The organism is Paenibacillus sp. NRS-1782, assembly GCF_050467685.1.
Taxonomy (GTDB): Bacteria; Bacillota; Bacilli; order Paenibacillales; family Paenibacillaceae; genus Paenibacillus; species Paenibacillus terrae_A.
Map to the genome: position 1 here is coordinate 1 of NZ_JBITPH010000040.1, position 57671 is coordinate 57671.

Sequence of the window (57671 nt, forward strand, 5' to 3'; positions counted from 1 at the left end):
TGGTTAATCAACAGGCGTGATAATAAGTAAATGTAATTGCTTTACGGCGGGAACCAAGGTTCAAACTGACGAAGGGGAGAAACCTATCGAGGACATTGAGGTCGGGGAACGGGTTCTATCCAAAGATGAGGCTACAGGTGAGGTAGCTTATAAAGAGGTCACAGCTACGTTTAATCACGAGACGGATGAGATTTATAACATCCATGTGGGTGGTCAAACAATTGAGTCAACCTTTAATCATCCGTTCTATGTAAAGGATAAAGGTTGGACGTTCGTCAAAGACCTCAAACCCGGTGACTTGCTTGTTCAGAGTGATGGGAATACACTCAAGGTAGACAGCATTGAACTGGAACAGAAGCAGGTTAGGGTTTACAACATGACGGTTGATGAGTTCCATACCTACTTTGTAAGTGATCTTAATATTTGGGTTCATAATACCAATTGTAATTTAGCGAGTCCGAAACGCACCAATCATATTCTAAATGGTGATAAAAGTGGGGGCGGCCATATGTGGCCGGGAGCATCTGGAAAATCCGTCTTCCCTAAATCGTGGCATGCGGACAAGATTATGAATAATGTTTCCGATATCGTAACCGATCCTAGTCTTAATTGGGCAAAAGGAAGAGTTGTAAACGGGGTACAGCGATACGAGGTAATAGGTGTTCGTAGTGGTGTTAAAGTTAAAGTAATCACTGATGGCAAAGATATCATTACTGCTTACCCTATCAAATAGAGGAAGGACAGGTCATATGGATGTAAAAAGGAAAATCGAAGATTTACTTAATTTGGTGCAGATACCTCAAGAAGATAGCAAAAAAGTATGTGAATACTTGGAATATGGTGAATGGGGAGTGGCTCTCGAACATCTCAGTGCGACGTTGTTTGATGAGTGCGCTGAAATTACCGAAATTATATACACTCAAATTAAACAACTTGGGGAATACATGGAACTTGAAGAGCAGACATGGGAAAGTTTGAAGGCTCTTATCAATAACTAAGAATAAGACCTTGGGGGGGAAATCCTTCAAGGTCTTTTTTTACTGCCACCCAGTACAAATCTACTCGCCTTGAAGCCAATTTATTCACAACTTTGTAATCTCGGTGGTCGGGGAGATTGCGAGATTGTTGTCGAATTGTTTCACTATATTTACATACTATACTCTGGTAATCTATTAATATATATAAGGGGGAAACGGAAAGGCGTTCCGATTCAATAAGTTGAGATGCGTTTATGTTCTATATGTTTACTGAATGTCTATATTGCCATGTCTATACCGTCATGTCTGTATAACTTCATAGACAAGCTAGAGATAGCTCCCGCACATATAAAATACAGCACAGGATGGTGTAATTAATGAAGTTTTTGAAGGTAAAATGGATGGCTGTATGTTTGATGGCAATCTGTTGTTTGGGTCTGTTGGGCGTACATACGAATACGGCAAGTGCGCAAGCGAAGGCTCCTTTGCTGGGGGTCAATGATGTATTACTGGATTCGAATACGGTTCGGCCAGTGATGGAAAATGACAAGTTGTATGTACCTATCGTTACATTAAGTCAAAAAATGGGGATTTCCACTTCGGTCAGCGGTCGTACATTGCAGCTGACGGGACATAATCGCAGCTTTACGCTGAATCTGACCCAGGGTGATGTTTTTGAACGCGGAGGACGTACGATGGTGCCGATTCGCACCTTGGCGGATGCCTTCGGTTTTACCATCACGATACCTTCAAGCAATCTATACCGGATTCAGAATGCGAATGCGAGCTTGTCTGATACACAATTTTTGAACAAATTTGCTACAGAAATTAAACAGTATGTTGCTGTGAAGTCAGGAAAATCTGGCAATACAGGAACAAAGGGGAACGCTTCCCCATCAAACCGTACGATTTATTTGAGCTTCGATGATGGTCCTACGGCACATACCTCACAGCTGTTGGATATCTTGGATAAATATAATGCCAAGGCGACTTTCTTCATGCTGGGACCGGAAATTCGTCAACATAGTGCAGTTATGAAGAGAATGGTAGAAGCGGGTCATGGTTTGGGCTTGCACGGCATGACGCACCAGGTAAAGAAAATCTATGCTTCTCCGGCAGCGGCGCTTGCAGAAATGAATCAGGATAATGAGATTTTATTCCAGGCAACAGGGCAACGCACCTCTTTAATTCGTACGCCTTATGGCAGCAAACCTTATTTGAATAAAGCATTCCGTGATCAGCTGACGGGTGCAGGCTATCATATTTGGGATTGGAATGTAGATTCCAATGATTGGCGTTATACTAAAAATCCAGAGCATTTTGAACAGAGCGTTCTACGTGATATTAAAAGATTGAAAAAACAAGGCAGAACTCCAGTTGTTCTTATGCATGATAAGCCATCTACGATCAAGGTTCTTCCACAGATCATGGCAGCTTTGCAGAAAGAAGGCTATTCGTTCGAGCCGTTGAATGGCAATTTGACTCCACTTAATTTTTGGAACGATCATCGTTAATTGAATAGCTGTCAGAAAAACAGGCTACCCTACTTTATTTTTTGAAGGGGGTCTGTTTTTTTTCATATTTGCACAGAAAATCATGAGATTTGCAGCTTGTTTTATATGAATCTATGAATTCTTATCCCTGTTCAGGTCATATGACTTTACGGGTTGCCACGTCGCTGCATATATTGCAGTAACCGCCCCGAGAGGAGGAACAGGTATGAATATTAACCCGGCTATGTTTAGTATGTTTTGTGCTTCCACAGGTGCCATTATTACATTTGCATTTGGTGGCTGGAATCAGTTGATGGTGCTGTTCACAGTTGCAATGGCTATTGATTATGTGACAGGAGTTGCTGCGGCAATTAAGACCGGACAAGGCTTGAGCAGCAAAACCGGCTTTTGGGGGTTGATGAGAAAGGCTTTGATGCTGATGGTGATTTCTTTGGCACATCATATGGATCTCCTGATGGGCACCGAAATCATGAAAGGGGCGGCGACGTATTTTTATTTATCCAACGAATTGATCTCTATTACAGAAAACTGCTCACGTATGGGCTTGCCGCTTCCACCAAAGCTCAAGAATTTTTTTGCTTTGCTGAAGGACAAGGAGTCTGGTGGGAATGATGGTGGAAAAGATCAATAGAATTACAAAGCTTCTTTCCGTATGTGGGGCGTTATGATAAAATTTTGAAGAGAACATTTAAAAGATAAGGAGCCTATACGTATGATTAAACATATTGTTTTGTTCAAATTGAAAGACCGCTCCCCTGAAAGCATTGAGCATACGGCATCCATTTTGCGCAGCATGAACGGTAAAATCAAAGAACTTCTGTCACTCGAAATAGGTACGGATGTGATTCGTTCGGAACGATCTTATGATGTATCCCTTACGGCTGTAGTCGAAACACTGGATGACTTGCAAACGTATCAGGTACACCCTGTGCATCAGGAAATCATTGTACACATGAATGAAGTGAAGGATGTATCCATCGCAGTAGATTATGAAATTTGAAGCGGTTACGGGAGGTGCAGGACCTTGTATTATGTTAACCGGGAGCAAATTGAGCTTCGGCTAGGGGCCGTTACCGACATTGTTGCAGGACTCCGCCGGATATCGGCCGCTTGGAACGGAGAATTGTTGCAGGGGCTGGTGCAGGAGCGCTGCCTTCATCTGGCGATTGAAACGGTGACGGACGTAGGAAGCTATATCATTGACGGATTTATTATGCGCGATGCTAGCAGCTATGAGGATATAATCGGTATCATTCATGAAGAGGGCGTACTGGATGATACCGTGTTTAATCCGCTGCTGGAGCTGGTAGCTTTGCGGAAACCCTTGGTGCAGGAGTATTTCCATTGGGACCGGACGAGCCTTCATCCGCTTACACCTGAGCTGCCCGAGCTATTGGAGCGTTTTGCATCCAGTGTGCATGACTACTTAAATAAGGAATTGGGTCAGCAGCCCGAGGGAGTGTAAAGGCTAAAGTGACGGATAAGCATATCGTACCCGAAATGCCCACCAGGCGCATGATTATGACACTATTGAAAACCCAGGGACCTGTGGGCGTCGGAAGCTTGGCAGCTCAATTGGGCATTACTGAAATGGGGGTGCGCAGGCACCTCAAATTGATGGAGCAGGATGGTCTCATCGTCGCTACAGTAGTGCGGCAGGCAATGGGACGTCCGACGTTTTTGTACAGCCTGAGTGAGCAGGGAAGTGAGCAGTTCCCCCGAAATTATGATCATTTGTTGCTGGAGCTGCTGGAGGAACTGGATGAAGAGCAGGGAATGGAAGCTGTTTACTCTCTGTTTGACGGCAGAAAACGCAAAATGATGAAGCGTTACGCCCCTCAGATAGAGCGCGAGACCACGCTGGCTTCACGTGTGGAAAAGCTTTCTGGTATTCAGAACGCCTCCGGTTATATGGCGGAGTGGCGGGAAGAAGAGGACGGGAGCTACTCTATTGTGGAATACAATTGTCCGATTTCTCAAATCGCAGGCCGTTATCGCAAGGCTTGTGAATGCGAGCAGCAAATGTTCGAGGAGCTGCTTGATGCCGAGGTTGTCCGTGAGGATTGCTTGGCGGATGGAGGACGTTGCTGCCTGTACCGTATCCGGTCCCGAAAATTGTAGGAACTTTCATGGCTTGTTCGCTGTGTCATGACAAGCTCTCCGTGCTTATAATGCATTAACAGATGGGCATTCGCCCGGGCATAAGGGAGAGATGATGATGAAAGAATACCACAAAAGCTTTATCCGTGGTGCGGTAGCAGGCAGCATTGCCGGTTCGCTCGCTGCGCTGCTGTTTGCCCCCAAGTCAGGTCGTGATCTGCGTCAGGACATAAAGGATCAGGCCCGTCTTGTCAGTGATAGAGGGCAGGAACTGGCGGGGAAAATTACAGACGCCTCTATTGAGTATACCGACAAAATTAAGGATACGGCCTCAGCGGTCATTCATGAAATCGGACAATTTCGTAAAAAATGCGAAGTTCTGCCTGAAGTCAGCATTTCATCCGCTCCTGTTCAAGAAGATATGAAAAAGGATTATTTGTAAGCAACTCTAAATGAATACAATATAACTGAATATGGTTTCGCTTTGAGGCTTCTGCTGTTGAGATGAAGCCTCTTTGTTGATGGCTTTCCCTTTTTCGAGTAATATTTGGGGGTACCTTTTACTCAAATACAACATAAGGTATGTAGCAACGGATAGCTTCCCGAGAGGGAACGACTCATACTTGAACAAAAAAGGAAGCGGTATGTACGTGCAGCAAGCGATTGCAATATTGGATTCCGGTGTAGGAGGTCTGACGGTAGTTAAAGAAGTCATGCGTCAGCTTCCACGGGAAAAAATCATTTATTTTGGAGACACTGCGCGCACCCCGTATGGACCCCGGCCATCGGAAGAGGTTAAGAAATTTACAGAGCAAATGGTTGATTTTCTGATTCAATTTGATCCGAAGGTCATTATTATTGCCTGCAACACGGCAACAGCCGCGGCATTGGATTATATTAGCCAAAAGGTATCCATTCCGGTGATCGGAGTCATCCACCCCGGGGCACGTGCTGCAATCAGCGCAACAGCCACCGGTCATGTCGGGGTGATTGGGACTATCGGTACGATTCGAAGCGAAGCCTATACGGCTGCGCTGAAGCAACTATCCCCTTATGTAGACGTGCTGAGCCATGCCTGCCCTGCTCTCGTTCCTTTGGTGGAACAGGGACTGTTCCGCTCAGACACGACATCAGAGGTCGTAGAGGAGTCGTTGAAGCCGATTCAAGCGTACCCGATTGATTGTTTGATTCTCGGTTGTACGCATTATCCTTTTTTGAAGGAAACGATTCAGGAAGTGATGGGCCCTAACGTGAAGCTGATTAGTTCAGCAGACGAAACGGCTCGTGAAACGAGTACGATTTTGTATAACAAGGGCAAGTTAGAAGCCGGGGATGAAACCCCTGTGCATCAGCTTTTTTGTTCCGGTGATCCGGAAATGTTCCAGAGCATTGCCGCACAGTGGCTTGGGGAGCAAATTCGTCAAACGCCTGTTGTTTGGCAGGTCACCCATCTGGATTGATGAGACAGCCGATTTTTTTGTCATTGGACAAAAGAATCGGCTGTTTTGGTATTCGTTACATCAAGACACGCCGCGTCTGCATAACATGCAGTAAGACAGATGGAAGGGGCGTAGAAGATGAGGGAATATATCGTACAAAAAGGAGATACTTTGCACCGGGTCGCCTCGGCTTTTAAATTATCAGCAGATACATTGATGGCAGACAATCCGTGGACTGCCGCGCAACCCTATCTGATTTGTGGTCAAGTGCTGTACATTCGTCCGTCAATGGATCGTAAATACGTTATTCAGCCTGCTGAGCATGCCAGACAGATTGCCAAGCAGTTTGGTATGGAGCTTGATGAGCTGCGGCAGGCCAATCCCGAACTTGCGGAGCATGATTTTGTGGCAGGAAAAACCATTGTTATACCTGAAAACCTTCAGAATCAGATTGTATGCTTGCGTGGAGAGTATGGATACGAGAACTTGAGAGAAGATCTTGCAGCCCTGGCTCAAAGGTATCCGTTTATTGAAGTGGGCAGCATCGGCACCAGTATCATGGGAAAGGATATCCCTTATGTACGCATTGGACAGGGACCGCTGAAAATTCACGCCAACGCCTCCGTACATGCCAATGAATGGCTGACGACACCATGTTTGCTGCGTTTTGTAGAGCGATATGCGCAAGGAGTCGACAGTACGAATGGAAATAAAGGGGCGGAGCATCATGATGAGCGTGAGGATCAAGGCGAGGCTCCTCTATGGATTTATGGGGTTTCTCCACAAACCTGGCTATACCGCACTTCTTTATGGGTAGTGCCCATGGTCAATCCAGATGGGGTGGAACTGGTTCAACAAGGTGTCCTTCCGTCTCATCCCCTGTACCATGACTTAAGAAAGTGGAACGAAGGCCGTGCTGATTATCGTGGATGGAAGGCTAACATTCGCGGTGTGGACCTTAACGATCAGTTTCCGGCGTATTGGGAGGAAGAGGTACGCAGACGCGGTAAAACAAGCCCGTCCAGAAGGGATTATGCGGGTCCTGCGCCTTTGTCTGAGCCGGAGGCTAAAGCGCTTGTCGATCTGACAGAGCGGGAACAGTTTGATATGGTGTTGTCCATACACAGTCAGGGACAGGAAATCTATTGGAATTACCGGGATTTGGAGCCAAAGGAGAGCCGGGATTGGGCATCACGGCTGGCGGCTGCAACAGGATACCGGGCGGTAAAGCTGGGGGGCAGCGATGCGGGATATAAGGACTGGTTTATACAGCGATTTGGAAAACCGGGTTTTACCGTTGAAGTCGGGCTGGGTGTAAATCCGCTGCCTATGCGTGATTATGACGATATTGCGGCAGAGGTGGGCATGTTAATGGCAACAGTGCTTTCATGGTAAAAGGGTTAGCCTGAAACTCCATGGTTTATCAGCACGTATTAGGAGGAGCACGTGTTTTTACAAGTGTTCCTCTTTATGTCCCTTCAATGGGGTATATATACGTAGGAGCATTGGAAATGGAGTGAACAACCTATGAAGTGGAAAAAATTACTATCTCTCCGTCAATGGTCATATGTGTTTCGTCGCATGCCCCGGTTTATTACTTCGTCGAAGATTCCATTGGGTGAAAAATTGCTGTTTGCCGTCCCTGTATTGCTCTATTGGGTGTTGCCAGATGTCATGCCATTTATGCCCATTGACGACATTGGGGTGACGCTGCTGCTGATGAACTGGTTTGTGACCCGCGCTGAACGTAAATATCCCGATGTGCTTGAGAAGCAGCACGTACGTGTCCGGTAGGAATAAAAGCTTATGAATTTCGTGATTGCGATTTTTCGCGATTTTCTTTACAATAGGAATATTGCCTTTCTAGTATAGAGGCTATTTGTAGTTGTTGAATTTACCTGTTAAATGGTGTGGCACGGATATTCATACTCCGATGGACCACACTTCATTTGATTAATATGAAGGAGATGAAGTTGATGAATTGCAAAATTACTCGCAACGCAGCTAAAGTATTAAAGCTTGAATTGGATAAAGAAGAAAACCAAGGGAAGAGCCTGCGCGTTGTCATTACTCATTCCCATGGAGACCATGCTCATTACGGGCTGGATTTGAACACGCCTAAAGAAACAGATACCGTCGTATCTACAGATAAAGGCATTGATGTTATTTTGGAAAACGGCCAGCCGTTGCTGGATGGTGTAAAAATTGATTACTTGTACTTCCCCGAAGAAGGCTTTGTCATTACTAACCCTTCCCAAGGTAATCACGGCGACCACTAAGCCGGAGCACGGAGGGATGACAGATGGCCAATGATATTCGCGTATGTGATGAATGCAATCATATTCGCTTGAAAACGATCCTGCCCAAGCTGCAAAAGATGGCACCAGATGCGCAGATCAAAATCGGTTGCAAATCGTATTGCGGTCCTTGTGGAAAGCGGGCGTTTGTATATGTGAACGGACGTTATATAAGTGCAGCTACAGAGGATGAAGTATTGGAGAAGGCTGCGCGTTTTATAAAATAATTCCAGTACGCAGCATTCACAGCTTTGTATAGTTCCCCTTCTTCTGATCCATGCTAATGGATGCAGACCACTGCCCAGAAGGAGGAGTGACACATGGCCCAATATGATTCCAATCTCGACAATCACAGTGTCGAGGCCCAAACGCAAAACTCGGTGGACAAGCTTCACCATGCCGTTTCTCAGGCACTGTCACATCCGGCTGAGCAACTGATTGAGCAGGCGGAGCAGTCCCGTACTCATGTGGAGCATGCCATAGAGCAGGCAAAGGACAGCCTTGGCAACGATGCGGTAGAGGCTGCCGAGGAAATGCTTGGTGAAGAGACACAGCGGCTGGAGCAAGCCAAAAAAGCATTGCGCCCATAAGCATTCGTAAATGGATATGAGCCCGGTTTACTAGCTCAAGAATACAAAAAGCCCGATCATCAGCATGTTGCTGCTTGGTCGGGCTTTTCTTGTGGGTATCATCTTTTCGGGAATCTGGGGAGGGTGCTGTGTAAGCAACCTTCCTCAGCAAATTTATTTGGATGTGGAAGGAATCGCAGTGACTTCTTTGATTTCCGGTCCCCATTGGCGAATGAGATCATACGTGATCACCTGATCGGAAATGTTCAACCGATTGAGAGCTTCAGTATACCCCGGTCCGCAGGCGTTCACATCCGTAGGCTGGCCTGTGGTGAGGTTGTAACAGCTTCCTTTGGAGAATGTGCCGTCCTCGGATGGAATATAGTACACACGGCCATCAGTGAAAGCACCACTGCGCAGCACGACCATGCGAGACTTCCCGCTGAACAGATCATTTCCCATAAAGTAATACGGTTTCGTTGAAATGCCGAGCAGATGCAACACCGAAGGTGTCAGATCAAGCTGTCCTGCCGGTTCAGTGTAAGTTCCAGCATGGTTTCCATCGGGCAGGTGCACTAGCAGTGGCACCTGGTTCATGATTTTTTGCATGTCGAGATCTGTGAGTGGCTTACCCAGAAATTTCTCATACAGTGCCTTATCTTTAATAGAATTGTCGTGATCCCCGTAGAACATGAGGATCGTATTATCCCACAATCCGTCTTTCTTCATCTGATCGACCAGTTCGCCCAGTGCTTCGTCCACATAATGGACGGATTTCAGATAGTCTCCGAACATGGTCCCTTCAAACTCACCAACGTCCAAATCCACGGCGTCTGGTGGCAGATTGTACGGGTGGTGGCTCGAAATTCCGACCATATAGGCGTAGAACGGCTGTTTGACCTCAGTGGTGAGATCATTGAGCGTTTGACGGAAAAAGGATTTGTCTCCCAGTGACCAGCCTAGTGGCTCATCTATTTTAAAGTCTTTTTTACTGTAGAACTTATCATAGTTCATTGCCTTATACATTGTGTAGCGATTCCAGAAGCTGCTGTCGTATACGTGAAATGCATTAGGGCTGTAGCCAGTATCTTTTAGAATAGAAGGCAACGTATCGAATTTATGGTCCGCATAACGGATGAATACCGAGCCTGTAGGGAGCGGATGCAGAGAAGCATGTGTAGAGAAATCCGCGTCCGAGGTACGACCCTGTGCAGTCTGGTGATAATAATTGTTAAAATACATGCTTTCCTTCATCAGCTTGTCAAAGTTAGGCGTTATGGCCTGACCGTTGATCTGCTTGCCGATAAAAAAGTTCATATACGCTTCGGCTTGAATGACCATCACATTTTTACCTTTATACTTGCCGGACAGGTCATTTTTCACCTGGAGCAGCATTTGATGCTGATTAAACCATTCCTTATCCTTATCGGACTCCGCCTGAGCCAGCGTAGGCTGGGGTCCCAGATGGTCCTGACTATAGCGGTAAATGTCGTACCCGTGAAATCCGATCAGCCCGGTTACATTGTACAGGGCCATCGACCACCAGTTACCGACGAATATGCCGGTTGCCCACGTGGACGTATAATATTTAATCGGTCCAAAGGTAAAAATATAGCCGATCAGGAAGGCCAGCGCGCCTTTGGAGAAGCGAAGCAGAAAGCTTTTGGTGAATGAGCGGCGGGACGTTTCCATGTAAGGGTCACTCGTTACATACCGACGCCGTAAGGAAGCTACGAACATCACATACGGAATGAACAGAATCCAGTCTGCAAAAAAGAAAAGATCCCACCAGTACATCAGAGCTGCGATACTTCCACCCAGGGAATCAACTTGTCCAGCTTGAAGCAAGACGGGGATCGTAATGAAATCCTGAAAATACCGATAATAAACCATGTCAGAATAAATGAGAGCAGTAAGCAAAATATCGAGCACCACAAGAGCGACCAAACGTCCGCGCCTTGACAGCCATAAGGTCCAAAAACTCACAAGCAAGAGCGAACCGATAGCGATGACATAATCCAGCGGATTCATGTCAATATTTTGGGCATGCAGGTTATGGTGGATCAGAACGAGCTTGCCAATCATAAGTACAAAAAACAGACCAAACCCGAAATATCGGGACAGCAGTATTCTGCTGAACATGTTTCCAGTGCGATTTGCACCGGCCGTGCGAATAACCAACACTTTACCCCCTTCGGCATCAATGTTCGGCTAGTACAAACTACATATTAACGTAATGTTAAAACCGAAATCGCCTTTAATTATTATAGCGCTCATCCCGCGCATTTCAATGATTAAGTAAAGAAAATACAGCATTTTCCTTCCAGTATAGCAGGGTAAATCCATATTTTTATCCGATGAACAGCACAAATCAGGCCAGGAAGCGAACCATCCGTTCGCCTCCTGGCCTGGGCATCATCTATTTAAGACTGCAACGGCGGAGTATCTTTGCGGCGCGGCGGTAGAGGGCCCAGATACTGATAGTATTGGCATTCGATCCGGCCATTAAACAGCTTGCGTCTCTTATCGGCTTTGCGGCCCCAATAGTGCTCGAATTGCTTGGTGGAGCTGATAGCAAAGAAGGACCATGTCTTCATTTCCGCTGCCGTGCGTGCGATTGACCGGATCAGCTTCTCTACCTCGGTTTGCTCACTTAGTCTTTCACCATAAGGTGGATTGGTAATCATCACACCATATTGGCCTTCAAGTCTGACTTTCGTTACAGGCATCACCTTTAATGAGATATCTTTAGCGAAGCCTGCCGCCTTGACAGCAGCCTCAGCAACTTCGATGGCACCTGGATCAATATCGCTGCCTGCAATCTCGAAAGGAATGTCATCGCGGGTCAAATCCATCGCTTCGTCGCGAGCCTGATCCCATAGCTCGCGACCAATGACAGGCCAGTCTTCAGAGTTAAAGGTACGTCTCAATCCCGGGGCAATATTCCATGCCTGCATTGCTGCTTCTACCAGCAGAGTACCGGAACCGCAGCACGGGTCATAGAATGGTCGATCCGGGGTCCAGCGGCTAAGCTGAATAAGAGCCGAAGCCATAGTCTCTTTGAGCGGAGCCTCCGTCACGAGCTTGCGGTAGCCGCGCTTGTGCAGCCCCGGACCCGTTGTATCGAGCGTTAGCAATGCACGGTCATTTAAGAGAATGACCTCTATAACGTAACGAGGGCCGTCCTCCTCAAACCAATCCGTGTGATAGGTTTCCTTGAGCTTTTCCACAATCGCCTTCTTGACGATTCCCTGACTGGCTGGTACGCTACTAAGCTGTGATTTGTGCGAGCGTCCCTCTACAGGAAATTCACCATCCATAGGAATCCAATCCTCCCATGGCAAAGCCTTGGTGCCCTCAAACAGCTCGTCGAAGGTGGTTGCGGGAAATTCACCCATTTTAATAAGAACGCGGTCTGATGTGCGCAGCCACAGGTTACACCGGCATATATCCATATAATCCCCGGAAAAAACGACGCGGCCATTCTCGACGGTCAGGTCCTCGTATCCGAGTTCTCTGAGCTCCCGAGCCACGACAGCTTCAAGTCCCATCGGCGCAGTTGCAATTAGTTGCAGTTGAGTCATTAAACGTATTCACTCCGTCCCATAATCATATAAGCTTGGTTCAATCCTTATAGTATAGGTCATTGTAAACGAAGAGACAAATCATTTAAGGTAAAAAATTTGCGAAGGACACCGTGTCCAACCTGCGTTATGATAAAGCAAGAAGGAGAGATGAAACGTGGAAATTACACCCAATATGACACCTGAACAATATGTAGACCAACTGGTACAGGAGGATGAAGCGCTACGCGGCATCAGGGAGGCCATTGTTGCAGAGGGGATGCCTGAGGTATCGGTGGCTCATCCTTACGGGAAGCTGCTGACCTTTCTGATTGAGGTATCCGGCGCGCAGCAGGTACTGGAGATTGGTGCATTAGGCGGGTACAGCGGATTATGTCTGGCCCGTGGGCTGGGAGAAAAGGGACGCATAGTGTCATTGGAGCTGAAAGAAGCGTATGCGGCGCTGGCACATCGACATATGGAGGAAAATAGCTACGGTGACCGTGTCGAATATCGTATCGGACCTGCAGCGGACAGCCTGAAGAAGCTTCAGGAAGAGGGGAGAACCTTCGATTTTTTCTTCATTGATGCGGATAAGGAAAATTACCCGGTGTATCTGGAATATGCGATTGCTCTGGCGAATCCAGGTGCCATTATTGCAGGAGATAACTGTTTTCTTCGTGGACGGACGCTGAATACGGACAAGAACGGTCCTGCCGTACAGGCCGTGAGACGCTTTAACGAAACGATAGCTACGGATCCGCGACTGGTCAGTACGCTTTTGCCAGCCTATGACGGATTGGCTTTGGCCCGTGTAAAATAGGCTGTAATGTTACTTATATAGCTATGCAAAAAGTGCTATACAAAAAGAACCTCCTTGTCCACAAAATTGTGGAGCGGAGGTTCTTGTCTGTTCTGGAAGGCTGACCTTACCAGAAGGCTATCTTACCTGAAATCAGGTGCAGGCTTACGATCATAGAGCTTCATACGTACCCAGAATATATTGACGATCAGCAGGACACCCGACATGATGAACAATCCTTCGATGCCTATAAACCCGGACAGTACCCCGCCAATAACAGCGCCCAGCATATTACCAAGCGACAGCGAGCTGGTATTGAAGCCGAACGAACGGCTTTCCATGCCTTCCGGCGTATACGTGCGAATCAGCGCGTTTACGCTTGGTAGCAGTCCGCCCATAAATATACCCATGAAAAAACGGATCGTGACGAGCTGCCATACCTGATTGACAAAAGCCTGCGGAATGAGCATAAGTGCGGTTCCGAGTAGAGCGAGGGTCAAAATACGGTGCGCCCCGATCTTGTCACTCAATCTTCCAAGCAGCGGCGCAGCGACCATATTCGACACGCCGGTAATGGCTGTAACAAAGCCGGCAATGAGCGCAATTCCTTCTGCCGACCCATACAGCTTTTGCACATATAACGGCAGCAAAGATACCGTACTGATCATGGCAAACTGGAGCAGGAACGTTACGGTAAACAGAGCCGGAAGCTGGGGCGTATGGCTTAGCTCCTTTAATCCGGCAAGAACCGAAATTTGCGGTGTTCGTGCAGCTTCGGCTTTGCTGAAATCTTCCTTAACCAGAAACATTGCGATGAGAGAGGCTACAAGAATAAGAGCGCCTGTAATGTAAAAGATCGGTCTGAATCCAACCCAGTCAGCCAAAAAACCACCCATCAGAGGGCCGAGAATCGTACCCGCCATCTGACCAGATTGCATAATCCCCATAGCGAAACCAGTCCGTTCTTTGGGTGTGGTACCCGACACCAGGGAAATCGAAGCTGGATTGAAGCCAGAAATCGTACCGTTTAGCAAACGAAGCGCCAACAGTTGCCACGGATGGGTGACCAAACCCATGCAGCCGATCACCAGAGCCATACCAAAACCCGAGCGGAGCAGCATTGCTTTGCGCCCATATCGGTCAGCCAGCTTGCCCCATAGGGGTTGGAACATAAATGAAGTCAAAAAGTTTGCGGCAAAAATAACTCCGGCCCACAAGCCGATATTATGTTCTCCCTTCACATGAAGGTCTTGAGCCAGATAGAGGGCGAGGAATGGAGTAATCATCGTAATACCCGCATTGACCAGAAACTGACCGAACCAAAGCACAATGAGATTGACTTTCCACGTCTCCCGCGTTTTCAATGTGCTTTCACTTCCTTTCTGTCATTTCTTGCTGATGCAAAACACTACTTATCCTAAATAGAACTTCCCGGAGCTTTAAAAAGCCATTTCTTTAGTATAGCACACTTCATTGAAACTTTATCCAAATGTCATGGGTTTGTCATGGATTGTCCGCCAGCGGCGGTTGTTACGACTCCTGAAAAAGGGCATAATATAGTACAGTAGTTACGATTCGAACTGGAGGCTGAAGTCATGACCTACAACGATACCTTTATCCGCGCTTGCCGCAAGCAGGCTGTGGATCATATTCCCGTATGGTACATGCGGCAGGCCGGAAGGTATGATCCTGAATATCGCAAAATTAAAGAGAAATACACGTTGCTTGAAATTTGTCGTCAGCCCGAGCTGGCCGCAGAAGTGACCTTAATGCCCGTGCGCAAGCTTGGGGTGGACGCTGCTATTTTATATTCTGATATTATGAATCCGGTAGCCTCGCTGGGGGTTGATTTTGATATTGTCAAAAATATTGGTCCGGTTATTGAACATCCGATTCGTACAGCGGCGGACGTGGACAAGCTGCGCCCGATTGATGTAGAACGAGATCTGGGTCATATTTTAGAAACGATCCGTATTTTAGACCGTGAGCTGGAAGTACCGCTGATTACGTTCGCCGGAGCTCCTTTTACAATTGCGAGTTATTTAATAGAAGGCAGACCGTCCAAGGGGTATATCCGCACTAAAGCTATGATGTACGGAGAACCTGAATTATGGCGTCGGCTGATGGACAAGCTTGGGGACATGGTAATTACATACGTGCGTGCCCATATCGCTAATGGCGGCAAGGCATTTCAACTGTTTGACAGCTGGGTAGGGGCGCTTTCGCCTCGTGATTTCCAAACGTTTGTGCTGCCGACGATTACACGTATTTTCCATGAGCTGTCCGATCTGGACGTACCGAAAATTTATTTTCCCGGTGTAAGCTCGGGTGAGTTGCTTCCGCTGCTGGGCGGGGTAAAAGCCGATGTGATCGGACTGGACTGGCGGGTGAGTATACCTGAAGGACGCCGTCGTTTGGGTAATGCTTTTGGTGTGCAGGGAAATCTGGACCCTTACGTGCTCACAGCGCCGATAGATGTAATTAAACAGTATGCGAAAACGATTGTGGATGAAGGAATTTTGGAGCCGGGATATATTTTTAATCTGGGTCACGGTTTATTTCCAGAAGCTTCGTTAGATAAGCTGAGAGAGCTTACAGAGTATGTGCACGAGTATTCCCGTTCCGTTTTGAACAAAGAAGTAATCAATCCAAAATGTTAAGAGGTGATGTGCTGATGAAAACCAAAGTGGGTGTACTGGTTATGTCCTACGGGACACCGGAAAGTTTGGATCAGGTGGAAGCCTATTATACGCATATTCGTCGTGGTAACGCTCCTTCCCCGGAGCAATTGAAAGAATTAAAGGACCGTTATGAAGCCATTGTGGGCGGTGTATTTCCGCTACGTCAAAATACGGATCGTCAGGTTCACAATCTGCAAGAAACCTTAAATCGGGAAAATCGTAACCCGGATATTGAATTTATCTGTTATCAGGGACTCAAACATGCCAAGCCGTTCATCGAGGATGGCGTGGAGGCTATGGTGCAAGACGGTATCCGTACAGCGGTAGGCGTCGTGCTGGCTCCGCATTATTCTGTAATGAGTGTAGGCACTTATATTAAGCGTGCACAGGCCAAGGCACAGGAGCTGGAGTTGGCTATATCGTTTGTGGAAAGCTATCATCTTCATCCAAAGCTGATCAAGACGTTAACCGAGCGTGTAAATGCCAAGCTGGCGCTTTTCGAAGAGGCAGGGGCGAATCGGGACGAGGTACGTGTATTGTTCAGTGCGCACAGCTTGCCTGAGCGGATTTTGGCGATGGGTGACCCTTATGTAGAGCAATTGATGGCTACTTCACAAGCAATTGCGGATAAGGCAGGAATCACCAACTGGCAGTTTACGTGGCAGAGTGCAGGCCGCACAGCAGAGCCTTGGCTCGGTCCTGACATCCTAGATAACATGCATAGTCTCAATGAAGACCAGGTTGAATATGTGCTGGCTGCACCAGTCGGTTTCGTTTCCGATCATCTGGAAGTACTGTACGATCTGGATATTGAGGCGCAGGCTTTGGCGAAGAAACTGGATATGCGTTTCCAGCGGATTGATTCGCTTAACAGTGATCCATTGTACATGGAGACGCTTAGCGATGTCATCATAGACCAATGGAAAAAGGGATGAGGACATAATGGAGCAAAAATTACGCAACATTGTGATTGTAGGCGGAGGATTGACCGGACTGAGCGCAGCTTTTTATACACGTAAAATGTACAAAGAAGCAGGCTACACACCACGGATTACGCTGGTGGAGAAGGCCCCGGTGCTGGGCGGGAAAATCGAAACGTTGCATAAAGACGGATTTGTGATTGAAAAAGGGCCGGACTCCTTTCTGGCCCGTAAAACGGCTATGATCGACCTGGCGAAAGAGCTGGAGCTGGATCATGAACTGGTAAGCACGAATCCTGAGGCGAAAAAAACATACATTTTGCATGAAGGTCAGCTTCATCCGATGCCCCCCGGTCTGGTACTGGGGATTCCGACGGAGCTTAAACCGTTTCTGCGCAGCGGATTGATCTCGTTGGGCGGCAAGCTGCGGGCCATGATGGATTTTGTTATTCAGCCCCGTCGCGTACCGGGTGATGAAGCCTTGGGTGATTTTATTGAACGTCGATTGGGCAAAGAAGTGCTGGAGAATGTAACCGAGCCTCTACTGGCTGGCATATATGCTGCCAATATGAAGACGCTGAGCTTGCAGGCGACCTTTCCGCAATTTGCTGAGGTAGAGCAGCAATACGGGAGCCTCATTCACGGGATGATGACCGGAAGAAAACCGGCAGAGACGCATACAGGTACGAAAAAAAGTGTCTTTTTGACCTTTCGTCAAGGGCTGCAAAGTTTGGTACATGCGCTACTGAATGACTTGCGTGACTGTGATTTGCGCACAGGCGTTGCTGTTACAGAGTTCACAAAGACAGCAGACGGTGAAGGAAGCGTCTACCATGTTGTACTGGATAATGGGGAGACGTTGGAGGCGGACGATCTATTTATCACGACTCCGAATTTTGCCGCTGCACCGCTGTTGCAGGGACATGTGAATGTGGCCGCACTGGAAGCCGTTGATTATGTGTCCGTGGCCAATGTGGTCATGGCCTTTCATAAACAAGACATTGAGAATGTTTTTGATGGTTCCGGTTTTCTGGTTCCGCGTAAAGAGGGACGCAGTGTGACGGCATGTACGTGGACATCTGCCAAGTGGCTGCATACCAGTCCGGACGATAAGGTACTGCTGCGATGTTATGTGGGGCGTGCCGGAGCCGAAGAAACAGTGGAGCTACCCGATGATGAACTGACTGCGCTGGTACGTAAGGATTTGCAGGATATGATGGGCGTTACGGCGACTCCGCTATTTACGGAAATTACCCGTCTTCGCCACTCCATGCCGCAATATCCGGTAGGACACCCGCAGGCTATCGCCGATCTGAGGGAAGAACTGCGTACAGCGATGCCGGGAGTGTATGTTTTGGGTGCCGGCTATGATGCTATCGGCTTGCCGGATTGTATCCGTCAGGCCAAGGAATGGGCCTCTGTTGCCGTCCAAGCTGCGGAACGGGAAGCGGTCGAGGTACAGGTATAATTAAATGAATGGAGCAGCTTGAATAACGAACCCTTCGCAATCCCAAGCGAGGGGTTCTATTTATACCGAAATTTGATAATATAATGGAGAAGGTGTCAAAAGCGTTGGATCATTTAAGAAAGTAATGCATATGCAACAGCATAGAAGGAGTGAAGAATGTACCCTCCCAGATCACAGAAAAATGAAGGTCGAAAGAAAGCAAGGAAGCGAAAAATAGGCAAGGCCTGGATCATTACGAATCTTGTCCTGCTGCTTATGATCGTAGGTCTTTTTGGATATTATTACATATTTGAACACAGGGAGAGTAGCTCTCTTGCGGAAAACGCCGGACTATTGCAACAGGATAACAAGGCCAAAACGGATTCTGCGGGTGGAGGACAGTCTTCTAGCCCGATAAGAGAGAACATTACTGCTGTTTCAAATGAACAAATGAACGATAGCTCCAATGGAGACGAGCAAGCTGCTGACGATAAAACGGAGCCTTCTTCGGATACTGCTACAGATACAGACAGTCGCCCGGTGACAACGTCTGACACGACTGCTCCCGAAGGCAACTCGTCACAATCAGGAGTATCTTCAGAGAACGCCGGGCAATCACCGGACAGCGGGAATTCTACTGACCCCAACGAATCGGAGCTGGGAAAGAACGTGGCATCGGATGGAACAGCTTCACCGACAGTCACGCTCCATTTTGTAGGGGATGTGCAGTTTTCCGGTAAGGTTGAGCAGCGGTTGGAAAAGAACGGATTTGATTTTCCATATCAATATCTTGGAAATCTGTTTCGCAAGGACGATCTGACGATAGCCAATCTGGAAACGCCGGTTACAACCGGGGGCGTGGGTGCGCTGAATAAAACGTATGTGTATAAATCTTCTCCCAAGGCGTTGACTGCGTTGGCTGCGGCAGGAATAGACGCTGTAAATTTGGCCAACAATCATATTTTGGATCAGGGCACAGACGGATTACTGGATACGCTGAAATATTTGAAAGAAAATGATATAGCGTATACCGGAGCCGGGCGTAATGCAAAAGAAGCGTATGCTCCGCACTATTTTGAACGTAAAGGGTTTAAAATTGCGTTGTTGGGAGCTACACGGGTTATGCCCGAGGCCAACTGGAATGCAGGCGCCAAACAGCCCGGTGTTGCAGGAGCCTACGATTCGACCGCGATCGTGAAGTCGATTCGTGAGGCGCGCAAGCAGGCTGATTTGGTTATTATCATTGCCCATTGGGGCAAGGAGCGCGTGACTGTATTGGAGCCTCATCAAACCGAGCTATCGCATGCTTTTATTGATGCAGGGGCAGATCTCGTCATTGGAGGTCACCCGCACGTGCTACAGGGGATGGAGCAGTATAAAGGCAAATGGATTGCATACAGCACAGGCAATTTTATTTTTTCTAAATCTACAGTACCAGCCACCTGGGATACAGCGATATTTCAGGCAACCTGTACCCGGGCCGGGGCTTGCAGCATGAAGCTGACTCCTTACCGGGCAGAGCTGGGTCAACCAGTTCCAATGAAGGATGCGGAGGCCAGCAAAATTTTACAAGAAGTAGCGGCGATGTCACCGGCTAATATTTCTGTAGGCGCAGACGGTACAGTAAGCGCCCGATAGTTGTTGAAGGAAATCTTTTACACGAGGCTGGTCTGTATTGAGGCTACCACTTGTGGATGGAGGTCATAACCGGAATGGATCATTTGTGCGTGGCTCACCGTGGTTTTTCGGGAATTGCTCCCGAGAACACGTTGGCGGCATTTAAGCTTGCGATCGATCAGCTGTTTGTTCGCTGGATTGAGCTGGATGTACAACTGTCGAAGGACGGCGTTCCGGTGGTCATCCATGATTTCACGTTGGAGCGCACGACTAACGGCACAGGTCGAGTGAAGGATACGGACTGGAAAGAGCTGAAACGTCTGGATGCTGGTGGCTGGAAAAGCGCGGAATATCAAGGAGAAAGGATTCCTACTCTCGCACAAGTGCTGGATCTGTGTCGTGGCCGCGTATCGCTCAATATTGAGCTAAAAACCGCAGGGGATATGTATCCGGGGCTGGAGAAGGCGGTACTCCGTGAAATTGTGGCGCGGGATATGGAGAATGAAGTGGTATTGACCTCTTTTGAGCGTTCCGCTTTACGTCGGGCCAAAGAGCTGACGCCAGGTATCCGTACCGGGCTGATTATTGATGCTCGTCCGGATGATCTGGCAAAGCAGTTGGAAGGGCTGCAATGCTCTTTTCTATCCATGGGCTACCCGCGTTTGGATCGAAAGCTGATGAAAGACTTGACCGGACGCGGTATCACAGTCATGGCGTGGACGGTGGATGATCGTAGCATCATGCGAAGATTGGCCTCATTACATCCTGAATTGATGATTTGTACCAATTGGCCAGATCGCTGGGCGCAGGTTTTTTTGCATTCCAAACACCGGATGTGGCACTATATACGTAATCTATTTATAAAATAATTGGACTATATACGCGGGAAGGGTGATGGTCGTAATGAACGTGGAAATTCGTAATGTCTACTGTGTCGGGCGCAATTATAAGCTGCATGCCGAGGAACTGGGAAATGAGGTTCCTACAGAACCGATGATTTTTTTAAAGCCTTCCCATGCGGTAGTACCGCTGGATGGAGCAACATTGGAGCTGCCTAAAGATCAAGGAGACATTCATTATGAGACAGAGCTGATTGTGGCGGTAGGCCGTAATTACGAACCGGGTATGTCTGCGGAAACGATTCTGAGTGCATTTGCCTTTGGTATTGATTTTACCCTGCGTGATGTACAAAGCGTTCTCAAGAAAAAGGGTCACCCCTGGACGGCGGCTAAAGGGTTCAAATCTTCTGCTCCCGTTACACCGTTCTTGCCTTTAGAGAAACTGGACTCGCTGGAGCAGCAGGATTTTTCATTGCTCAAAAATGGACAGGAAGTACAGCGCGGCCATATCAAGGATATGATTTTTTCCATTAAGCATATCATTGATTACATAGGGAATCATTATGGACTGGGTGAGGGCGATATTATTTTTACAGGCACTCCGGCAGGTGTAGGGCCTATAACGAGTGGAGATCGTTTCGAGCTATTTTGGGGAACTGACCGTCAAGGAAGCTGCACAATCGGTTAAGCTGATGCGTGTGATTGCATCAATTAAGTTGGTTAAAAAGGGAGTTCTCTTGGTAGTTGGGCAGTATGGAAGGATTTCCGCAGGCAAGAATGTAAGGGCCGTGTCCTGTGCCATAGCATGGGACGCGGCTTTTATATAAGTGTAGAGCGTTGTACAATAAATTACGAACTGAACAATGAAAAACGAGAGATTCATTGCAAAGTGGGGGTATATCATGGATTGGATCATCGGATTGCTTGGCGCTACTATAGTGGCGGGGGCTGCTTTTTATAAAAAATCCTTAACCTTATCGGGCTTTGCGGCGGCTGTGCTGATGGGAACCGTGTATTATGGTGCAGGTAACCTGTTTTGGTTCGGGACCTTGCTCCTGTTCTTCATTACATCGACCTTGCTGTCGAGGTTTAAAAAGGAGCGCAAGGCAGAGCTTGAAAAATCGTATGCCAAAACCGGAAATCGGGATGCTGGTCAGGTATGGGCCAACGGGGGATTAGGTATGCTGTTATGCCTGTGCTATGCAATCTGGCCTCATGTTGCCTGGCAGTTGGCTTTTGTTGGCGTCATGGCTACAGTCACGTCGGATACGTGGGCAACGGAATTTGGCAGCCTGAGCCGCAAGCCGCCTCGCTCGATACTGAATGGCAAGGTGCTGGCACCCGGAACCTCGGGAGGTGTATCTGTTCTGGGGACAGCTGCGGCCTTGGCTGGGGGAGTTCTGATTGGAATAGGCGCCTGGGGCTTTGGATACGCCATAGGAATGCCAGGCTTGCCGCTATGGCTGTGGGCACTGATCGGGGGAATATCTGGTAGTGCAGGGGCCTTTGCCGACTCCTATCTTGGTGCTACGGTACAAATGATGCGTTCCTGCACGGTTTGCGGCCGGGAAGTAGAGGTAGACTCGCATTGTGGACAACCGACGGTCTATGTGCGGGGCTGGCGTTGGATGAGCAATGATCGAGTGAATAGCATCAGTTCGATTTTCGGGGGGCTGGTCGCTCTGGCAGGCATTCTGTTTATACTCTAGTACAGGGAGGCGCGAAGATGGGCGGTATACATGGAGATAAATATGAGGCCATTTTGGACGCCGCTTACACAGTCTTCGGCACCAAAGGCTTTTATGAAAGCAGGATTTCCGAGATTGCAGAACAGGCGGGTGTCGCCAAAGGTACGGTATATTTGTACTTCAAAAGCAAGGAACAGCTGTTTACAGCGGTCACGCGCAGAGATTGCGAGCAATACCTGGCTGAGATGGAGGGCGCATTGGCTAACCGCGCTTTGGAGGAGGGGCTGCTGCGAATGGCAAATCTGCACTTGCATTACTACTACAAGCGCAAGCAGCATACCAAACTGTTTTTTATGACCCCGAACAATGACCCTGATTTAATGGAGTTTATGCGCGGATTCATTCAGGATTATACCGATATGGTCAAAAACAAGCTGGCGTCAGAGGGTGTGCAGCAGCCTGAGCTTCATGCGAAGGCATTCATTGGCATGATGGAGCGCCTGAAAATGGACATTTTACTGGATAAAGATTATCGTGAATACGATGTGGATCAGACGGCTGAATTTGCGGCTAACTTGTTTATGCACGGCTGTAAAGCCGGGAGCGGAATACGCAGACTGTGATATTGTAAAGCCAGAAACCGTACTGACTTCGTTCAGATCACGGTTTTTTTAATCATTGGGTGTGACTGTGTTAAAATAAACAAGATGCATCACAAAATAGGGGAAGAGCAGGGAATCCGTATGAATATTATGACCGTTGAACATATAACGAAAAGCTATGGCGAAAAAATGCTGTTTGAGGATGCTTCCTTTGGCATGGATGAACGTGACAAAATAGGGGTCGTTGGTGTGAATGGCACTGGTAAATCAACGTTTTTACGCGTGATTTCCGGCTTAGAGCCACCGGATGATGGCAATATTGCGGTCAACAACGGTGTACGCATTCAATATTTGGCGCAAAATCCCGAGTTTGACCCCGAGGTGAAGGTACTCCAGCACATTTTCCACGGCACCCAGCCTGAAATGAAGGCCGTGCGCGAATATACGGAAACGATGGAGATGCTGGAGCTGAATCCGGGCAGCGAGGAGCTTCAAAACCGCCTGTTGAAGGCAAGCCAGCAAATGGATACGCTCCAGGCATGGCAGCTGGAGAGTGAGGCCAAAAACATACTGACCCGGCTGGGTATCACGCAGTTTGAGGCACGTATGGGCGTGCTTTCTGGTGGACAGCGTAAACGTGTTGCTTTGGCAGCGGCTTTGATCCAGCCCTGTGAGCTGCTCATTCTGGACGAGCCTACGAACCATATTGATAATGACTCGGTGGAATGGCTGGAGCAGTATTTGCAGAAAAGACGCGGCGCGTTGCTGATGATTACGCATGATCGCTATTTTCTGGATAGAGTAGCAACTGTCATGCTAGAGCTGGATCATGGTCGACTTTTCCGATATGAAGCTAACTATACCCGTTTTCTGGAGCTAAAGGCGGAACGCGAGGAACGGGAAGCGTCATCGGAGCAGAAACGGCAAAACCTGTTGCGCAATGAACTAGCCTGGATTCGCCGGGGGGCAAAAGCCCGTTCGACCAAGCAGAAAGCGCGTATTGAACGATTTGAGCAGCTTAAGGATCAACAACCGGAAGCCCGTTCCGGGTCTGTAGACATGTCGGTAGCCTCCACGCGCTTGGGTAAAAAAATACTGGAGCTGGAGCATCTGTCCAAATCGGTAGATTCCCGAAAGCTGATACAGGATTTGAGCTATATCGCTGTGCCCGGTGACCGGGTCGGGATTGTGGGTCCCAATGGTAGCGGAAAATCGACTCTGCTCCAAATGATTGCACAGCGCGTAGAACCGGATTCAGGCAGTGTAATCGTGGGACCGACCGTAAAGCTCGGTTATTTTACCCAGGAGCATCAGGAAATGAACGAATCGCTGCGTGTTATCGAGTATATTAAGGAAGAAGCAGAAGTCATCCGGACAGCAGATGGCTCGGCTATTACAGCCGCACAAATGCTGGAGCGGTTTCTGTTTGCGCCAAGCGCGCAATGGACGGTCATTTCCCGGTTGTCAGGGGGCGAGAAACGGCGCTTGTACCTGCTGCGTGTGCTGATGTCCGCACCGAATGTACTGTTACTGGATGAACCAACGAATGATCTGGATATTCAGACTCTATCCGTGCTGGAGGACTATCTGGATGAATTTCCGGGTGTTGTTTTTATCGTTTCCCATGACCGGTATTTCCTGGACCGCACGATAGACAAGGTACTGGCATTCGAAGGAGAAGGACAGGTACGTGTGCATGTGGGCGATTACAGCGAGTATGCAGAATGGATCAGTAAAAATGCTCAATCCGCTTCGAATCCGCCTGTCCCAGCGGGGACTTCTTTTGCTCAGTCTTCCACGTCTAAGTCTGCGGATGCTTCGGATTCAGTTAAGGAGACAAGCAAAACCAGGCTTAAATTCACCTTTAAGGAACAGCGGGAATATGAGCAAATTGACGAATTGATCGAACAGGCTGAGGAGAAGTTGGCTAGCATCCAGCGACAGATGGAAGAGTCTTTCAATGATTCCGCACGACTACAAGAACTTATGGCTGAGCAAACAAAGGCCGAACAGCATTTGGAGCATCAAATGGAGCGCTGGACCTATCTGAACGAGCTGGCCGAGCAAATTGAACAAAGCAAATCTTAAAATACGAAACAAGTATATTGCGTGAATCGTTTTTCCGTCGTTACTTAAACAAGCAAGTCTCCGTTAAGCGCTGGAGACTTGCTTTTTCGTATTTATTCCAGTACATCGGTCGTGGAATTGTTGTGGAAATAACTCATGTCCTGACTTGGAAACTCGAAGCTACCTATCATTATGCAAATGTATGAATGAACTTATTAATATGTTTTTCATATTAATAAGTAGATTATTATATATTTCTAATATTAAAATTTGCTTGCTATAATCAAATTTATATGGAAGGAGGCATTCAAAATGGAATATCGTAAACTTGGAAAAAGCGGCTTGAGGGTAAGCGAGATAGCATTGGGGAACTGGATAACCCACGGTGCACAAGTGGATGACACCACAGCGAAAGCATGTGTCTATGCTGCATTAGATTCAGGAATCACCACGTTTGATACTGCTGATGTTTATTCAGATACGATGGCGGAAACGGTTTTAGGTCATTCTTTAAAGGGAATACGACGTGAAAGTATTGAACTATGCACAAAGGTTTTTCATCCAACAGGTACCGGACAGAATGATAAAGGGCTATCCCGCAAGCATATTATGGAGGCCTGCCATTCTTCCCTTCGACGCTTGCAGACGGATTATATTGATGTTTATTATGCACATCGTTTTGATCCAACCGTATCGCTTGAAGAGACATTTTTGGCATTATCCGACTTGGTTCGTCAGGGGAAGATTTTGTATGTAGGGGTGAGCGAGTGGACAGCAGACCAGATAAAGCAAGGAGCGGATTTAGCGAGAGAACTAAAGGTCCCCTTCGTGGCAAGTCAACCCCAATATTCCATGCTATGGCGTATCATTGAAGCTGAAGTGATTCCCACTTGTGAGCAGGAAGGAATTGGACAGGTCGTTTGGTCACCTCTGGCACAGGGTATTCTTTCTGGCAAATATGCAGTAGACAAGCCGCTTCCCGAGGGTTCACGTGCTTCTACGACAGCAGGTTCACCATTTTTCGAACGCTTGGCCGGGCAATGGTTACGTAAAGAGGTCCTTCAGGCAGTGGAGCAGATCCGGCCAATTGCACAGGAAAATGGTTTGACGCTACCACAGCTTGCAGTAGCGTGGGTTTTACAAAACCCGCAAGTGTCCTCAGCTATTATCGGTGCTTCCAAGCCAGAGCAGGTGAAGGAGAATGTAAAAGCTGCGGGTGTCCGTCTCGATGGGGAGGTTATGAGACAAATTGACAGTATTTTAAACAGCGTTGTTGAACGTGATCCGAGTAAAACGGGTTAAGATTGCGTGCTGATGGGTGTTTACATGTCTAATGGCTTACTACAAGCTGTTTCTTCAACCACCTCCAAAAAACGAGTCAGAGGAGCGTCCTTCGCATCTGTTTTCCATGCAGCGTAAAGTGGGACGGACGGAGAATCTTCGTGAAAAGAACGGAATACGACATCACTACGTTGGAAAACAGAAACGGAAGAGGGAACAATGGAGATGCCTATACCAGCAGCTACCAAGTTAACGATTGTATACATTTGAACGGCTTCCTGTACGATTTGGGGCTGGAAGCCGTGTTGTCTGCAAAAGTCTAATATGAGGTCATGAAAAGACGCTCCCATATGAGGTGGAGACAGGATAAAAGATTCTTCCGCTAAAGAACGTAAAGACAAGGTTGGGTGGTGGGCTAGCGGATGTGTTGCGGGAAGTACGGCAATGAGTGATTCGTTGCTGTAGAGCTGAGAGGTGATATGTATAGATGGATCTGCCCAGCGCAGGAAGCCCACATGAACTTTGCCTTCGTGTATAGCTTTCAGTTGTTGGGCAGATGTCATTTCAAACAACGTAAGCTTCACGTCTGGAAAACGCTCCCGGAATTTCTTTAAGGCGTTAACCATCAGACCGCCAGATGCCGAATCAACAAAAGCGATGGATAAATGTCCGAATTTCCCCTGACTTGCAAGCTGTGTCATTTTAATGGATTTTTCCAATTGAGAAACCATGTTTCTGGATTCCTCTAAAAAGATGGCTCCTGCGGACGTAAGTCGAACTTGCCTTTTGGTTCGTTCCAAAAGTTTCACGCCAAGCTCTTCCTCAAGGCTTTGGATTTGTTGGCTCAAGGGGGGCTGAGTGATATTCAGTTTTTTTGCAGCACGATTAAAATGTAGTTCTTCTGCCACTGCGATAAAGTAACGTAGTTTCTTCAGATACATAGTTGTGATTTCCTTTCGCCAAGCCTTTGCCGACCTATTCTCAGTGGAACAGGCCGGTCGTCATCATTCGGATTAAACCGTCACATAAGCGGCGAGCAGACGAGCAGTGTTCACTACAGCCTGCTTGTGCGTACGCTCCATCGCATGGGAGGCGTGTACGCCAGGGCCGATCAGCGCAGCACGGATATTGTTGCCTGCTTTCAGCGCAGCCGAAGCGTCAGAACCATAGTGCGGATAAATATCAACCGCATACGGGATATTCAGCTCCTTGGCCAGCTGAATCAGACGAGTCGTCATGTCATAATCATAAGGCCCGGAGGAATCCTTGGCACAAATGGATACATCCGTCTCCTTGCAGCTCAGATCCTCGCCTATGCAACCCATATCGACGGCAATCATTTCGCTGATTCCTTCGGGGATGTAAGCAGCTCCGTGACCGACTTCCTCGTAGTTGGAAATGAGCAGCTTAACGGTATGACGGGGCTTCCAGTTTTCGCGTGTAGCGGCTTCCAATACACCAAACAGCGCAGCCACGCTGGCTTTATCATCCAGATGCCGCGACTTGATAAAGCCGCTGGGTGTCACGACCGGACGGGCGTCGAACGAAATAAAATCGCCTACCGCAATGCCGAGCTGAAGCACATCCTCTTTGGATTCGACAAGCTCGTCGATCCGCACCTCCATATGGCTTTCCTTGCGTTCAAAGCTACGTGCATCATCATAGACATGCACAGACGGATGGCTCGACAGAAGCGTGCCTGTATATGTTTGTCCGCTTCTGGTATGAATCAGGCAGTATTCGTTTTCGATGCTGTTCATCATGAAGCCGCCGACAGATGTCAGCCGCAAGGTACCATGACTGGTCATTGAGCGTACCATCGCACCCAATGTATCCACATGCGCGCTCAGCGCAACTGTACGGTCTGTCTGCTGGCCCTCTAGGGTCAAGATGGCACCGCCCTTGGCGTTCCATTCTAAGGGCACCCCAAGGCTTGCGGCTTCTGTACGGATCAGTTCCATCACATGATGCGTGTAGCCGCTGGGACTGGGGGTGTTCAATAGTTGATTCAGGAAGGTCATGATATAATTTTCGTTCAGATGAATCGTCATGTTGTTGCTCCTCCTCATTTGGACAACCGGTCAAGGTCAGAGGACGTTTGCTCTGTATCCTTGTCAGATGTAGACACCGCACTGGACGAACCAGACGTATTATAGACGGTATCTGCATATGCTTCCACAGCGGGTGTGTGTTCTTCTTGCAGTGTATGAAGCTGGGTGGTCAGACGTTTGATTTCTCTCTGAAGCTTATATTGACGGAAAATACCGAAGGAACCGACGATAAGCCCTCCAAGAAGAGTGCAGCCGAGAATAAGTAAAATCAAAGGAACGTTGACCGTACGAAATAGTAGATTTACTTGGACCGATTTCACGTTAATGACAGCGAATACACCCGTTAACAAAGCGATAACAAGAGCTGCGATCAAAGACCATTGTGTTTTCAAAATGCCACCACCTTCCGCTACATTATAAAATCCCTTGCCCGTCATGGACAAGGGATTTATCCGTGCATCGTTTCAATGCCGGATTTTAATCGTGTATGGTTTTACTTTCCAGCGGTCAGCTTTTCCATTTCCGTAATAACTTCCTCGAATACGCTCATCGCTTCGCGAATCGGTTGCGGAGAGGACATATCCACGCCGGCCTTCTTCAAAATATTAATCGAATAATCGCTACCGCCGCTCTTCAGGAATCCTAAATAACGGTCAACGGCTGGCTGTCCTTCTTCCAGAATCTGTTTCGAGAAGCTGGTTGCCGCAGAGAAGCCGGTAGCATATTTGTAGACATAAAAGCTGTTATAAAAATGGGGGATACGCGCCCATTCCATTTCAATATCTTTGTCTACCTTCATGCCAGGGCCGTGATATTTCACATTCAGATCATAATAAATCTCTGAAAGAAGCTGCGGTGTAAGGGACTCTCCCTGTTCTGCTCGCTCATGTACGATTTTCTCAAACTCCGCAAACATCGTTTGACGGAATACCGTTGTGCGGAATTGGTCCGCATAGTAGGTAAGAAGGTACATTTTCTCTTTTGGATCGGTAGACTTTTTCAGCAAGTAGTCCATCAGTAACGCTTCATTCGTTGTCGATGCTACTTCAGCCAGGAAAATGGTATACTGGGCATCCCGATACTTCAACGCATTATCCGAGTAATACGAATGCAGTGCGTGGCCCATCTCATGGGCGAGCGTAAACATGCTGTTCAGGTTATCTTTATGGTTCAGCAGCACATAAGGGTGAGTGCCGTAAGCACCCCAGCTGTATGCGCCTGTACGTTTATTTTCATTTTCGTACACATCAATCCAGCGATCATCGTAGCCTTTTTGCAACGAAGCCAGGTAGTCCTTGCCCAGCGGCTTTAGACCTTCCTTCGTTTGCTTTTTAGCTTCTTCATACGAAATATCAAGCTTGTATTCGTCCACCAGCGGAGCGAACAGGTCATACATATGAAGCTCATCCACGCCCAGCAGCTTTTTGCGCAGCTTGATATAACGATGCAACAAAGGCAAGCTCTCGTGAATGGTATCAATCAGATTGGTGTACACTTTCTTCGGAATATTATCGCCATAGAGTGACATTTCCAGTACAGAAGGGTATTTACGAACATTAGAATAAAAAACATTCTTGTTCACATTGGCACTCAGTGTGGAAGCAATCGTATTTTTATTTTTGGCATACGTATCATAGACCGCTTTAAAAGCACGCTCACGTACTTCGCGGTGCGGGCTCTCAAGAAATTGAATATAGCTGCCATGTGTCAGCTCAGCCTCTTTGCCGTTTTCATCCTTGATTTTGGGGAATTTCATATCGGCATTGTTCAGCATACCGAAAATAGTTTGCGGTGCTTGAGCCAGGTTACCAACCTGTGCGAGAAGGGCTTCTTCCGACTTACCCAAAATATGCGCTTTCTCCCGTTTCATTTCTTGGAGCGTAAAGCGATAATCTGCCAACTTCGGATCATCAATTAATGCATCGAGCTGATTGTCAGGCAGCGCCAAAATTTCAGGTGTCACGAAGGACAGGGCTTCACTAACCTCAACGCCTAATTTTTTGGCTTTTTGTGAAAGGCCCTGATATGTAGGTTCAGCCGTATCCTCGTCATGATGTAGATGCGCGTATACGTATACGCGCTCGGTTTTGAGCGATAGTTCATCTTCCAGCTTAAAGCAATTGACAATCACTTCGGCTGAATTCAGCTTGCCCTGGAATTGTGTAGCCTTTTTGGCTAGTTGTTTAACTTCTTCGTACTCTTGATCCCATGCTTTGCGGTCTGGAAACAGATCTTCAAGCTTCCAGGTATTCTCCGCAGGCGCATCTGCGCGTTTTACGATTTCACTCATGGAGAGCCTCCTCTGATCGAACGAAATGTGGGGTGGGGCTGCGGCGGTAAGGGACGGCTGCCAAAATGAAGAAACCGCCACGCTGACCGTGAGCAGCAGAGCAAGAGGTTTTGTGGCATGCATGTAACGGCATATCCTCCTTATACCATGGCTTGTTATGCCATAGTATGACCTCCTGCGCCCAAAAGTATAATTTTCTTTACCTTGGGTCGGAACCTATATTTAATAAGCTGTATACAATAAGATAAAAGGCAAAGCAAACCATGATTACGGCAGTGAGGGCCATCCACTTTTTGAGAGGAGCCGGTAACGTATCACGTTTCATGATCAGCACTCCGCCCAGCGTAAAGGCCAGAATAATGAAGATGAGAAAGCTATTGGATACCATGAATGCGCTATACCTGTTTGAAAGCGTTCATGATCTGCTGCCACTCTTCCTCGTTATCTTGAAAGGACTGCTTGGGAAACCGATTTTGAGCCCAATGCATCAGTGCCGGACGGCTCAAAAACGTGTGGGCTTCTTCGCCCCAGTCATCGGATATTTCCCGTAAAACGATGTAACGGCCCTGCACCTCGACAGTCATCATGTTCCAATTGTCTTTTTTGTATATTTCGTGTTTTTTCATCATATGCATGTCTCCGATTTTAAAGATGTTTTGGTTCATGATACCGCAGTTTCCGCCGCAAAAGCAAATCATTCCAGCCTGCAAAAGCCCTCAAAACATCAATTGCATTGTGAAAAAGCATGAAGTATAATATGGATATTCGCCATATATGGCGGTATTTTTAGGAGGTTGTTCACTTGAAAGGTACAGTAAAATGGTTTAACGCAGAAAAAGGTTATGGCTTCATCCAAGTGGATGGTGGCGAGGACGTATTCGTACATTTCTCCGCAATCCAGGGCGACGGCTTCAAGACTTTGGAAGAAGGTCAAGCGGTTGAATTCGAAATCACTGAAGGTAACCGTGGACCCCAAGCAGCTAACGTAAATAAACTGTAAGTGTAACTGAATAGTAAGAAATGTTCCGCTCATGCGGATGTCTTATATATTACGGTTAAACGATGAATTTAGAGCGCAGTTCCTTGTAATTTAAGGGACTGCGCTTTTTTGCAAAAAAAAGTTTATGATATGAGAAAGCTGAGCTGGAATAGGGTATTATACCGTAATGAAAACAGAAGAGTGCTGTCTCCTCCAGTGCAATTGCGTTGATGAATTTGATTAACGGATACGGGATATTGGAACTGGGATGCCTTTCAAGGCTTAAAGCCAGTAGAGGATGAGGGATAGGCAGGGCTTTTAACCTATTTTGAAATAAAAATTTTATCAGGGTAAATTTTGTTTAATTTCAATTTTTGTGTATGTGGTCATGACAGGTATAAAGATTTTTTTTGAAAATGGCTCATTTTTCTTAAATATTAAAGAAAAAGTGAGGTTGTTCATTTGTGCTAAAAGGACGATCATATTATAATGAGTATGGTTTGGATAGGTATAATTACGTAGACAACAATGTGGAGGCACCGTCATTTGAGTTATGTTGAGCAAGGACGTTATCAAGTTCCGAGAGGCCCCATAGGTCTAATGAGCCGAATGTACAAGCACATTCTCCCCGAAACGAAGCAGGAATTGGGAAATTGGAAACACAAGGCTAAACAGATTCCGGATCCCGAGCTGAGAAGTCAGGCACTTGCAAGCATAGCGGAAAAGACGTTTCACTGTGTAGGCGGGGCGGTTTATGCCGCAGGGAATATGTCTGCCCGGCAGACGTTAATTCCGCTTATTGTGGCGTACCAGACGATTAGCGATTATCTGGACAACCTGTGTGATCGCAGCACGTCCATGGACCCGGATGATTTCAGGCTGTTGCATCAGTCTATGCTAGATGCGATCAACCCAGCAGCCAAGCCAGTGAATTATTACGCTTTGCGTCGTGAGCAGGAGGATGGCGGTTATTTGACCGGGCTGGTGACAACCTGTCAGTCTTGTGTAAGCAGGCTTCCGGGGTATGAGGCGGCAATGCCTTACGTTCAGGATCTGGCGGGATTATACACGGATTTGCAAGTTTACAAGCATATTAAACCCGAATTGCGCGAACAAGCGCTATTGGATTGGTGGTCGGTTCATAAGGGCCGTACACCGGAGCTGCGCTGGAACGAATTTGCTGCGGCTACCGGTTCAACCCTGGGGGTCTTTATGCTGTTTCTTGCTGCCAGCGACCGGCATCTCACGGATGCGGGGGCTGCCTCAATACATGCATCGTATTTTCCACATGTGTGCAGTCTTCATATTTTGCTGGATTATCTAATCGATCAAGACGAAGACCGGAAGGGCGGAGATCTTAACTTCTGCAATTACTATGAAGATACCGACATGATGCTGGACCGGATCGCCTACGTTGTGAATCGGGCGCGGGTTGATATTGCAGATGTCCCTGCCAGCTCCTTTCACCGGATGATTATCGAGGGATTGCTGGCGTTATATTTATCCGACCCCAAAGTTAGCGAGCAGCAGGAAGTGCGCGCGGTTTCGAAACGTTTAATGAAAAACAGTCCGCTTATGCGTTTGTTTTTCTTATTAAACAGTCGATGGATAAGAAGGCTTTTATGAACATTTTGAGGAGGTCATAAATCATGACAGCAGTTAAGAAAATCGCAGTATTAACGAGTGGTGGAGATTCACAGGGGATGAACGCCGCAGTTCGCGCCGTTGTGCGCAGCGGCTTGTATTTTGGACTTGAAGTATTCGGGGTTCAGCGCGGATATCAGGGCCTGCTGAATGATGATATTTTCCCGATGGATTTGAGAAGTGTCGGAGATATTATCCAACGTGGGGGTACTGTACTTCAATCTGCAAGATGCAAGGAATTTACGACTGAAGAAGGGCAGAAAAAAGGCGCACAAATTTTGCGTAACCGTGGAATTGATGGCGTAGTCGTGATCGGTGGCGACGGTTCCTATCAAGGGGCTAACAAACTGACCAAGCAAGGAATTAAAACAATGTGTCTTCCAGGTACGATTGACAATGACATTTCCTTCACTGACTATACGATCGGTTTTGATACGGCGGTTAGTATCGTAGTGGACGCCATCAACAAGCTACGTGATACCATGTCATCGCACGAGCGTTCTTCTATCGTAGAAGTTATGGGACGTCATTGCGGCGATATTGCTTTGCATGCAGGTCTGGCTTCCGGTGCGGAAACGATTTTGGTACCCGAGGTAGAGTTTGACCTGAATGAAGTATCTGATCGGATGAAGCAAAACTTTAAGCACGGCAAACGCCACAGTATCATTATCGTTGCTGAAGGCGCAGGCAAAGGTGAAACCGTAGCACAGGTAATCCAGGAAAACTGTCCGGATTATGAGCCGCGTGTAACGGTGCTTGGACACATTCAACGTGGAGGCACACCAACCGCATTTGACCGTAATCTGGCAAGCCGTTTGGGTGACTTTGCTGTTCGTCAATTGATTGAGGGTATATCGGACAAGGCTTGCGGAACGATTGATGGCAAGCTGGTAGCCACTGATATTGACAAGGTCGTAAATACGAAAAAAGAATTCAACATGGAGCTTTACGAGCTGGCTTTGCGGTTGTCCCAGTAATGAATAGCCGTTTTATGTAACAAATTGGTTCACATCTAGGAATTCTTAAACTCATGCGGATGACCCCTGTCATCCGCTTATTTTTTAACATTTAAAGCAGATCTGGAGGAAATAAACCATGTATTTGTTCAAAATCGAAGTAGACAGCTCGGAAGGAGCCTTAACTGTTATTCTCGTTGCGGAAAATGAGGAGCAGGCATTTCAGGCTGTGGATCAGCATGTGGAGAGACATTTTCTGTATCCTCCGAAACTGAACGAAGTCGCTATTGTGGAGAAAAAAAGAATAACTTCGGGTACTGCCTATGTCATGGAGACACGCTGATACACGCAAAGGCTAAACAGCCTCTGCGTGTCGTTTTTTTTCAGTAAAACGTCGTTGTACAGCCAGCAGGCGGAGGAGAAGTGCCACTGCTCCCGCGGCCAAACCTGTAATCAAGCCAATCCAGTAGCCGTAGGGACCAAATGATGTCCAACGTGCGATAATATATCCTATAGGAAGTCCGATAACCCAATAGGCCAGAAACGTAATCAGAAAGGCCGAATTGACATCCTTATATCCACGCAGTGCTCCTTGAGTAGGTGTAGCTATAGCGTCGGATATTTGAAAGAAAATCGCATAGAGCAGGAAATGTTGCGTTAGCAGAATAACCTGTGGATCGGTGGAGTACAGCTGCGCTACTTGTTCGCTCCAGATCACAAGCACAACAGCCGTGATCAATGACAGACCAATTGCACAGCTGATCCCCATTACGCTGTATATTTTTGCATCCCGCGATCGTCCTGCCCCTGCCTCATACCCCACTAGAATCGTGAGCGCCATACAAATACTGAGTGGAATCATATACAGCGTTGTCGCAAAGTTCATAGCGGCCTGATGAGCCGCAATTGTAGGCGTATTATAACTGCTCATGAAGAGGGTAACAGCTGCGAAGACAGCGGTCTCGAAAAAGATCGCAAAGCCGATGGGTACGCCGATCTTGATAAGCTCTTTCCAAGCGCTAGCAGCGATGCCGTATATCTTGCTGAAAACCCCATATTCGGCAAATATCCTTCCCCGATGTGCGATGATGCCAGTGACAAGCATAACAATCCAGTATGTGGCGGCAGTTGCTACTCCAGAGCCCACACCACCCAGACGGGGAAAACCCCAGTTTCCATAGATAAGTAAGTAATTCAACAAGACATTGATAGGCAACGACATCAGTGTGATGGTCATTGTAAACCGAGTTTGTCCTAGTGCATCCATAAAGCTCCGAAGGACCGTATAGGCAAAGAGCGGGGCAATGCCGAAGGCCATCGCACAAAGGTAGTACAAGGCCACGTTATGAACCCTCAACTCCAGATTCATTCCATGAAGAATGGGCTTAACGAGAAAAATACCTGCAATCAGAACAATCATAGATAGAGTGAGTGAGAGCCACAGCGCCTGAATGACATAGTAAGAAACCTTGTCCTTGCGCTGTGCTCCAACCAACTGCGATACAATAGGGGTGATGGCCATAAGTATTCCGTTGAGACCTGTTTGCACGGGTACCCACAGACTCACTCCGATGGCCACACCAGCCAAATCGGCAGAAGAAAAGTGTCCTGACATATTAGTATCAAAAAAAGTCATCGCAGATAGTGCAAGCTGTGTTACCAGAATAGGGAGCAAAATGTTAAAAAGCTGCTTCCATTTCTGACTGTTAGTTAGAGTCAAATGCATTTTCATGTCCTCACTTACTTGGAGTTATCAAACGTATATATCATAACATGTCAAGTATTTATTGTAAGGGATGCGGCAGCATTTGAACAGCAACAAAAAAGACTGCACCCATAATGAACGAATGGGGCAGCCTTGGAAATCTCTAAATGATTTAGTGTATTCCTTAAAAGTAATATAAGACCGGGATACATGGATTATTTGTACGTTACTCCGCTCGTATAGCGATTTGTAGCATTCCAGAGTAAATATTCATCCACTTTCATGTCCTTGAGCGCTCGAATTTGTTCCTCGACCTGGGTTTTACCATATTTGGCATAATGACCGCTTCCCAACCAACTTGCGGTAAAACCCTGAATCCATGGACGAATGATCGGTTTCAGCTTACCTGTCGGGTCAAGCTTTTTGTGCGTATCCGCCATCGAACCCTTAATGGTCTGGTACGGATTTTTGTCAGGGTCCTTTACACCAAACCAGCCTGTTGTATAGTGACTTGGATAGATAATAGGAGAAATGACATCCACGTTTTCGGAAATTTTGGCGAAATCCTGTCCGATTCCTTCCGCAGCGGGAACGGATGCGACATACCCGAAAATATCTACGGATACCCTCACACCCAGTGGAGCAAGCTCTTTATGGGCATATTGCACAAACTCAGCGACTGCTTCTACACGTGATTGACTGGATTTGGTATATTTCAGCTTGTCGGCTCTTTTCTCAAAGCCTTCAGGGAAACGTACATAATCAAACTGAATTTCCTTGAAGCCCAGCTTTGCTGCCTCCCTGGCAATAGCAATATTATAATCCCAAACCTCTTTATTGTAGGGATTAACGAAGCCATCACCCTTGCCGTTTTTCCAGACAGAGCCGTCAGGATTACGGAAGGACATGTCGGGATTCTTGTTGGCTAATACTGTATCTTTAAATACAACAATACGGGCAATCGGGTAAACGTTATGCTTTTTCAATCGCTCCATCAAACTGAAGATATCTCCAATAAATTTTTGCGGCTTACCCAATTTCAACAGCGCGGGATTGGTCGTTGGATAAGTGATGTAACCTGCATCATCCTTAATATCAATAACCATAGAATTGAGCTCTGTTTTGTCTAGCAGTTCAAGCAGCTCGGTCATACGCGAACCGCCTGCGCTATAAGCTGTGACATAAATGCCCTAACTCTCTTCCTTATGTATGTCGCTTTAACCAATACTGGAATCATCAGGCATAGTCTTACATGATTAACCCAACCCGTGTTTATTGAATCCGTAAAATGGCATAAATAAGGCCGCTTTCTTCGTGGTTGCGAATTACAACCGGAAGAAGCGGCACTTGGTGGAGAGATTTAATGGAGATACTTAATGAAGATACATATTGTCCTGATGCTCACAAATACTGTACTGAATAATTTCGAGCGCATCCGTGGGCTTGAGAATGGCCATCCCGTCCCGAAGTACAATCATCGAGTCCAGCTCATTCTTTTTGAGAAACGGGAGCATTTCTGGATACCATCTCAAGACAATGTCGGACAGTTTTACCGTTTCCATTTCCACAAAAATCACCCTTTCCTGCTCGGAATCATTCCATAAGAATCATTCGGTACGAATCGGAAAAGCAAATTGCCTGTGAAATAGCAGGTAAAGCTGGTCTTTATATAATATGGGAACAGCGCACGTATAGTGTACCACAGAAATGACATTTTGACACTTGGGTTCATGCTTATCTTCGGCGGAAAGAGCCCATGACTCCTACTGTTTCCACGATATTAACGAAAGCAGAGGGGTCCACTTGCTTAATAATGCGTTTCAGTTCTGCCAGCTCGTAGCGTGTTGTAACTGTCATCAGCATATCCTTTTCGGTATGAGAAAATGCACCTTCAATTTTAATTTTACTGACTCCACGTGGCGTCGTCAGCATTCGGCTGAGCAGTTTCTCGGTATGCCCAGTAATGATGTAAACGGTTATTTTGGTGTGACTCACATAAATCTGATCCAAAACCTTGCCGGTCACGAAAATGGATAACATGGACACAAGGGCAATATTCCAGTCCTGGTTCAAATATCCCGCTGCCAGAATAACCAGCCCATTCAAACCGACGAGCACAGTCCCTACAGGGAAATCACGGTAACGGGTGACGATGGAGCCGATAATGTCAAAACCGCCAGTAGACCCTCCCACCCGAAAGGAGATCCCTGCTCCAACGCCAATCAGCACTCCACCAAAAACGGAGGCAAGCAGCGGATCTTTAACGAGAGGTTGCACCGGAATCCAGGCCAAAATCCATGTTGTGGCGATAACAGACAAAATGCTCATACTAATAAATCGTTTGCCTAAAATAAACCAGCCAGCAATAAGCATTGGGATGTTCAGGACAAAGTACATCACACTGATATCGAATTTTGAAAAGTAGCCGATTAACATGGAAAGCCCTGCTACTCCACCGCTCAACAGGTGGTGGGGCACGAGAAACAGATTAAAACCGCTTGCTATAGCAGCGGCTCCCAAAATGACAACAAAACAGTTTAACACTATTCTTAACAACGTTTTTCACCTCATTTAATATATACGGAAAGCAACTTGCTGGTATTCATGAATTGTTTTGTGTTATAATGCGATGTGGATATTCTTGAGTAGGGACCTTCTGTCCAGAGAAACACTTAAAATTTAAACTGTTTTAAAAAGGATAAATTCGTTTAAGATGTATCGGATAAGGTTACCCGAGTTTATACAGAAAGATGCAGTTATAGGTCTAAATAAACTGTTACTGTATTGGGAAAACCTATACAATAATATCGCTACTTAAGAATACAGACAACATTGTGGATTGTCCACCACATCCACCATTATGAAGGAGTTTGAATAAATTTGACGACATTTGCAGAATTTAATCTTGAACCGAAAGTACTTGAGGCGATTACAGAGCTTGGTTTTGAAGAAGCGACGCCGATTCAATCCCAATCCATTCCTCTTGCGTTGCAAGGAAGAGATATGATTGGCCAAGCCCAAACAGGTACAGGTAAAACCGCAGCTTTTGGTATTCCGTTGATCAGCAAAATCTCTAAAAACGACGACAAAATCAGAGCGCTGATTATGGCTCCTACACGTGAGCTTGCCATTCAGGTAGCTGAAGAAATCGAAAAGCTGTCCCGTTTCAAAGGCCTTCGTACCCTGCCGATCTATGGCGGACAAGATATCGTGCGCCAGATTCGCGCTTTGAAAAAGAAACCTCAAATTATCATTGGTACACCAGGTCGCTTGCTCGACCATATTAACCGCAAAACCATCAAGCTGGAAGACGTGAACACCGTCGTTTTGGATGAAGCGGATGAAATGTTGGATATGGGCTTTATGGAAGATATCCAATCCATTCTGAAGCAGGTTCCAGACGAGCGTCAAACGATGCTTTTCTCGGCTACGATGCCTCCTAATATCAAAAGACTGGCTGAACAATTCCTTAAAAACCCTGAGCATGTTTCAGTTATCCCTAAACAAGTTAGTGCTCCACTGATTGATCAGGCCTACATTGAAGTTCCTGAACGTCAAAAATTCGAAGCTTTGAGCCGTTTGATCGACATGGAATCTCCAGAACTAGCTATCGTATTTGGTCGCACCAAGCGTCGGGTAGACGAGCTGGCTGAAGCTCTGCAAAAACGTGGATATTCTGCCGATGGTTTGCATGGTGACTTGTCTCAGAACCAACGTGATGCTGTAATGCGCAAATTCCGCGATGGAAGCATTGACGTGCTCGTAGCAACTGATGTAGCTGCCCGCGGTTTGGACGTTTCAGGTGTAACTCACGTTGTGAACTTTGACCTTCCACAAGATCCGGAAAGTTATGTTCACCGTATTGGACGTACTGGACGTGCTGGTAAAGAAGGGGAAGCATGGTCTTTCGTAACGCCTCGTGAAATTGATCATCTGCATTTCATTGAACGTGTAACTCGTCACCGTATTGCGCGTAAGCCGCTTCCAACCTTGGCTGAAGCTTTGGAAGGCAAACAACGCATCATCGCAGAACGTCTCCTGGAGGCTGTAGAAAGCGGTGAGCTGAACGAATACAAAGGTTTGGCTATTCAAATGCTGGAGCAGTATGACTCCGTACAACTTCTCTCCGCAGCTCTGAAGCTGATGACTGGCGAGAAGAGAGAAGCGTCTGTTGAACTGACTCCGGAAGATCCAATTCGTGCAAAACGTCGTAAACCGGATGTTCGTTCCGGCGGACGCAAGCCGTCTAACTACAGCGGACGTAGTAACGGTGGTTATAACTCCAACCGTACTGGCGGCAGTGGTAGTGGCAGCAAAGGCGGATATGGTGGCTACAACCGTGGCAGTAAAGAAGGCGGTAGCTACAACCGTGATTCCGCGAGCCGCAATAGCGGAGATCGCAGACCACGTCCAAGCAGTAGCGGAGAAACTCGTCGTCCTGCAAGACGCGAAGATTCCTCTTCTGAATAAGATTTGAAATAACAGGAAAGCCGAAGTGATTCTCGCTTCGGTTTTTTGTTATATGATCAAAAAGTATAAAATTCTTAGCAATCTGCATCGACGGCTGAAGTATTGATTTCACTGGCGTATTGGGGATGAAATACGGTATGATATAGTCACAGCCGGAATACAGGCACAGCAACATGAGCCGTGGAACTGCCAAGGCTTGCGGAGGGAGAGATTAACGTTGGAGTTTAAAGGAGCTATGGGTGGTATTTATCGCCTGACTGAATGGATTACCAGACTGGCGGCTACCAATTTGTTATGGGTGTTATGCTCGTCGCCTTTTATGTTCTGTCTCATACTCAAACTACTTGTGATGAATCAGAACTTGGTTAATGAATCTTTACAAATGAATTGGGCGATGGCTGTTTTGGCACCGCTTACTTTATTCCCGGCTACAACGGCCATGTTTAGCGTCGTTCGTAAATGGGTAATGGGCGATACGGATTCAAGTGTGTTTCGTACCTTTTTTAAAGGATACAAGGAAAACTACAAGCAGAGCCTGATCGGAGGCATCTTTTACACGCTGCTGTTTGTCATTATGTATGTGGATTATACCGTGTATATGACACAACTCAGCAATTTGCAAATTGTAGGCATTATCATGCTTATTCTCATCATTATTTTGCTCGTATCCATGTTTAACTTTTTCTCGATGGTTGCTCATTATCATATGTCCATCGGACAACTGATCAAAAATGCGGTCTTGCTGACGCTCATTCGACCGTTCCGTGTATTTTCTACCATGCTCGGCAGCGCGGTTGTTATCTTTATTGGGGTCAAATACCCTGTGCTGTTCTTGTTCTTCATTGGTAGTGTGGTAGCCTGGTTCGCTTTCTTTAATTTTTATGGAACGTTCCTCAAAATGCAGGATCAGATGGAAAAGATGAAACAGAAAGACGAAGAGGCAGCAAGCACGGAAGACAAAAAAAGTGATAACCTCCAAAAATAAAACAGATTTCTCCTAGCATTTACTTTCCAAGTGAGAAGCGCTATAATAAGGTCACATCCTGCGATGCACGTTACGGTCATTTGTTGTTTTGAACCAATGACAATGTCTAGGGAGATCAATACGGGTGGACAGCTGAAAAGCCCTGTCAATTCTGACAAGGGGACTTCAAAAGTTTGTCCTGCGGTCACCCACCTGCTAAAGCAGGTTCAGAAGACGCTATGGTCGGACGGCATCGGCGGGTACTCTATAATGTAATCAACACACCCTGATACTGCTCCGTGCAGAAACAGGGTGTTTTTTGTATGTAACAATGCTAAAATAAGAAATAAGGTACTCAATCGCATACCGCAGGTATGATCGGGTTTACTTTGTTGTTTTAACTTTTTTATAAAAGCGCTTGCAGCAAAGGGAAATCAATGTGCTGTATTCAGCAACGATTATCATGAAGGAGGAAATGTCTTGTCGTTGAAGAGGACTCTGGTAGGGATTGTGCGCAGCCAAGAAGGTACAAGCGACCGGGTCAAAGACCCCCAATTGAAGACGCGCTATTATAGCTTATCGAGAGACAAGGCCTGGGAGGAGGTATCGTCCGTTTTAAAAAAGATTCCTGGCTACAAGGTGTTGCATGAAGTACCATCCGTAGGTGAGATTACGCTTGAGAAGCGAACAGCATTCGGCAGAACGGTGGATATTACCGTTTCTATATTGTCCGTTTCGCCAGTTCGGAGCGCTGTGGATATTTATTCCGCTTCACGTGGATCGCTGGGGGACATGGGTGCAAATTATCGCATTATCTTGCAGTTGTTCGCTGTGATTGACAAGAAACTGTCCACTCATAAGGTTGTACAGTGATTGCAGACATGTGGGCAGCAAAGTGACAGATAACGTAAAAAAGCGAGGAAGGCAGCCCTTCACTCGCTTTTTTAATATTCGAATCAACGTAAGTGGCATGAATTAAACGAGCTTCTTCACCGCTGTAATCGCTTGCTCATAGTCAGGATGCTCAGACATTTCGCTCAAGTATTCTACATAAGCGATTTTATCGTTTTGATCAATAACGAAAATAGCGCGATGATCCAGGTGGAATTCCTTAATGAACACCCCATAGGCATCTCCAAAGGAATGGTCCTTGTAATCAGATAGTGTCAATACACGGTCAATGCCCGCAGCACCACACCAACGAGCTTGGGCGAACGGCAGATCCACGCTGACAGTCAGTATCACGACTTGATCCCCAAGAGAATCCGCTTCTTGATTAAAACGACGGGTTTGTGCGTCACACACGCCTGTATCAAGAGAAGGAACAACGCTGATTAGCTTGACTTTACCTGCAAAGTCTTGAAGCGTAGCAGCTTCCAGCAGATTTTTTTGCAATTTAAAATCAGGTGCCTGATCTCCAACTTTCAGTTCAGGACCCACGAGAGTCAAAGGATTGCCTTTAAAAGTAGCAACTTCTTTACGTTCTTGTGCCATATGTAATAGCCTCCTTGGTTTTTAGCATTGGTTATCGGTGCCGAAATCTATTATAATCTTTTATAAAAGACATTGTCCAATTTGAATAAGGTGGAGACACCCATGAAGGAAGGATTGCCTTGATTTTTTTACGTTATGAGAACTGGAAGAGTTATTTGCGTTTTTACCCGGTAACCTGTTTGATCCTGCTTATCAATATCGTGATGTTTATTGTGCTGACTGTTCATGGTGGATCGGAAAATAGTTTAACACTGATTCGGTATGGAGCCTTGATCAATGAGGAGCCCTTTACCGACCAGTTATGGCGGTATGTGTCAGCTATGTTTTTACATGCGGGGTTTGATCATCTTTTATTTAATTCCTTTGCGATTCTCGTATTTGCTCCGCCGCTGGAACGTCTGCTAGGGTCCTTTCGATACGTACTGTTGTACCTTGCTACAGGCATTGTAGGAAACGTAATGTCTATTGCGCATTACAACATGGTAGCGGAAACTACGGTCTCTGTAGGGGCCTCAGGAGCGATATATGGCATCTACGGTGCATTTCTGTACGTTGCCCTGTTCCAGCGGACACTTATGGATGAGGCTTCGCGCAAAACACTGTACACGCTGCTCGGCTTTGGCATCCTGTTTTCGTTTGCTGTGGCGAACATTAACTGGACCGCCCATTTTGGAGGACTGCTCAGCGGGTTTTTCCTGTATGGATTGATGATCAGATTGACTGGCCAACGTAAACGTCACTAAAGACGGCTTTATCGTAAGTCAGCACAGCAAAAAAGAGGGAGAGGTTCACCTAACCTCTTCTTCCTGATGTTGAAAAACAGATTGGAGCGAATAACGGAGTGGAACTACGACAGTTGCAATACTTTATGAAGGTAGCGCAAAAGGAACATGTCACTCAGGCGGCCGAGGAGCTGCATGTGGCGCAATCTGCGGTCAGTCGGCAAATTCATCAGCTTGAAGAGGAGCTGGGTGTGAATCTTTTTATGCAAAAGGGCCGCAACTTGCAGCTTACACCGGTGGGACAGTTATTTTGCAAGCGGGTTGAAACGATTATAAAGGATTTGGAGCGGGCTGTTCTGGAGGTCCATGAGTTTTTAGACCCGGAGGGTGGAGAAATTCGTATAGGCTTCCCGCACAGTTTGGGCATTCATCTTATTCCTACGGTTGTAGCTGAATTTCGTAAACGGTATCCAAATGTTAAATTCAGATTTAAACAGGGAATGTATCCGAGCTTGATCCGTGATGTGTTAGCGGGTGAGGTGGATTTGGCTTTTGTATCCCCTTTTCCAGATCGTCATGACCATGTCGAGGGAGATGTGGTGCTTACTGAGGAACTGTTTGCGGTCCTGCCCCCTAACCATCCTTTGGCTTCAGCCGGGCACATCACGCTGGATCAGCTTAAAGGAGAAAAGTTCATTCTGTTCAGAGATGGTTACTCCTTGCGTCCGATTGTCTGGCAGGCTTGTCTAGAGGCCGGATTTACGCCGGACATCGCTTTTGAAGGCGAGGAGACGGATACGATCCGTGGATTAGTTGCCGCAGGCATGGGGGTCAGCCTTTTGCCGGAGATGGCGTTGTTCCAAACCAATCCGCTCCAACCCGCGAGAGTGTCGATTGTTGATCCCGAGGTGACGCGAACCATTGGCTTAATTCACCGCAGAGATGACAAGCTTCCGTTGGTTGCCAAATCGTTCCGCACTTTTTTGTTGCAATATTTTGGACTTCAAGGTAGTGGCACTGTGACGGATGGAAGTGTTAAAGCGGACTGACGGACAGGTGAGTATAGAGAATTGGATAGAACATAAAAAGGTTGTTCCTCTACCATCATCATGGCGGAGGAACAACCTTTTTTGCTACAAAAGCGATTAGTCACGGCTGTTGAAGATGCCGATCAAGCGAATCAGCTCCAGCAAGGAAACGAGGGCAGCGGCCACGTATGTTAATGCAGCAGCATTCAATACTTTAGCTACACCTCGTTCTTCATCACTGCGGATAAATCCTTCGGACACCATAATTTCACGGGCTCGGTTGGAAGCATTAAATTCGACTGGCAATGTGATTAATTGAAAGGCGACAGTAGCTGAGAAAAAGATAATGCCTATGCCGATCAGGTTAGTGTAGCTGAACAGGAACCCGGCAATCAGCAGAAACGGTGCAATACCGGATGCAAAATTGACAACCGGGAAAATCCGGTGACGTAGTGCGAGCATAGGATAATGCTCTTTATGCTGAATCGCATGACCAACCTCATGACAAGCCACAGCAACTGCGGAAATAGATTTTTCATAATACACAGGCTCGGACAAGCGTACTATTCGTTGCATCGGATCATAGTGGTCAGATAACGCACCGGGCACAGGTTCAATGGGCACATCATGCAAACCGTTGCGATCCAGCATGTGCCGGGCGGCATCGTAGCCTGTCATGCCGTTTTCGTTGGGCACATTAGACCATTTGTTAAACGTACCTTTCACGCGAAATTGCGCCCATAAGGATAAGCCGAACGCAAGAATAATCAATATATACATTCCCATCATAAAGCAACCCTCCATTATTATTTCATCATACAGCCCGGGAATCTACATCATGGAGCTATGCTCCAGCAAATACTTTAGAGCTTCGATACAAGCGGCGCTTTGCGGTAGTAGACCTGTAAGCAGCTTACGCGCTTGAACGGGCTTGAGCTGCCCCAAAAGAGGTTGTAGCTCATTGACTTCGCGCTCCAAGCGCTGCATGTGCATCTCCAGACTTGTCAGCTTGTCGGTGACATGCTCTTCGCCTGAAACTGAATTCCACTTCATTAAGGTCTGTTTGATTTCCTCGAGGCTATACTTCTCTTGTTTCATTTGGTTAATACGTTCAAGTCTTTTTAAAGTTTCATCATTGTATAGCCGATAATTTTTCAAAGATCGTTCTTCAGGTGTGATCAAACCAAGCTTCGTATAATAATCAATGGTCCGTTCGCTGACACCAGCCGTCTTGGCTAGCTCGCCAATTCGAAATAGCTTCATATCCCCATCTGTCCTCACCTCGCGCTCTTCATTCAGCCTTCCATATTACGCATCTGCAAACAGAGTGCTTATAAAAATATTTTACATGATTCCCAACCGTACAGTCAAACGTCATGCTTTTTTAGGGTATGATACAAGCTACTTTAATAGTTAGTAAACATAACATGTGAAGTTCGATATTGATTTTTTTTTTAAGTTAATAAAAAAAATCTTGTCAAATTTCATGTATTCTGATTATAATGACAATAAGAATTTCACGAAATGTAAAGAAACTTAACATTCGAGGGAGTGGGCTTCATGAGAAAAAAGTGGTTTGTTGCATTACTGTCCATGCTGACGGTACTGGCTTTTCCGGTGGGGGCATTCGCTGCTGATGGTCCGACAAATATTCAGCTTCAAGCTGGATTAAACACAGCGTTTACCTTCTTGGCATTTATTCTTGTGTTTTTCATGCAGGCGGGATTTGCATTGCTGGAGGCTGGCTCCACACGAATGAAGAATGCGGGTCATGTCGCTGGTAAAACGATACTCACCACGGGCGTTGCTGCATTGTCATTCTGGGCTCTCGGGTTCGGACTAGGCTTCGGTAACGATGGCGGCAACGGATTTATGGGGCTGACGGGATTTTTCATGAGCGGCACGGATGCTGCTGTATCGTTTGACTCCCTTTCAGGTCTGGATGTTCCCATTACAATCATGTTTTTGTTCCACTTTGCTTTTGCTGCTGTATCTCTTTCTATCGCATGTGGGGGAATGGCAGAGCGTGCAAAGTTAAGTGTATACATCATTTTCGGTATTTTGTTCTCCATCGTGATCTATCCGGTTGTAGCTCACTGGGTCTGGGGAGGCGGATGGCTTGGCAAGCTGGGCATGCAGGATTATGCCGGCTCGACGGTAGTCCATCTGACGGGCGCTACGGCGGCACTTGTCGCTACACTGCTGCTGAAACCGCGTTTGGGCAAGTTCAATAAAGACGGTAAGCCGAATATTATTCCTGGACATAATCAGGTGTATTCCATACTGGGTGTTATTATTCTCTGGTTTGGCTGGTTCGGATTTAATCCGGGTAGTGCTGTATCGGCCATGAATGACGGTTTCTTCGGGTATGTGGCGGTAACCACGAATCTTGCTGCGGCGGCAGGTGGAGTATTTGCTCTACTGGTATCCTGGATGGTCTATGGAAAAGCGGATATTCCGTCCATGCTGAACGGTGTACTGGCGGCTTTGGTCGCAATAACAGGGGCGTGCGCATTTGTAGCTCCTTGGGCGGCTCTGGTCATCGGTGCGGTAGCAGGGATTATTACCTTCTTCACAGCACAATGGTTTGAGCGTGCAAGAGTAGATGATCCGGTATATGCATTTTCCGTCCATGGTATTGCAGGGATGTGGGGTGCGATATCCACAGGATTGTTCGCTACTCCTGAGCTGGTGAAAATAACAGGTGTTGGTCAAGCCGGGCTGTTCTATGGTGGCGGATTTACGCAATTGGGAGTACAGTTGCTTGGACTGGTAGGGACATTTGCTTTCGTATTCGTCATTTCCTTCATTATTCTGGGTGCGATGAAAGCCATTATGGGAATTCGAGTTACGGAAGAAGAAGAAACGATGGGGCTGGATATCAGCGAGCATGGTACGTACGGCTATCCTGAGCAAATGAAACTGGTTGCCGAGGCTGAGAAGCGTTCTGGGACTGTAAGCTAATATGTAAAATATAAAGAGCCAGTAAGGATGAGCGGAGGAGATGGAAGTATGGAACTGCAAAATACGGCACCTTGGGTGAGTTCAGCCGAAGCGATTGATCATGCAGATACGCCTGAATCGCTAAGGCAGGCCAGGGTCGATTCTCAAAAATGGCTGCTGGCTTCCCAAGCCTCCGCTCCGTTATCAGACTGGTTACAAACGGCGAATGATATGCATGACCGCATTGCAGCCAGAGCTGTGCATATGTGCGAAAAAGGGATGGTTGAGGATGGCTTCGGCCCTCCTCCCGTCCCTTACGCATTTATAGCCTTTGGCAGCATGGGACGCTCGGAGTCGACGCTATGGAGTGACCAAGATAACGGTATGATTATTAGTGACACTGCATCTGTCGGGAAAGAATCATATTTTATGGAGTTCGGCCAGAGGATATCTGCAATGCTGGAATATTTGGGATATCCCAAATGTGAAGGGAAAGTGATGTGTTCAGAGCCGCTATGGCGACAAACATTGTCTGAATGGCAGGAGCAGCTGACAACATGGTCGGATGATTTTGCATGGGAGCCGATTCGGTATCTGATTATCTCGTCTGATATGAGGCATATCGCTGGAGATGGGCGATTGTCAGCAGAATGGAAACGAAGCTTTTATGCGTTGCTGCGCAAGCATCCCGATTTGCCGTCCGCGGTACTTAGGAACACGGTAAGGCATAAAGCGACACTTAATATTTTGGGTCAGATCGTTACCGAGCGCTTCGGGGAGCACGCGGGCGATTTTGATGTGAAATACGGTTTATACATCCCGTTGGTAAATGCCGTACGGTTTTGGGCTTTGCAGCACGGGGTGGAGGAGACCTCTACGTTGAAAAGGCTCAGGCGGCTCGCGCTGCTGGAAGCAGCACCGTCTCCTTTGCTGGATGCTTGCGAGCGCGCCTTTCGGATCGCGCTTCAGCTTCGGATGGCTACGTCGGTGCAGGAGAAGAACGGGCTTTTGCTTAGCAAGGGCTACCTTGCTGTCAAACCGTTAAAGCAAGATAAGGGCTGGCATGAACTGCGTGAGGCGCTTTCAACGGTGCGGCGGCTGCATCGTGCGCTGCAAAGACAATTGCGGTTTACGGAAGGGAGAAGGTCATGAAGGAGCCAACGCAGGGAGGCGGCTTTTGGAGCGCTCTTCGCAGAGGAGGGGTGCCATCAGCCATCGCTTCTGTAATGGGAGCTCCTACGGCTCAGCAGATGGCCTTTATCCGTTCCTTGACCCGGGAGCAACGGCGCTCTGAAGTATTGCGGACCCCGTTAGAGCGTTTGGAGACGGTTGTTTTTGATTTGGAAACCACGGGATTTTCAGCGCAGCACGGAGATGAGATTTTATCGTTCGGTGCGATTAGGGTGGTCGGGGATACGATTATGGAAAAAGAGCAGTTTTACACGCTTGTCAATCCACGTACAGCAATTCCTGAGCACATTACGGAGCTTACCGGGATTACCCGGGAAATGACAGATGAGGCTCTGCCGCTTATGGATGGGCTGCATGATTTTATGTCCTTTGTAGGAGGACGGGTGCTTGTAGCGCATGCCAGCGCTCACGACAAGGCTTTTTTGAATGCTGCGCTATGGAAAACATCTAAAGTGCAGCTGACCCATCGTGTTCTGGATACGATGATGCTCGCCAAATGGCTGGAGCCGCAGCAGCACCAAACGTATAGTTTGGATGAATTGCTAACCTATCAGGGCATACGGATTCAGGGACGGCATCATGCCTTAGAGGACGCGAAAATGACGGCAAAGCTGTGGGTGGCGTACGTTCAGGAAATGCTGAAGCGTAATGTAACCAATTTGGCAGATGTGTATGCTCATTTAAGCCAAGCTTCAATATAGAACAACATTACAGCAAGTCTGCGATCATTCGTGGGTTTGCTGTTTTTTTGCATCTGTATAGATTGGAAGGGTTAGAGGTGGGAGCAGAAGGGGCACCATATGGAGAAGGTGAGAGTAATCCAGATGAAAGGCCGGGTGATTGGACTGTGAAAAAAGTTGTTTTTATTAAAATCCTGATGGTTATGCTGGTGGTAGGAGTGGCTTTATGGGGAGTAGAAACAAACATGACTTATACGTATGCGGCAAGCATACCGGCTAAAAATGTGCAAACTCAGGAGGAAAATGAGGACGGAGAAAGGCTTGAAGCTGGCAAAGGGACAAATACAGAGTTAGATACTATAGAAGTGATGCAAAAGATACAGCCTGGTCAACCGCTTCCTGCCATAATTTTAAAAGGCTTGGACGGCAAGTCCTACAATATAGGAGCCAAGCGTAATAAAGCGCTGATAATCAGCTTCTGGGCCTCATGGTGTGATCCGTGCCGTTTGGAGGCACCTGTACTGAATGAGCTATATAACAAGTACAAGCACGATGTGGACGTATATGGTATTAATGTAACACGCTATGATCGGTTGGAGGATGTGCAAAAGTTTTCCCGCTCCCTAAAGCTCCAATTTCCAGTTTTGCTTGATGAGCAAGGGGCGCTGTTTGAACGGCTTGGGGGTGCGGCTTTTCCAACTCATATCATGGTTGACCGTCATGGACAGGTACGTGAAATCATAATCGGCATGCTCAGCGAAGGAGAGCTGGAACGAAAAATAGAGTTGCTGCAAAAAAAGACGGTGTCTTTGGGGGCCGAATAGACCGCGAAAGACACCGCTTATTAACAAAATAAGCACTCATCAAATCAGTGATTTACCAGTCCTTGGGGCGATAGGTCGGTCTGCTGATTTTTCGGAGATGGTGCTTCCAGCAACGCATAACGGAAACTGTCCACCAGTGCTTCCCAACTGGCTTCAATTACATTTTCGGATACGCCCACGTTACTCCAGACGTCCTCGTAATTTTTGGATTCAATGAGCACACGTACCTTGGCAGCGGTGGCATCTTTTTCGTCAAGTACACGTACTTTGTAGTCAGCCAGATGCATATCGCGCAGTGACGGGAAATATTGAGAAAGAGCTTTACGCAGTGCGTTATCAAGTGCGTTGACCGGACCGTTGCCTTCGGCGGCAGTATAAACGCTTGTACCTGCAACATTCAGCTTAAGGAATGCTTCGGATACAACCGCACGCCCTGCTGTTTTTTCAACCAGCACCTTGAAGGACTCAAATGAGAACATTTCCTTCACTTCACCGCCCGCTTCACGAATGAGCAGCTCCAGTGAAGCATCGGCTCCTTCAAACTGGTAGCCTTGATGCTCCAACTCCTTAATGCGGCTGATGACGCCACGTGCCTCATTGCTGGACGGATCAAGGGTAATACCCAGCTCCTGAGCTTTGGACACAACATTGCTTTGTCCGGCTAGTTCAGAGACCAGCACCCGTTGCTTGTTGCCCACCAGTTCGGGGGCGATGTGTTCATAGGTTCGCGAGTCGCGCAGAATAGCTGATACGTGGATACCGCCCTTGTGAGCAAAGGCAGCATTACCGACATAAGGCTGGTTCACAGGCAAATTCACGTTGGCGACTTCGCTGACAAAGCGGGCCGTGTTGTGGAGCTGCTTTAGTTTGTCTGAGTCCAAACAATCGTAGCCGAGCTTGAGCTGCAAATTTGGAATGACGGAGCATAAATTAGCGTTACCACAGCGCTCGCCGTATCCGTTAATCGTACCCTGAATTTGTCTCGCGCCTGCCTGCACTGCACTCAGTGTATTGGCAACAGCCAATTCGCAGTCATTGTGTGTGTGAATGCCCAACTGTGAACTTGTCAGCTGGCTTTGCAGTATGTTGACAATTTCCTGTATTTCATGCGGCATGGTACCGCCGTTAGTATCGCACATAACGAGCCAATCTGCGCCTGCTTCTTCTGCTTTTTTCATAACGGCAAGTGCGTATTCAGGATTATTTTTATATCCGTCAAAAAAATGCTCGGCATCAAAAATAACCTCCATGCCCCCTTGCTTTAAAAAGGCGATGGAGTCGTAAATCATGGACAGATTTTCTTCTAGCGTCGTCTGTAGGGCTGTGTGTACATGGAAATCCCATGATTTTCCGACGAGAGTAGCAGCTTGAGCGCCGGATTCCAGAATCCGTTGCAAATTGGCATCCTGTGCCGCTATGCTATCTTTACGGCGTGTGCTGCCAAAGGCAACAATCTTGGCCTTGAGTCCCAACTCCTGCACTCGTTTGAAAAATTCGATATCCTTGCTGTTGCTCCCGGGAATCCCGCCTTCAATATAATGAACACCGAGATCATCGAGTTTTTTGGCGATTTTCAATTTGTCGTCAGCAGACAAGCTAATTCCTTCTCCTTGAGTTCCGTCGCGCAGTGTTGTATCGAAGATAGAGATAGCGGTGGACATGAGGACTCCTCCTTCGCAGATTGCATTAGATTGGTAGTGCTTTGCTTTTTTAAGCAGATTATTTAATCATTTAACGCGTGAAAATACAAAGGTGTCAGCTTGCCTTGTTTCGTATGATTTTTGATTATATCAACTTATGACTTCAAATGTAATATATAAATATCATTTTTGACCGCAAAACTTTTAATTTCATGTAAAATAGGGCATAGAGTCATTTTATAATTTATAGTTAAAAGAAGGGTTGAGCATGAGAGATGTCAGTGCTTATTATCCGATTGGTGGGCGGGTTATTCTGCATGTCGATATGAACGCATTTTACTGTTCTGTTCATGCAGCGGAGGAACCGGAGAAGTACGAGGGTTTACCTACCGCCGTCGCGGGCAGCAGTGAGCTGCGCAGAGGTGTAATCGTAACCTGCTCCTATGAAGCCCGGCGATTGGGCATCTCAACAGGGATGGTCGTCCAGCAAGCCCGGCGGATTTGTCCGCAGCTTATTGTGATTCAGCCTGATTTTCACCTGTACCGTCGTTATTCCAAAGCTTTTATGAGCATTGCTTATTCGTATACGCCTATGTTGGAGGCAACTTCAATTGATGAATGTTATCTGGACATTACAGGTTCCAGGCAGTTTGGAACGCCTATGGAGATCGCGGGGGAAATTCAGCGCAGAGTAGCGGACGAACTGGGACTGCCCTGCTCCATCGGTGTGGCACCCAACAAGTTGCTGGCCAAAATGGCCTCTGACCTGAAAAAGCCACGTGGGATATCTGTTTTGCGCTTGCGCGATGTGCCCAATATTTTGTGGAATCTTCCCTGTGGTCAATTGTTTGGTGTGGGACGAAAAACAGCCGACAAGCTTCGGCAAATGAACATTCGCACCATTGGCCAATTGGCCAAGGCAGACGAGCATATGTTGATCGGCGTATTTGGCGTGACTGGCTCGTGGTTAAAGCTGGCTGCTAACGGGATTAATCATTCTCCGGTCAATATTGAGCGGGAGCCGAACAAGTCCATCGGACACACCACCACCTTGCCCATGGATGTGGTGAAGCTGGAGGAAGCCCAACGAGTGCTTCTCAATATCAGCGATCAGGTAGCCCGTCGGCTTCGACGGCATGGCATGCTGGCAGGAGGTATTCAATTGACCATTCGGACGCCGGAGATGAAAACCTTTACGCGTTCTCAGGTAAGGAGTAGTCCTACGGAAAGTGCAGAGGACATATATAAGGAAGCTTGTGCGCTGTATCGGCGGCATTGGGGAGAGGGCAAACCTGTGCGTTTGCTGGGAATTACGCTTCAGCAGTTAGTCCCGAAGGAAGAAGCAGCCGTTCAAATGGATCTTTTTGAATACAAGGACCAGCCCAAAAAGGAAAGCCTGCTGAAAACGATGGATGCGCTACGGGACAAGTTTGGCGAAAATGCAGTTCTGACCGCCGGGATGCTTGGAGATGACCCTTCGGTACTTCTTCGGAACTCCAAGCTGCGCGGAACTTCGCTGCAAAAAGACAATCTCCAGACGCCTGAGTAAACTTTTTGGTGAGTTTATACGAAGCAGCGGAGGTGTACGCTATAAGTATTTTTTGCATAAAGGATCAATGAAAATAATTTGTAATAATTTATTGTTTGTATTAATATGTGAATAGAATGCAAAAGCTGGTTTGTTTGATTGTATAGGAGGCAGAGGAGAGTTATGGCTAAATACACTTGGGTAGAAAAAGATACATGCATTGCGTGCGGAGCCTGTGGTGCTACAGCACCGGACATTTATGATTATGACGATGAGGGCTTGGCTGAAGTGATCTTTGATGGAGATGGAAACCAAGGAATCAAGGCAATTTCAGACGACCTGTTTGATGATATGCAGGATGCTTGCGACGGTTGCCCTACTGATTCTATTAAAGTTGCAGACGAGCCATTCAATAAAGAAGGTTAAGTCTACTTGGATAGGCACAGCACCGACAGCACTCTTTGCCGTATAACGGTGAAAAGGTGCTGCCAGTGCTGTTTTTTTTATGTGCTATCCATATGATCTATTTTGGCCGATATACATAGTAAACAATAGGGCAAGACTACACGATCAGGAGGATCCGATGAATCATTCGCCTCATCTTAAATCGTATGTAAAAAAGCACCCTGATAATAAAATGGCTTGGTATTTGCTCGGAAAAGAGTATGAGAGCAGTGGTCAGGAGGGCAAAGCAAATTATTGCTTCAATCGCGCGGGGGAGGTGTTCGAAGCCTTCGAGCATAAACAGATTCCGGCAGACGTATGGATGGAGTATCAGGATAAACTGGTTCAGATGTCAAAGGAGAAGACGCGGAGAACGGCTCGAACGCGTTATTTGTTAACTACGTTGATGGTACTTCTTCTGATATGGGTGCCTTCAGCCAATTCGCCGGGCCATTCGAGGGAAAGTGCATCCGTTCCATCAGGAACAGAGCCTGTGGCAACCGACAATGTCCAAGTGGCAGGAGTACAGACTTATGACCCGGATGAAGTGGCTCAGATCGGTGGGCTTGGTGCTGGTGGCGTGTTTACGGCCCAAGCGCGCACAGGCAGTTCAGCAGGAACGGCACTTGCAGATATGTTGGCAAAGGCTAGTCGTCTACCAGCCGAGACCACAGTGCTGGGCATGGAGCAAAGCGGTTCCTGGATGCTCTGGAGAGATCGTATGCAGCCGCTGCTTAGCTTGCAAAACAAAGGAAATGGAGGCTTGGCTGTCCAGTCTTACGACGCAGCAGCGTGTGCTTGTAAGCCGTCTGACAGTGAAAAGCTTCGAAAGGCAGGTCTGAATTGGGCTGTGGGACAGGAAGAACTGGCTGTGCTGAATAGCTCCATGCGTGCTTTTCGTACGCAGCATCAACGTCTTCCTCGAAGTCTCGATGAGCTGACCGGAAGCTTTCCGGATAATATGATGTACGGTACGGCAGACGGAATGAAGAAGGCTTTTACACCTATGCGTAATTTACTTGCTTCACAGGGACAGAGGGCTAAAGGAGCAACAAGTCAACAAGCTGGCTCGTCGGCTGAAAGCAGTCCTTTGCTGGCGTCGTCGCTGTATGGACGGCCTTTTCTGGGGCAGCCGCTGCGGATTGTGGTAGACAAGTCGAAACACAGGCTTGGATTGGTGAGTGGCAATGTGCTGATCCGCAATTATCCTATCGGATTGGGTGGAGATCGAACTCCGGAAGGAAAGTTTGTGATTACGGATAAAGTCGTAAATCCGAACGGTAAGTCCAACGGTGAGTTTGGCAGCCGCGGTATGCAGCTGTCTGCAACGAATTATGCCATCCACGGCACCAACGAGTCGGACAGCATTGGTAAAAATGAGTCGCTAGGCTGCGTTCGCATGGGCAAAGAGGATGTGGAGGAGTTATTTGCTCTCGTACCTTCGGGTACAGAGGTGATCATTGGTAACGGGGGACTGCCTAGTCAAGTGCTTGTGCCTGGCTCCCGATTTACGACTGAGCCGCAGCACGACCAGACCAATCCCCGCAAAACCTATCACTGGCTAAATTAGCTTAAGATGCTATTCCTGCATGAAGTTTAACGATTTCCTGCCTGTGCCAAAACAACGACCAGAACAATCACAATGATGAGGAGAACAAAACTGACGGCGGTCCATACAATCGCTTTCTTGTTCACCTCGTCCTTTTTCTTTTGCAGACTTGGCGGCTTGCGCTTGGTCTTCATATCGGCAATCCCTCTTTTCTGACGGGCTATAGCCCTGTCTTACTATCTCCATTGTAAATGGTTTGATTATACATTTTCAATGACGTCTCCATGACAAACGAATTGTTCCTGATACTGCACGCCGCAAATTACTTTCTTTTTGGTATGGAAAAAGCTAAACTATTTTGTAGAGATGTTTTTTTAGGATTGCGCAAGGGCATAGAACGGAGTGGATGAATCGTGTTGTATCGAAGGATTGTGAAACCTGTTTTTTTCAAAATGAGTCCAGAGACGGCCCATCATGTCGTCATTGATGGCTTGAAGTATGCTGGGGCGCTTCCCGGTGGAGCAGCAACGCTGCGGGGAATGTACGGAGTCAAGGAAACGGAGGATCTTGCGGTTGATCTGTTCGGCCTTCATTTTCCCAACCCGATTGGACTGGCTGCGGGATTGGATAAAAATGCGGAAGCAGTTGCTGGCTTTTCCTCGATCGGGTTTGGTTTTATGGAAGTAGGCACGGTGACACCTGTGGGACAGCCCGGCAATGACCGACCTCGTTTGTTCCGATTGCCTCCCGATGAGGCGTTAGTGAATCGGATGGGCTTTAACAATCTGGGTGTGGAAAGCATGGCTAAACGTCTGGCTGCGCTAAAACATCGGCCTGTTCCGGTCGCTGTTAATATTGGTAAAAACAAAAACACGCCTAATGAGGATGCCCATAAGGATTATGAGAAGTGTATTTCTGCGCTGTATCCGTATGCGGATTTTTTTGTAGTGAATATCAGTTCACCGAATACGCCGGATTTGCGAAAGCTCCAGCATGGCAGTGAGCTCAAATCGCTGCTGGAAGCTGTTCGAGCAGAGATGGGAGTACAGGCGACGAAGTATGGCGGAGCCAAGTCTGTACTGGTCAAAATTGCGCCGGACGTATCAGATGAGGAACTGGAATATATGACAGATGCGATTGCGGCCAGTGGAGTAGACGGTATCATCGCGACGAATACGACAATTTCGAGGGCTGGCCTGACGCATCGGAATGCGAGTGAGACGGGCGGGCTGAGTGGTAAGCCCCTGCGTGACCGTTCTACAGAGGTCATCGGACGAGTGTATCGCCAAACAGATGGCAAGCTGCCGATTATCGGATCGGGCGGCATTTTCAGCAGTCGTGATGCTTACGACAAAATTAAAGCAGGCGCAAGCCTGATTGAAATTTATACAGCATTGATCTATGAGGGACCGGAAGTGAACCGGACATTACATGCCGGTCTGCGCGAGCTGCTGCGAAAGGACGGCTTTAGACACATTACCGAGGCTGTTGGTGCAGATCACAGATAAAAAAGTGTTGTCGGAAGAGACAGGAGGTACGGGGATGGACGGAAGAGACTGGGGAACATTTTTGCTGCCATATGATCAGGCGGTGGAGGAGCTTAAGGTCAAGTTCAAAACAATGCGTGCGGAGCTGAAAAAGCGCGAGGAATACGCTCCTATCGAATTCGTAACCGGACGGGTGAAAAAAATATCAAGCATCCTCGATAAAGCGAAGAGATTACAGGTTCCTTCTGATCAGCTGGAGACGGGAATCGAGGATATTGCAGGAATCCGCATCATGTGCCAATTTGTTGAGGATATCCGGCGGGTAGCCGAGTATATTCGAAGACGCAAGGATCTGACTGTACTGTATGAAAAGGACTATATCACCAATTATAAAGATAGCGGATATCGCAGCTTTCATATGATTGTAGAATATCCAGTGCAGACAGCGCTTGGATTAAAAATTGTGTTGGCTGAAATTCAGATCCGTACCTTGGCTATGAATTTCTGGGCAACCATTGAGCATTCCCTTAGCTATAAGTATCGGGAAAGCTTGCCGGATAATATGCGGACACGGTTGAAAAAGGCAGCTGAGGCGGCCTTTGTACTGGATAATGAGATGTCTTCGATGCGTCTTGAAATATTAGAAGCGCAGAAGAAGTTTGAGGATGAAGCGAATATC

The 57671-nt window shown here is 47.2% G+C and carries 60 protein-coding genes, 1 other RNA gene and 1 pseudogene (1 of these 62 running past the window's edge); 44 read left to right on the forward strand and 18 right to left on the reverse strand.

The features are described 5' to 3' along the window. Positions 1-16: 16 nt before the first annotated feature. The 14 genes from ACIFQM_RS14695 (at position 17) to ACIFQM_RS14760 (ending at position 8917) form a co-directional block, all read left to right on the forward strand. Positions 17-733 (forward strand): polymorphic toxin-type HINT domain-containing protein, encoded by a 717-nt coding sequence (locus tag ACIFQM_RS14695; protein WP_430040607.1) that lies wholly within the window; start codon positions 17-19, stop codon positions 731-733. 16 nt (positions 734-749) lie between these two features. Beyond that, positions 750-998: a MafI family immunity protein gene (locus tag ACIFQM_RS14700; protein WP_430040605.1), complete on the forward strand. Its 249-nt coding sequence runs from the start codon at positions 750-752 to the stop codon at positions 996-998. 356 nt (positions 999-1354) lie between these two features. Then, on the forward strand, positions 1355-2491 hold the full coding sequence (locus ACIFQM_RS14705; protein WP_430040603.1) for a polysaccharide deacetylase family protein: 1137 nt from the start codon (positions 1355-1357) through the stop codon (positions 2489-2491). Between the two features lie 205 nt (positions 2492-2696). Continuing rightward, a complete protein-coding gene (locus ACIFQM_RS14710; protein WP_430040601.1) occupies positions 2697-3122 on the forward strand; it encodes a phage holin family protein in 426 nt (141 codons plus the stop codon). Positions 3123-3203: 81 nt separating this feature from the next. Beyond that, positions 3204-3491 carry a Dabb family protein gene (locus ACIFQM_RS14715; RefSeq protein WP_430040599.1) on the forward strand — a complete coding sequence of 96 codons (288 nt, stop codon included), beginning with the start codon at positions 3204-3206 and terminating at the stop codon, positions 3489-3491. A gap of 24 nt (positions 3492-3515) precedes the next feature. Next, a complete protein-coding gene (locus ACIFQM_RS14720; protein WP_430040597.1) occupies positions 3516-3956 on the forward strand; it encodes a DUF86 domain-containing protein in 441 nt (146 codons plus the stop codon). Between the two features lie 8 nt (positions 3957-3964). Further along, positions 3965-4612 (forward strand): helix-turn-helix transcriptional regulator, encoded by a 648-nt coding sequence (locus ACIFQM_RS14725; protein ID WP_430040595.1) that lies wholly within the window; start codon positions 3965-3967, stop codon positions 4610-4612. Between the two features lie 97 nt (positions 4613-4709). Beyond that, positions 4710-5033 carry a YtxH domain-containing protein gene (locus ACIFQM_RS14730; RefSeq protein ID WP_430040593.1) on the forward strand — a complete coding sequence of 108 codons (324 nt, stop codon included), beginning with the start codon at positions 4710-4712 and terminating at the stop codon, positions 5031-5033. Positions 5034-5235: 202 nt separating this feature from the next. Further along, positions 5236-6051, forward strand: coding sequence for a glutamate racemase (gene racE / locus ACIFQM_RS14735; protein WP_430040628.1), 816 nt, complete (start codon positions 5236-5238; stop codon positions 6049-6051). Positions 6052-6168: 117 nt separating this feature from the next. Further along, positions 6169-7425, forward strand: coding sequence for a M14 family zinc carboxypeptidase (locus tag ACIFQM_RS14740; protein WP_430040591.1), 1257 nt, complete (start codon positions 6169-6171; stop codon positions 7423-7425). Positions 7426-7557: 132 nt separating this feature from the next. Then, positions 7558-7824 carry a hypothetical protein gene (locus ACIFQM_RS14745; RefSeq protein ID WP_430040589.1) on the forward strand — a complete coding sequence of 89 codons (267 nt, stop codon included), beginning with the start codon at positions 7558-7560 and terminating at the stop codon, positions 7822-7824. Positions 7825-8006: 182 nt separating this feature from the next. Next, positions 8007-8309, forward strand: a complete 303-nt coding sequence (locus tag ACIFQM_RS14750) for an iron-sulfur cluster assembly accessory protein (protein ID WP_430040587.1) — start codon at positions 8007-8009, stop codon at positions 8307-8309. A 23-nt stretch (positions 8310-8332) separates the two neighbouring features. Then, on the forward strand, positions 8333-8554 hold the full coding sequence (locus tag ACIFQM_RS14755; RefSeq protein WP_430040585.1) for a DUF1450 domain-containing protein: 222 nt from the start codon (positions 8333-8335) through the stop codon (positions 8552-8554). A gap of 93 nt (positions 8555-8647) precedes the next feature. Next, entirely contained in the window at positions 8648-8917 is a 270-nt protein-coding gene (locus ACIFQM_RS14760) for a hypothetical protein (RefSeq protein ID WP_430040583.1), read from the forward strand. A gap of 153 nt (positions 8918-9070) precedes the next feature. Here ACIFQM_RS14760 and ACIFQM_RS14765 read toward each other — a convergent pair whose 3' ends face one another. After that, positions 9071-11080 (reverse strand): LTA synthase family protein, encoded by a 2010-nt coding sequence (locus ACIFQM_RS14765; protein WP_430040581.1) that lies wholly within the window; start codon positions 11078-11080, stop codon positions 9071-9073. Between the two features lie 239 nt (positions 11081-11319). Beyond that, positions 11320-12480 carry a THUMP domain-containing class I SAM-dependent RNA methyltransferase gene (locus ACIFQM_RS14770; RefSeq protein ID WP_430040579.1) on the reverse strand — a complete coding sequence of 387 codons (1161 nt, stop codon included), beginning with the start codon at positions 12478-12480 and terminating at the stop codon, positions 11320-11322. A gap of 157 nt (positions 12481-12637) precedes the next feature. Between ACIFQM_RS14770 and ACIFQM_RS14775 the strand changes: the two genes are divergently transcribed. After that, a complete protein-coding gene (locus ACIFQM_RS14775; protein ID WP_430040577.1) occupies positions 12638-13282 on the forward strand; it encodes an O-methyltransferase in 645 nt (214 codons plus the stop codon). Positions 13283-13404: 122 nt separating this feature from the next. On the opposite strand, the gene ACIFQM_RS14780 is transcribed toward ACIFQM_RS14775, so the two are convergent. After that, entirely contained in the window at positions 13405-14625 is a 1221-nt protein-coding gene (locus tag ACIFQM_RS14780) for an MFS transporter (protein ID WP_430040575.1), read from the reverse strand. Between the two features lie 231 nt (positions 14626-14856). Between ACIFQM_RS14780 and hemE the strand changes: the two genes are divergently transcribed. The 10 genes from hemE (at position 14857) to ACIFQM_RS14830 (ending at position 26424) form a co-directional block, all read left to right on the forward strand. Next, complete coding sequence (gene hemE, locus ACIFQM_RS14785) at positions 14857-15921, forward strand: uroporphyrinogen decarboxylase (protein ID WP_430040573.1); 1065 nt, start codon at positions 14857-14859, stop codon at positions 15919-15921. 14 nt (positions 15922-15935) lie between these two features. After that, positions 15936-16877, forward strand: a complete 942-nt coding sequence (gene hemH / locus ACIFQM_RS14790) for a ferrochelatase (protein ID WP_430065727.1) — start codon at positions 15936-15938, stop codon at positions 16875-16877. A gap of 7 nt (positions 16878-16884) precedes the next feature. Continuing rightward, positions 16885-18330, forward strand: coding sequence for a protoporphyrinogen oxidase (gene hemG, locus ACIFQM_RS14795; RefSeq protein ID WP_430065729.1), 1446 nt, complete (start codon positions 16885-16887; stop codon positions 18328-18330). A gap of 156 nt (positions 18331-18486) precedes the next feature. After that, positions 18487-19947: a CapA family protein gene (locus ACIFQM_RS14800; protein ID WP_430065731.1), complete on the forward strand. Its 1461-nt coding sequence runs from the start codon at positions 18487-18489 to the stop codon at positions 19945-19947. A gap of 74 nt (positions 19948-20021) precedes the next feature. Next, on the forward strand, positions 20022-20795 hold the full coding sequence (locus ACIFQM_RS14805) for a glycerophosphodiester phosphodiesterase (protein WP_430065733.1): 774 nt from the start codon (positions 20022-20024) through the stop codon (positions 20793-20795). Positions 20796-20829: 34 nt separating this feature from the next. Then, positions 20830-21453: a fumarylacetoacetate hydrolase family protein gene (locus ACIFQM_RS14810; RefSeq protein ID WP_430040563.1), complete on the forward strand. Its 624-nt coding sequence runs from the start codon at positions 20830-20832 to the stop codon at positions 21451-21453. Positions 21454-21667: 214 nt separating this feature from the next. Next, a complete protein-coding gene (locus ACIFQM_RS14815) occupies positions 21668-22474 on the forward strand; it encodes a DUF92 domain-containing protein (protein WP_430040562.1) in 807 nt (268 codons plus the stop codon). Positions 22475-22491: 17 nt separating this feature from the next. Next, positions 22492-23076, forward strand: a complete 585-nt coding sequence (locus ACIFQM_RS14820) for a TetR/AcrR family transcriptional regulator (protein WP_430040560.1) — start codon at positions 22492-22494, stop codon at positions 23074-23076. A gap of 120 nt (positions 23077-23196) precedes the next feature. Continuing rightward, a complete protein-coding gene (locus tag ACIFQM_RS14825) occupies positions 23197-25143 on the forward strand; it encodes an ABC-F family ATP-binding cassette domain-containing protein (RefSeq protein ID WP_430040558.1) in 1947 nt (648 codons plus the stop codon). Positions 25144-25434: 291 nt separating this feature from the next. Beyond that, positions 25435-26424, forward strand: a complete 990-nt coding sequence (locus ACIFQM_RS14830; RefSeq protein WP_430040556.1) for an aldo/keto reductase family protein — start codon at positions 25435-25437, stop codon at positions 26422-26424. Between the two features lie 20 nt (positions 26425-26444). Here ACIFQM_RS14830 and ACIFQM_RS14835 read toward each other — a convergent pair whose 3' ends face one another. The 6 genes from ACIFQM_RS14835 to ACIFQM_RS14860 all read right to left on the reverse strand — a co-directional run bounded on the left by ACIFQM_RS14835 (position 26445) and on the right by ACIFQM_RS14860 (position 31373). Then, positions 26445-27344 carry a LysR substrate-binding domain-containing protein gene (locus tag ACIFQM_RS14835; RefSeq protein WP_430040554.1) on the reverse strand — a complete coding sequence of 300 codons (900 nt, stop codon included), beginning with the start codon at positions 27342-27344 and terminating at the stop codon, positions 26445-26447. Positions 27345-27416: 72 nt separating this feature from the next. Continuing rightward, on the reverse strand, positions 27417-28454 hold the full coding sequence (locus tag ACIFQM_RS14840) for a M42 family metallopeptidase (RefSeq protein WP_430040552.1): 1038 nt from the start codon (positions 28452-28454) through the stop codon (positions 27417-27419). A gap of 14 nt (positions 28455-28468) precedes the next feature. Beyond that, the gene (locus ACIFQM_RS14845; RefSeq protein WP_430040550.1) at positions 28469-28891 is read right to left on the reverse strand and encodes a LapA family protein; all 423 of its coding nucleotides are present in this window, start codon (positions 28889-28891) and stop codon (positions 28469-28471) included. A 56-nt stretch (positions 28892-28947) separates the two neighbouring features. After that, a complete protein-coding gene (pepF, locus tag ACIFQM_RS14850; protein ID WP_430040627.1) occupies positions 28948-30744 on the reverse strand; it encodes an oligoendopeptidase F in 1797 nt (598 codons plus the stop codon). A 199-nt stretch (positions 30745-30943) separates the two neighbouring features. Continuing rightward, positions 30944-31132: a hypothetical protein gene (locus ACIFQM_RS14855; RefSeq protein ID WP_025686450.1), complete on the reverse strand. Its 189-nt coding sequence runs from the start codon at positions 31130-31132 to the stop codon at positions 30944-30946. 7 nt (positions 31133-31139) lie between these two features. Continuing rightward, positions 31140-31373: a hypothetical protein gene (locus ACIFQM_RS14860; protein ID WP_044646374.1), complete on the reverse strand. Its 234-nt coding sequence runs from the start codon at positions 31371-31373 to the stop codon at positions 31140-31142. 173 nt (positions 31374-31546) lie between these two features. Here ACIFQM_RS14860 and ACIFQM_RS14865 point away from each other — a divergent pair, with 173 nt between their 5' ends. From ACIFQM_RS14865 to ACIFQM_RS14880, 4 genes are all read left to right on the forward strand, one after another. Further along, positions 31547-31744 carry a cold shock domain-containing protein gene (locus tag ACIFQM_RS14865; protein ID WP_010348936.1) on the forward strand — a complete coding sequence of 66 codons (198 nt, stop codon included), beginning with the start codon at positions 31547-31549 and terminating at the stop codon, positions 31742-31744. 525 nt (positions 31745-32269) lie between these two features. Further along, positions 32270-33349, forward strand: a complete 1080-nt coding sequence (locus ACIFQM_RS14870) for a tetraprenyl-beta-curcumene synthase family protein (protein WP_430040547.1) — start codon at positions 32270-32272, stop codon at positions 33347-33349. A gap of 23 nt (positions 33350-33372) precedes the next feature. Then, on the forward strand, positions 33373-34344 hold the full coding sequence (gene pfkA / locus ACIFQM_RS14875; protein WP_283655472.1) for a 6-phosphofructokinase: 972 nt from the start codon (positions 33373-33375) through the stop codon (positions 34342-34344). Between the two features lie 118 nt (positions 34345-34462). Next, positions 34463-34666: a DUF3906 family protein gene (locus tag ACIFQM_RS14880; RefSeq protein ID WP_014280850.1), complete on the forward strand. Its 204-nt coding sequence runs from the start codon at positions 34463-34465 to the stop codon at positions 34664-34666. A 12-nt stretch (positions 34667-34678) separates the two neighbouring features. On the opposite strand, the gene ACIFQM_RS14885 is transcribed toward ACIFQM_RS14880, so the two are convergent. From ACIFQM_RS14885 to ACIFQM_RS14900, 4 genes and pseudogenes are all read right to left on the reverse strand, one after another. Then, positions 34679-36049 (reverse strand): MATE family efflux transporter, encoded by a 1371-nt coding sequence (locus ACIFQM_RS14885; protein ID WP_430040626.1) that lies wholly within the window; start codon positions 36047-36049, stop codon positions 34679-34681. Positions 36050-36243: 194 nt separating this feature from the next. Beyond that, a pseudogene (locus tag ACIFQM_RS14890) lies at positions 36244-37218 on the reverse strand (putative glycoside hydrolase); the annotation flags it as partial. 183 nt (positions 37219-37401) lie between these two features. Further along, on the reverse strand, positions 37402-37590 hold the full coding sequence (locus ACIFQM_RS14895) for a hypothetical protein (RefSeq protein ID WP_430040544.1): 189 nt from the start codon (positions 37588-37590) through the stop codon (positions 37402-37404). A 172-nt stretch (positions 37591-37762) separates the two neighbouring features. Then, entirely contained in the window at positions 37763-38584 is an 822-nt protein-coding gene (locus tag ACIFQM_RS14900; RefSeq protein WP_430040542.1) for a YitT family protein, read from the reverse strand. 324 nt (positions 38585-38908) lie between these two features. Here ACIFQM_RS14900 and ACIFQM_RS14905 point away from each other — a divergent pair, with 324 nt between their 5' ends. The 4 genes from ACIFQM_RS14905 (at position 38909) to ACIFQM_RS14920 (ending at position 42335) form a co-directional block, all read left to right on the forward strand. Next, the gene (locus ACIFQM_RS14905; protein ID WP_430040540.1) at positions 38909-40498 is read left to right on the forward strand and encodes a DEAD/DEAH box helicase; all 1590 of its coding nucleotides are present in this window, start codon (positions 38909-38911) and stop codon (positions 40496-40498) included. 217 nt (positions 40499-40715) lie between these two features. After that, positions 40716-41483 (forward strand): YesL family protein, encoded by a 768-nt coding sequence (locus ACIFQM_RS14910; RefSeq protein WP_430040538.1) that lies wholly within the window; start codon positions 40716-40718, stop codon positions 41481-41483. Positions 41484-41535: 52 nt separating this feature from the next. Beyond that, a non-coding RNA gene (gene ssrS, locus ACIFQM_RS14915) (6S RNA) lies at positions 41536-41729 on the forward strand. Between the two features lie 213 nt (positions 41730-41942). Further along, a complete protein-coding gene (locus ACIFQM_RS14920; RefSeq protein ID WP_430040536.1) occupies positions 41943-42335 on the forward strand; it encodes a DUF1499 domain-containing protein in 393 nt (130 codons plus the stop codon). A gap of 102 nt (positions 42336-42437) precedes the next feature. On the opposite strand, the gene tpx is transcribed toward ACIFQM_RS14920, so the two are convergent. Beyond that, a complete protein-coding gene (tpx, locus tag ACIFQM_RS14925) occupies positions 42438-42956 on the reverse strand; it encodes a thiol peroxidase (protein WP_430040534.1) in 519 nt (172 codons plus the stop codon). 119 nt (positions 42957-43075) lie between these two features. On the opposite strand from tpx, the gene ACIFQM_RS14930 reads away from it, so the two are divergent. Both ACIFQM_RS14930 and ACIFQM_RS14935 read left to right on the forward strand, forming a co-directional pair. Then, positions 43076-43699, forward strand: a complete 624-nt coding sequence (locus ACIFQM_RS14930) for a rhomboid family intramembrane serine protease (protein ID WP_430040532.1) — start codon at positions 43076-43078, stop codon at positions 43697-43699. A gap of 98 nt (positions 43700-43797) precedes the next feature. Beyond that, positions 43798-44727 carry a LysR family transcriptional regulator gene (locus tag ACIFQM_RS14935; RefSeq protein ID WP_430040530.1) on the forward strand — a complete coding sequence of 310 codons (930 nt, stop codon included), beginning with the start codon at positions 43798-43800 and terminating at the stop codon, positions 44725-44727. Between the two features lie 96 nt (positions 44728-44823). Here the strand turns inward: ACIFQM_RS14935 and ACIFQM_RS14940 are convergent, their stop codons facing one another. Together ACIFQM_RS14940 and ACIFQM_RS14945 are read right to left on the reverse strand one after the other, a co-directional pair. After that, a complete protein-coding gene (locus ACIFQM_RS14940; RefSeq protein WP_430040528.1) occupies positions 44824-45495 on the reverse strand; it encodes a zinc metallopeptidase in 672 nt (223 codons plus the stop codon). Between the two features lie 42 nt (positions 45496-45537). After that, positions 45538-45969, reverse strand: coding sequence for a MerR family transcriptional regulator (locus ACIFQM_RS14945; protein WP_044646349.1), 432 nt, complete (start codon positions 45967-45969; stop codon positions 45538-45540). A 297-nt stretch (positions 45970-46266) separates the two neighbouring features. On the opposite strand from ACIFQM_RS14945, the gene ACIFQM_RS14950 reads away from it, so the two are divergent. From ACIFQM_RS14950 to ACIFQM_RS14965, 4 genes are all read left to right on the forward strand, one after another. Further along, positions 46267-47670 carry an ammonium transporter gene (locus ACIFQM_RS14950; protein ID WP_430040525.1) on the forward strand — a complete coding sequence of 468 codons (1404 nt, stop codon included), beginning with the start codon at positions 46267-46269 and terminating at the stop codon, positions 47668-47670. 48 nt (positions 47671-47718) lie between these two features. Beyond that, positions 47719-48801, forward strand: coding sequence for a DUF294 nucleotidyltransferase-like domain-containing protein (locus ACIFQM_RS14955; protein WP_430040523.1), 1083 nt, complete (start codon positions 47719-47721; stop codon positions 48799-48801). After that, a complete protein-coding gene (locus ACIFQM_RS14960; protein ID WP_430040521.1) occupies positions 48798-49541 on the forward strand; it encodes an exonuclease domain-containing protein in 744 nt (247 codons plus the stop codon). Before ACIFQM_RS14955 ends, ACIFQM_RS14960 begins: the two co-directional genes overlap by 4 nt. A gap of 146 nt (positions 49542-49687) precedes the next feature. After that, entirely contained in the window at positions 49688-50344 is a 657-nt protein-coding gene (locus tag ACIFQM_RS14965; RefSeq protein WP_430040520.1) for a TlpA family protein disulfide reductase, read from the forward strand. A gap of 44 nt (positions 50345-50388) precedes the next feature. On the opposite strand, the gene cimA is transcribed toward ACIFQM_RS14965, so the two are convergent. Then, positions 50389-52005 carry a citramalate synthase gene (cimA, locus tag ACIFQM_RS14970; protein ID WP_430040518.1) on the reverse strand — a complete coding sequence of 539 codons (1617 nt, stop codon included), beginning with the start codon at positions 52003-52005 and terminating at the stop codon, positions 50389-50391. A gap of 247 nt (positions 52006-52252) precedes the next feature. On the opposite strand from cimA, the gene ACIFQM_RS14975 reads away from it, so the two are divergent. From ACIFQM_RS14975 to ACIFQM_RS14985, 3 genes are all read left to right on the forward strand, one after another. Continuing rightward, complete coding sequence (locus ACIFQM_RS14975; protein WP_430040516.1) at positions 52253-53533, forward strand: DNA polymerase IV; 1281 nt, start codon at positions 52253-52255, stop codon at positions 53531-53533. Positions 53534-53695: 162 nt separating this feature from the next. Further along, positions 53696-53938 carry a ferredoxin gene (locus ACIFQM_RS14980; protein ID WP_014280869.1) on the forward strand — a complete coding sequence of 81 codons (243 nt, stop codon included), beginning with the start codon at positions 53696-53698 and terminating at the stop codon, positions 53936-53938. Positions 53939-54095: 157 nt separating this feature from the next. Further along, complete coding sequence (locus tag ACIFQM_RS14985) at positions 54096-55526, forward strand: L,D-transpeptidase (protein ID WP_430040514.1); 1431 nt, start codon at positions 54096-54098, stop codon at positions 55524-55526. Between the two features lie 26 nt (positions 55527-55552). Here the strand turns inward: ACIFQM_RS14985 and ACIFQM_RS14990 are convergent, their stop codons facing one another. Next, a complete protein-coding gene (locus ACIFQM_RS14990; RefSeq protein WP_014280871.1) occupies positions 55553-55699 on the reverse strand; it encodes a hypothetical protein in 147 nt (48 codons plus the stop codon). A 219-nt stretch (positions 55700-55918) separates the two neighbouring features. On the opposite strand from ACIFQM_RS14990, the gene ACIFQM_RS14995 reads away from it, so the two are divergent. After that, positions 55919-57013 carry a quinone-dependent dihydroorotate dehydrogenase gene (locus tag ACIFQM_RS14995; RefSeq protein ID WP_430040512.1) on the forward strand — a complete coding sequence of 365 codons (1095 nt, stop codon included), beginning with the start codon at positions 55919-55921 and terminating at the stop codon, positions 57011-57013. 34 nt (positions 57014-57047) lie between these two features. After that, positions 57048-57671 carry the 5' portion of a GTP pyrophosphokinase gene (locus ACIFQM_RS15000; RefSeq protein WP_430040510.1) on the forward strand. 189 nt of this gene lie beyond the right edge of the window, so only the first 624 of its 813 coding nucleotides appear in the window; its start codon is at positions 57048-57050; its stop codon lies beyond the right edge, outside the window.

Coding starts and splice junctions, on each gene's coding strand:
- ACIFQM_RS14700 (WP_430040605.1), top strand. CDS start 750: ATGGATGTAAAAAGGAAAATCGAAGATTTACTTAATTTGGTGCAGATA.
- ACIFQM_RS14705 (WP_430040603.1), top strand. CDS start 1,355: ATGAAGTTTTTGAAGGTAAAATGGATGGCTGTATGTTTGATGGCAATC.
- ACIFQM_RS14710 (WP_430040601.1), top strand. CDS start 2,697: ATGAATATTAACCCGGCTATGTTTAGTATGTTTTGTGCTTCCACAGGT.
- ACIFQM_RS14715 (WP_430040599.1), top strand. CDS start 3,204: ATGATTAAACATATTGTTTTGTTCAAATTGAAAGACCGCTCCCCTGAA.
- ACIFQM_RS14730 (WP_430040593.1), top strand. CDS start 4,710: ATGAAAGAATACCACAAAAGCTTTATCCGTGGTGCGGTAGCAGGCAGC.
- racE (WP_430040628.1), top strand. CDS start 5,236: ATGTACGTGCAGCAAGCGATTGCAATATTGGATTCCGGTGTAGGAGGT.
- ACIFQM_RS14740 (WP_430040591.1), top strand. CDS start 6,169: ATGAGGGAATATATCGTACAAAAAGGAGATACTTTGCACCGGGTCGCC.
- ACIFQM_RS14745 (WP_430040589.1), top strand. CDS start 7,558: ATGAAGTGGAAAAAATTACTATCTCTCCGTCAATGGTCATATGTGTTT.
- ACIFQM_RS14750 (WP_430040587.1), top strand. CDS start 8,007: ATGAATTGCAAAATTACTCGCAACGCAGCTAAAGTATTAAAGCTTGAA.
- ACIFQM_RS14755 (WP_430040585.1), top strand. CDS start 8,333: ATGGCCAATGATATTCGCGTATGTGATGAATGCAATCATATTCGCTTG.
- ACIFQM_RS14760 (WP_430040583.1), top strand. CDS start 8,648: ATGGCCCAATATGATTCCAATCTCGACAATCACAGTGTCGAGGCCCAA.
- ACIFQM_RS14770 (WP_430040579.1), bottom strand. CDS start 12,480: ATGACTCAACTGCAACTAATTGCAACTGCGCCGATGGGACTTGAAGCT.
- hemE (WP_430040573.1), top strand. CDS start 14,857: ATGACCTACAACGATACCTTTATCCGCGCTTGCCGCAAGCAGGCTGTG.
- hemH (WP_430065727.1), top strand. CDS start 15,936: ATGAAAACCAAAGTGGGTGTACTGGTTATGTCCTACGGGACACCGGAA.
- hemG (WP_430065729.1), top strand. CDS start 16,885: ATGGAGCAAAAATTACGCAACATTGTGATTGTAGGCGGAGGATTGACC.
- ACIFQM_RS14800 (WP_430065731.1), top strand. CDS start 18,487: ATGTACCCTCCCAGATCACAGAAAAATGAAGGTCGAAAGAAAGCAAGG.
- ACIFQM_RS14805 (WP_430065733.1), top strand. CDS start 20,022: ATGGATCATTTGTGCGTGGCTCACCGTGGTTTTTCGGGAATTGCTCCC.
- ACIFQM_RS14810 (WP_430040563.1), top strand. CDS start 20,830: ATGAACGTGGAAATTCGTAATGTCTACTGTGTCGGGCGCAATTATAAG.
- ACIFQM_RS14815 (WP_430040562.1), top strand. CDS start 21,668: ATGGATTGGATCATCGGATTGCTTGGCGCTACTATAGTGGCGGGGGCT.
- ACIFQM_RS14820 (WP_430040560.1), top strand. CDS start 22,492: ATGGGCGGTATACATGGAGATAAATATGAGGCCATTTTGGACGCCGCT.
- ACIFQM_RS14825 (WP_430040558.1), top strand. CDS start 23,197: ATGAATATTATGACCGTTGAACATATAACGAAAAGCTATGGCGAAAAA.
- ACIFQM_RS14830 (WP_430040556.1), top strand. CDS start 25,435: ATGGAATATCGTAAACTTGGAAAAAGCGGCTTGAGGGTAAGCGAGATA.
- ACIFQM_RS14835 (WP_430040554.1), bottom strand. CDS start 27,344: ATGTATCTGAAGAAACTACGTTACTTTATCGCAGTGGCAGAAGAACTA.
- ACIFQM_RS14840 (WP_430040552.1), bottom strand. CDS start 28,454: ATGACGATTCATCTGAACGAAAATTATATCATGACCTTCCTGAATCAA.
- ACIFQM_RS14845 (WP_430040550.1), bottom strand. CDS start 28,891: ATGACGGGCAAGGGATTTTATAATGTAGCGGAAGGTGGTGGCATTTTG.
- pepF (WP_430040627.1), bottom strand. CDS start 30,744: ATGAGTGAAATCGTAAAACGCGCAGATGCGCCTGCGGAGAATACCTGG.
- ACIFQM_RS14855 (WP_025686450.1), bottom strand. CDS start 31,132: ATGGTATCCAATAGCTTTCTCATCTTCATTATTCTGGCCTTTACGCTG.
- ACIFQM_RS14860 (WP_044646374.1), bottom strand. CDS start 31,373: ATGATGAAAAAACACGAAATATACAAAAAAGACAATTGGAACATGATG.
- pfkA (WP_283655472.1), top strand. CDS start 33,373: ATGACAGCAGTTAAGAAAATCGCAGTATTAACGAGTGGTGGAGATTCA.
- ACIFQM_RS14880 (WP_014280850.1), top strand. CDS start 34,463: ATGTATTTGTTCAAAATCGAAGTAGACAGCTCGGAAGGAGCCTTAACT.
- ACIFQM_RS14885 (WP_430040626.1), bottom strand. CDS start 36,049: ATGCATTTGACTCTAACTAACAGTCAGAAATGGAAGCAGCTTTTTAAC.
- ACIFQM_RS14895 (WP_430040544.1), bottom strand. CDS start 37,590: ATGGAAACGGTAAAACTGTCCGACATTGTCTTGAGATGGTATCCAGAA.
- tpx (WP_430040534.1), bottom strand. CDS start 42,956: ATGGCACAAGAACGTAAAGAAGTTGCTACTTTTAAAGGCAATCCTTTG.
- ACIFQM_RS14940 (WP_430040528.1), bottom strand. CDS start 45,495: ATGATGGGAATGTATATATTGATTATTCTTGCGTTCGGCTTATCCTTA.
- ACIFQM_RS14945 (WP_044646349.1), bottom strand. CDS start 45,969: ATGAAGCTATTTCGAATTGGCGAGCTAGCCAAGACGGCTGGTGTCAGC.
- ACIFQM_RS14950 (WP_430040525.1), top strand. CDS start 46,267: ATGAGAAAAAAGTGGTTTGTTGCATTACTGTCCATGCTGACGGTACTG.
- ACIFQM_RS14955 (WP_430040523.1), top strand. CDS start 47,719: ATGGAACTGCAAAATACGGCACCTTGGGTGAGTTCAGCCGAAGCGATT.
- ACIFQM_RS14960 (WP_430040521.1), top strand. CDS start 48,798: ATGAAGGAGCCAACGCAGGGAGGCGGCTTTTGGAGCGCTCTTCGCAGA.
- cimA (WP_430040518.1), bottom strand. CDS start 52,005: ATGTCCACCGCTATCTCTATCTTCGATACAACACTGCGCGACGGAACT.
- ACIFQM_RS14975 (WP_430040516.1), top strand. CDS start 52,253: ATGAGAGATGTCAGTGCTTATTATCCGATTGGTGGGCGGGTTATTCTG.
- ACIFQM_RS14980 (WP_014280869.1), top strand. CDS start 53,696: ATGGCTAAATACACTTGGGTAGAAAAAGATACATGCATTGCGTGCGGA.
- ACIFQM_RS14985 (WP_430040514.1), top strand. CDS start 54,096: ATGAATCATTCGCCTCATCTTAAATCGTATGTAAAAAAGCACCCTGAT.
- ACIFQM_RS14990 (WP_014280871.1), bottom strand. CDS start 55,699: ATGAAGACCAAGCGCAAGCCGCCAAGTCTGCAAAAGAAAAAGGACGAG.